This is a genomic window from Methylocella sp. CPCC 101449 (genome assembly GCF_031921685.1).
In the GTDB taxonomy this organism is placed as follows: domain Bacteria; phylum Pseudomonadota; class Alphaproteobacteria; order Rhizobiales; family Beijerinckiaceae; genus Terripilifer.
Genome location: NZ_JAPDHU010000004.1, coordinates 394,646 through 449,499 on the forward strand (window position 1 = coordinate 394,646; position 54,854 = coordinate 449,499).

General features: G+C 61.4%; 57 protein-coding genes and 1 tRNA gene (2 of these 58 running past the window's edge). 26 read left to right on the forward strand and 32 right to left on the reverse strand.

Annotated elements, in window-relative coordinates:
- Window position 1, reverse strand: partial view of a MarR family transcriptional regulator gene (locus OIM99_RS26505; RefSeq protein ID WP_311853528.1) — a 1-nt sliver only. Its footprint begins 461 nt before the window's first position; a 1-nt sliver of its 462-nt coding sequence is all that appears in the window; its start codon straddles the left edge of the window (only 1 of its three bases is visible, at window position 1); the stop codon falls past the left edge of the window.
- 69 nt (window positions 2-70) lie between these two features.
- Between OIM99_RS26505 and OIM99_RS26510 the strand changes: the two genes are divergently transcribed.
- Entirely contained in the window at window positions 71-562 is a 492-nt protein-coding gene (locus OIM99_RS26510) for an SgcJ/EcaC family oxidoreductase (RefSeq protein WP_311853529.1), read from the forward strand.
- Between the two features lie 8 nt (window positions 563-570).
- Here OIM99_RS26510 and OIM99_RS26515 read toward each other — a convergent pair whose 3' ends face one another.
- On the reverse strand, window positions 571-900 hold the full coding sequence (locus OIM99_RS26515; protein ID WP_311853530.1) for a hypothetical protein: 330 nt from the start codon (window positions 898-900) through the stop codon (window positions 571-573).
- Between the two features lie 266 nt (window positions 901-1,166).
- Between OIM99_RS26515 and cysS the strand changes: the two genes are divergently transcribed.
- The 3 genes from cysS to cimA are packed head-to-tail and all read left to right on the forward strand — an operon-like array spanning window position 1,167 to window position 4,620.
- Window positions 1,167-2,549, forward strand: coding sequence for a cysteine--tRNA ligase (gene cysS / locus OIM99_RS26520; RefSeq protein WP_311853531.1), 1,383 nt, complete (start codon window positions 1,167-1,169; stop codon window positions 2,547-2,549).
- Window positions 2,546-3,034 (forward strand): GNAT family N-acetyltransferase, encoded by a 489-nt coding sequence (locus tag OIM99_RS26525; RefSeq protein ID WP_409371568.1) that lies wholly within the window; start codon window positions 2,546-2,548, stop codon window positions 3,032-3,034. The genes cysS and OIM99_RS26525 overlap by 4 nt, the downstream gene beginning before the upstream one ends.
- Complete coding sequence (cimA, locus tag OIM99_RS26530) at window positions 3,031-4,620, forward strand: citramalate synthase (protein WP_311853533.1); 1,590 nt, start codon at window positions 3,031-3,033, stop codon at window positions 4,618-4,620. Before OIM99_RS26525 ends, cimA begins: the two co-directional genes overlap by 4 nt.
- Before the next feature lie 153 nt (window positions 4,621-4,773).
- Here the strand turns inward: cimA and arsB are convergent, their stop codons facing one another.
- Genes arsB through OIM99_RS26550 form a run of 4 tightly spaced genes read right to left on the reverse strand, consistent with a single transcriptional unit; the run spans window position 4,774 to window position 7,172 of the window.
- Window positions 4,774-5,805, reverse strand: a complete 1,032-nt coding sequence (gene arsB, locus OIM99_RS26535) for an ACR3 family arsenite efflux transporter (protein WP_311853745.1) — start codon at window positions 5,803-5,805, stop codon at window positions 4,774-4,776.
- Window positions 5,806-5,852: 47 nt separating this feature from the next.
- The gene (arsC, locus tag OIM99_RS26540) at window positions 5,853-6,299 is read right to left on the reverse strand and encodes an arsenate reductase (glutaredoxin) (RefSeq protein ID WP_311853534.1); all 447 of its coding nucleotides are present in this window, start codon (window positions 6,297-6,299) and stop codon (window positions 5,853-5,855) included.
- Window positions 6,296-6,823: an arsenate reductase ArsC gene (locus OIM99_RS26545; protein ID WP_311853535.1), complete on the reverse strand. Its 528-nt coding sequence runs from the start codon at window positions 6,821-6,823 to the stop codon at window positions 6,296-6,298. Before OIM99_RS26545 ends, arsC begins: the two co-directional genes overlap by 4 nt.
- Window positions 6,816-7,172, reverse strand: coding sequence for a metalloregulator ArsR/SmtB family transcription factor (locus OIM99_RS26550; RefSeq protein WP_311853536.1), 357 nt, complete (start codon window positions 7,170-7,172; stop codon window positions 6,816-6,818). The genes OIM99_RS26545 and OIM99_RS26550 overlap by 8 nt, the downstream gene beginning before the upstream one ends.
- Window positions 7,173-7,239: 67 nt before the next feature.
- On the opposite strand from OIM99_RS26550, the gene OIM99_RS26555 reads away from it, so the two are divergent.
- The gene (locus OIM99_RS26555; protein WP_409371582.1) at window positions 7,240-7,761 is read left to right on the forward strand and encodes a DUF6428 family protein; all 522 of its coding nucleotides are present in this window, start codon (window positions 7,240-7,242) and stop codon (window positions 7,759-7,761) included.
- A gap of 190 nt (window positions 7,762-7,951) precedes the next feature.
- On the opposite strand, the gene OIM99_RS26560 is transcribed toward OIM99_RS26555, so the two are convergent.
- Together OIM99_RS26560 and OIM99_RS26565 are read right to left on the reverse strand one after the other, a co-directional pair.
- Window positions 7,952-8,317, reverse strand: coding sequence for a hypothetical protein (locus OIM99_RS26560; protein WP_311853538.1), 366 nt, complete (start codon window positions 8,315-8,317; stop codon window positions 7,952-7,954).
- A 54-nt stretch (window positions 8,318-8,371) separates the two neighbouring features.
- The gene (locus OIM99_RS26565) at window positions 8,372-8,974 is read right to left on the reverse strand and encodes a TIGR00730 family Rossman fold protein (RefSeq protein ID WP_311853539.1); all 603 of its coding nucleotides are present in this window, start codon (window positions 8,972-8,974) and stop codon (window positions 8,372-8,374) included.
- Window positions 8,975-9,142: 168 nt separating this feature from the next.
- On the opposite strand from OIM99_RS26565, the gene OIM99_RS26570 reads away from it, so the two are divergent.
- Both OIM99_RS26570 and OIM99_RS26575 read left to right on the forward strand, forming a co-directional pair.
- Window positions 9,143-10,342, forward strand: coding sequence for a LysM peptidoglycan-binding domain-containing protein (locus OIM99_RS26570; protein WP_311853540.1), 1,200 nt, complete (start codon window positions 9,143-9,145; stop codon window positions 10,340-10,342).
- Between the two features lie 131 nt (window positions 10,343-10,473).
- Window positions 10,474-12,471 (forward strand): ABC transporter ATP-binding protein/permease, encoded by a 1,998-nt coding sequence (locus tag OIM99_RS26575; protein WP_311853541.1) that lies wholly within the window; start codon window positions 10,474-10,476, stop codon window positions 12,469-12,471.
- Window positions 12,472-12,477: 6 nt separating this feature from the next.
- Here the strand turns inward: OIM99_RS26575 and OIM99_RS26580 are convergent, their stop codons facing one another.
- Together OIM99_RS26580 and OIM99_RS26585 are read right to left on the reverse strand one after the other, a co-directional pair.
- Complete coding sequence (locus OIM99_RS26580) at window positions 12,478-13,467, reverse strand: ABC transporter substrate-binding protein (protein ID WP_311853542.1); 990 nt, start codon at window positions 13,465-13,467, stop codon at window positions 12,478-12,480.
- A 150-nt stretch (window positions 13,468-13,617) separates the two neighbouring features.
- Complete coding sequence (locus tag OIM99_RS26585; protein ID WP_311853543.1) at window positions 13,618-15,237, reverse strand: NAD(P)/FAD-dependent oxidoreductase; 1,620 nt, start codon at window positions 15,235-15,237, stop codon at window positions 13,618-13,620.
- Between the two features lie 269 nt (window positions 15,238-15,506).
- On the opposite strand from OIM99_RS26585, the gene OIM99_RS26590 reads away from it, so the two are divergent.
- The 5 genes from OIM99_RS26590 (at window position 15,507) to yacG (ending at window position 18,353) form a co-directional block, all read left to right on the forward strand.
- A complete protein-coding gene (locus OIM99_RS26590) occupies window positions 15,507-16,205 on the forward strand; it encodes a phosphatidylserine decarboxylase (RefSeq protein ID WP_311853544.1) in 699 nt (232 codons plus the stop codon).
- A gap of 10 nt (window positions 16,206-16,215) precedes the next feature.
- The gene (pssA, locus tag OIM99_RS26595; RefSeq protein ID WP_311853545.1) at window positions 16,216-17,037 is read left to right on the forward strand and encodes a CDP-diacylglycerol--serine O-phosphatidyltransferase; all 822 of its coding nucleotides are present in this window, start codon (window positions 16,216-16,218) and stop codon (window positions 17,035-17,037) included.
- A 145-nt stretch (window positions 17,038-17,182) separates the two neighbouring features.
- Entirely contained in the window at window positions 17,183-17,401 is a 219-nt protein-coding gene (infA, locus tag OIM99_RS26600; RefSeq protein ID WP_090702383.1) for a translation initiation factor IF-1, read from the forward strand.
- Between the two features lie 37 nt (window positions 17,402-17,438).
- Entirely contained in the window at window positions 17,439-18,080 is a 642-nt protein-coding gene (locus tag OIM99_RS26605; protein ID WP_311853546.1) for a Maf-like protein, read from the forward strand.
- Window positions 18,081-18,095: 15 nt separating this feature from the next.
- Entirely contained in the window at window positions 18,096-18,353 is a 258-nt protein-coding gene (gene yacG / locus OIM99_RS26610; RefSeq protein WP_409371569.1) for a DNA gyrase inhibitor YacG, read from the forward strand.
- Here the strand turns inward: yacG and OIM99_RS26615 are convergent.
- Window positions 18,284-19,528 carry an NAD(P)/FAD-dependent oxidoreductase gene (locus OIM99_RS26615; protein WP_311853547.1) on the reverse strand — a complete coding sequence of 415 codons (1,245 nt, stop codon included), beginning with the start codon at window positions 19,526-19,528 and terminating at the stop codon, window positions 18,284-18,286. The genes yacG and OIM99_RS26615 overlap by 70 nt on opposite strands.
- A 120-nt stretch (window positions 19,529-19,648) precedes the next feature.
- Here OIM99_RS26615 and OIM99_RS26620 point away from each other — a divergent pair, with 120 nt between their 5' ends.
- Window positions 19,649-21,235, forward strand: coding sequence for an ABC transporter substrate-binding protein (locus OIM99_RS26620; protein ID WP_311853548.1), 1,587 nt, complete (start codon window positions 19,649-19,651; stop codon window positions 21,233-21,235).
- Window positions 21,236-21,244: 9 nt separating this feature from the next.
- On the opposite strand, the gene OIM99_RS26625 is transcribed toward OIM99_RS26620, so the two are convergent.
- Window positions 21,245-21,823 (reverse strand): VOC family protein, encoded by a 579-nt coding sequence (locus tag OIM99_RS26625; RefSeq protein ID WP_311853549.1) that lies wholly within the window; start codon window positions 21,821-21,823, stop codon window positions 21,245-21,247.
- A gap of 27 nt (window positions 21,824-21,850) precedes the next feature.
- Window positions 21,851-23,488: an FAD-dependent monooxygenase gene (locus tag OIM99_RS26630; protein ID WP_311853550.1), complete on the reverse strand. Its 1,638-nt coding sequence runs from the start codon at window positions 23,486-23,488 to the stop codon at window positions 21,851-21,853.
- A 113-nt stretch (window positions 23,489-23,601) separates the two neighbouring features.
- Between OIM99_RS26630 and OIM99_RS26635 the strand changes: the two genes are divergently transcribed.
- Entirely contained in the window at window positions 23,602-24,525 is a 924-nt protein-coding gene (locus OIM99_RS26635; RefSeq protein WP_311853551.1) for a LysR substrate-binding domain-containing protein, read from the forward strand.
- A 6-nt stretch (window positions 24,526-24,531) separates the two neighbouring features.
- Here OIM99_RS26635 and OIM99_RS26640 read toward each other — a convergent pair whose 3' ends face one another.
- From OIM99_RS26640 to OIM99_RS26670, 7 genes are all read right to left on the reverse strand, one after another.
- Complete coding sequence (locus OIM99_RS26640; RefSeq protein WP_311853552.1) at window positions 24,532-25,239, reverse strand: ABC transporter ATP-binding protein; 708 nt, start codon at window positions 25,237-25,239, stop codon at window positions 24,532-24,534.
- Complete coding sequence (locus OIM99_RS26645) at window positions 25,236-25,991, reverse strand: ABC transporter ATP-binding protein (RefSeq protein ID WP_409371583.1); 756 nt, start codon at window positions 25,989-25,991, stop codon at window positions 25,236-25,238. The genes OIM99_RS26640 and OIM99_RS26645 overlap by 4 nt, the downstream gene beginning before the upstream one ends.
- Before the next feature lie 4 nt (window positions 25,992-25,995).
- The gene (locus OIM99_RS26650) at window positions 25,996-26,928 is read right to left on the reverse strand and encodes a branched-chain amino acid ABC transporter permease (protein ID WP_311853554.1); all 933 of its coding nucleotides are present in this window, start codon (window positions 26,926-26,928) and stop codon (window positions 25,996-25,998) included.
- A 14-nt stretch (window positions 26,929-26,942) separates the two neighbouring features.
- Window positions 26,943-27,866: a branched-chain amino acid ABC transporter permease gene (locus OIM99_RS26655; RefSeq protein ID WP_311853555.1), complete on the reverse strand. Its 924-nt coding sequence runs from the start codon at window positions 27,864-27,866 to the stop codon at window positions 26,943-26,945.
- A 27-nt stretch (window positions 27,867-27,893) separates the two neighbouring features.
- Complete coding sequence (locus OIM99_RS26660; protein ID WP_311853556.1) at window positions 27,894-29,057, reverse strand: ABC transporter substrate-binding protein; 1,164 nt, start codon at window positions 29,055-29,057, stop codon at window positions 27,894-27,896.
- Between the two features lie 69 nt (window positions 29,058-29,126).
- On the reverse strand, window positions 29,127-30,293 hold the full coding sequence (locus tag OIM99_RS26665) for a cobalamin-independent methionine synthase II family protein (protein WP_311853557.1): 1,167 nt from the start codon (window positions 30,291-30,293) through the stop codon (window positions 29,127-29,129).
- A 162-nt stretch (window positions 30,294-30,455) separates the two neighbouring features.
- Window positions 30,456-31,127, reverse strand: coding sequence for a TetR/AcrR family transcriptional regulator (locus OIM99_RS26670; protein ID WP_311853558.1), 672 nt, complete (start codon window positions 31,125-31,127; stop codon window positions 30,456-30,458).
- Between the two features lie 207 nt (window positions 31,128-31,334).
- Here OIM99_RS26670 and OIM99_RS26675 point away from each other — a divergent pair, with 207 nt between their 5' ends.
- Window positions 31,335-32,288: a tripartite tricarboxylate transporter substrate binding protein gene (locus OIM99_RS26675; RefSeq protein ID WP_311853559.1), complete on the forward strand. Its 954-nt coding sequence runs from the start codon at window positions 31,335-31,337 to the stop codon at window positions 32,286-32,288.
- A gap of 304 nt (window positions 32,289-32,592) precedes the next feature.
- A complete protein-coding gene (locus OIM99_RS26680) occupies window positions 32,593-33,009 on the forward strand; it encodes a DUF930 domain-containing protein (protein WP_311853560.1) in 417 nt (138 codons plus the stop codon).
- An 8-nt stretch (window positions 33,010-33,017) separates the two neighbouring features.
- Here OIM99_RS26680 and OIM99_RS26685 read toward each other — a convergent pair whose 3' ends face one another.
- The 3 genes from OIM99_RS26685 to OIM99_RS26695 form a co-directional block, all read right to left on the reverse strand.
- Window positions 33,018-33,743, reverse strand: coding sequence for an MgtC/SapB family protein (locus tag OIM99_RS26685; RefSeq protein ID WP_311853561.1), 726 nt, complete (start codon window positions 33,741-33,743; stop codon window positions 33,018-33,020).
- A 116-nt stretch (window positions 33,744-33,859) separates the two neighbouring features.
- Window positions 33,860-35,491, reverse strand: a complete 1,632-nt coding sequence (locus OIM99_RS26690; RefSeq protein ID WP_311853562.1) for a Na+/H+ antiporter — start codon at window positions 35,489-35,491, stop codon at window positions 33,860-33,862.
- A 103-nt stretch (window positions 35,492-35,594) separates the two neighbouring features.
- Complete coding sequence (locus OIM99_RS26695; RefSeq protein ID WP_311853563.1) at window positions 35,595-36,209, reverse strand: TetR/AcrR family transcriptional regulator; 615 nt, start codon at window positions 36,207-36,209, stop codon at window positions 35,595-35,597.
- Window positions 36,210-36,356: 147 nt separating this feature from the next.
- Here OIM99_RS26695 and OIM99_RS26700 point away from each other — a divergent pair, with 147 nt between their 5' ends.
- The 5 genes from OIM99_RS26700 (at window position 36,357) to OIM99_RS26720 (ending at window position 39,119) form a co-directional block, all read left to right on the forward strand.
- Window positions 36,357-37,049, forward strand: coding sequence for an MFS transporter (locus OIM99_RS26700; protein WP_311853564.1), 693 nt, complete (start codon window positions 36,357-36,359; stop codon window positions 37,047-37,049).
- Entirely contained in the window at window positions 37,019-37,879 is an 861-nt protein-coding gene (locus OIM99_RS26705) for an MFS transporter (RefSeq protein WP_311853565.1), read from the forward strand. Before OIM99_RS26700 ends, OIM99_RS26705 begins: the two co-directional genes overlap by 31 nt.
- Complete coding sequence (locus OIM99_RS26710) at window positions 37,876-38,244, forward strand: hypothetical protein (RefSeq protein ID WP_311853566.1); 369 nt, start codon at window positions 37,876-37,878, stop codon at window positions 38,242-38,244. Before OIM99_RS26705 ends, OIM99_RS26710 begins: the two co-directional genes overlap by 4 nt.
- Window positions 38,245-38,417: 173 nt before the next feature.
- Window positions 38,418-38,493: transfer RNA gene (locus OIM99_RS26715), tRNA-Phe, on the forward strand.
- A 197-nt stretch (window positions 38,494-38,690) separates the two neighbouring features.
- Window positions 38,691-39,119 (forward strand): hypothetical protein, encoded by a 429-nt coding sequence (locus OIM99_RS26720; protein ID WP_311853567.1) that lies wholly within the window; start codon window positions 38,691-38,693, stop codon window positions 39,117-39,119.
- Window positions 39,120-39,136: 17 nt separating this feature from the next.
- Here the strand turns inward: OIM99_RS26720 and OIM99_RS26725 are convergent, their stop codons facing one another.
- Window positions 39,137-39,268, reverse strand: coding sequence for a hypothetical protein (locus OIM99_RS26725; RefSeq protein WP_311853568.1), 132 nt, complete (start codon window positions 39,266-39,268; stop codon window positions 39,137-39,139).
- A 231-nt stretch (window positions 39,269-39,499) separates the two neighbouring features.
- On the reverse strand, window positions 39,500-39,862 hold the full coding sequence (locus OIM99_RS26730; protein WP_311853569.1) for a hypothetical protein: 363 nt from the start codon (window positions 39,860-39,862) through the stop codon (window positions 39,500-39,502).
- A gap of 205 nt (window positions 39,863-40,067) precedes the next feature.
- Here OIM99_RS26730 and OIM99_RS26735 point away from each other — a divergent pair, with 205 nt between their 5' ends.
- The gene (locus OIM99_RS26735; RefSeq protein ID WP_311853570.1) at window positions 40,068-41,312 is read left to right on the forward strand and encodes an efflux RND transporter periplasmic adaptor subunit; all 1,245 of its coding nucleotides are present in this window, start codon (window positions 40,068-40,070) and stop codon (window positions 41,310-41,312) included.
- A 39-nt stretch (window positions 41,313-41,351) separates the two neighbouring features.
- On the forward strand, window positions 41,352-44,510 hold the full coding sequence (locus OIM99_RS26740; RefSeq protein ID WP_409371584.1) for an efflux RND transporter permease subunit: 3,159 nt from the start codon (window positions 41,352-41,354) through the stop codon (window positions 44,508-44,510).
- A gap of 46 nt (window positions 44,511-44,556) precedes the next feature.
- Here the strand turns inward: OIM99_RS26740 and OIM99_RS26745 are convergent, their stop codons facing one another.
- A complete protein-coding gene (locus OIM99_RS26745; RefSeq protein WP_311853572.1) occupies window positions 44,557-45,330 on the reverse strand; it encodes a ferredoxin--NADP reductase in 774 nt (257 codons plus the stop codon).
- Between the two features lie 241 nt (window positions 45,331-45,571).
- Between OIM99_RS26745 and OIM99_RS26750 the strand changes: the two genes are divergently transcribed.
- Complete coding sequence (locus tag OIM99_RS26750) at window positions 45,572-45,988, forward strand: DOPA 4,5-dioxygenase family protein (RefSeq protein WP_311853573.1); 417 nt, start codon at window positions 45,572-45,574, stop codon at window positions 45,986-45,988.
- A 109-nt stretch (window positions 45,989-46,097) separates the two neighbouring features.
- Window positions 46,098-46,970 (forward strand): amidohydrolase family protein, encoded by an 873-nt coding sequence (locus OIM99_RS26755; RefSeq protein WP_311853574.1) that lies wholly within the window; start codon window positions 46,098-46,100, stop codon window positions 46,968-46,970.
- Between the two features lie 63 nt (window positions 46,971-47,033).
- Here the strand turns inward: OIM99_RS26755 and OIM99_RS26760 are convergent, their stop codons facing one another.
- The 6 genes from OIM99_RS26760 to OIM99_RS26785 form a co-directional block, all read right to left on the reverse strand.
- The gene (locus OIM99_RS26760; RefSeq protein ID WP_311853575.1) at window positions 47,034-48,434 is read right to left on the reverse strand and encodes a nucleobase:cation symporter-2 family protein; all 1,401 of its coding nucleotides are present in this window, start codon (window positions 48,432-48,434) and stop codon (window positions 47,034-47,036) included.
- Window positions 48,435-48,553: 119 nt separating this feature from the next.
- Window positions 48,554-50,185, reverse strand: coding sequence for an aromatic amino acid ammonia-lyase (locus OIM99_RS26765; protein ID WP_311853576.1), 1,632 nt, complete (start codon window positions 50,183-50,185; stop codon window positions 48,554-48,556).
- On the reverse strand, window positions 50,182-51,453 hold the full coding sequence (locus OIM99_RS26770) for an allantoate amidohydrolase (protein WP_311853577.1): 1,272 nt from the start codon (window positions 51,451-51,453) through the stop codon (window positions 50,182-50,184). Before OIM99_RS26770 ends, OIM99_RS26765 begins: the two co-directional genes overlap by 4 nt.
- On the reverse strand, window positions 51,450-52,865 hold the full coding sequence (puuE, locus tag OIM99_RS26775; RefSeq protein WP_409371570.1) for an allantoinase PuuE: 1,416 nt from the start codon (window positions 52,863-52,865) through the stop codon (window positions 51,450-51,452). Before puuE ends, OIM99_RS26770 begins: the two co-directional genes overlap by 4 nt.
- On the reverse strand, window positions 52,865-53,221 hold the full coding sequence (gene uraH, locus OIM99_RS26780) for a hydroxyisourate hydrolase (RefSeq protein WP_311853579.1): 357 nt from the start codon (window positions 53,219-53,221) through the stop codon (window positions 52,865-52,867). Before uraH ends, puuE begins: the two co-directional genes overlap by 1 nt.
- A 93-nt stretch (window positions 53,222-53,314) precedes the next feature.
- Window positions 53,315-54,265 carry a LysR family transcriptional regulator gene (locus OIM99_RS26785; protein WP_311853580.1) on the reverse strand — a complete coding sequence of 317 codons (951 nt, stop codon included), beginning with the start codon at window positions 54,263-54,265 and terminating at the stop codon, window positions 53,315-53,317.
- A 157-nt stretch (window positions 54,266-54,422) separates the two neighbouring features.
- Between OIM99_RS26785 and OIM99_RS26790 the strand changes: the two genes are divergently transcribed.
- A protein-coding gene (locus OIM99_RS26790) for a urate hydroxylase PuuD (protein ID WP_311853581.1) crosses the window boundary here: on the forward strand, window positions 54,423-54,854 show its beginning. It continues 801 nt past the right edge of the window; only the first 432 of its 1,233 coding nucleotides appear in the window; the start codon lies at window positions 54,423-54,425; its stop codon lies off the right edge, out of view.

Here is a 54,854-nt window from a genome sequence, read left to right on the forward strand (position 1 = left end):
TCGCCTCTGCTTTATCTTACAGGAAATATATCTTAGAATCTGAGAATTATACATCGTGAGTGAGGCTAACGTGACCGACACGGGAAAGCAAACCCAGACGGGCGGTGCCATCAGCCAAAGCGACGGCGTGGCAGCCGGGGATGCTACAGCCCTCGGCGATCTGATCGCGCAACTGACGAAGGCCTGGAATGCCGGCGACAGCGCGGCCTATGGCGCCGGCTTCACCGAAACCTGCGATTACGTCACTTTCAATGGCGATCGGTTGCGCGGGCGCGCGGCGGTGGCGCAGAGCCATCAGCTTCTGTTCGACACCCACCTCAAAGGCTCGCGGATCATCTTCGAGAGCGTCGATCTGAAGCCGGTCGATACCGCGACGATCCTCGTTCACGGCATCGGCAATAGCCGGCTGGCGGGACAAAAGACCTTTCCGCCGTCGCGCCGCTCCATCCAGACCCTGGTGGCGGTGCGCGAAGGGACGGACTGGCGGTTCGCGGCCTTCCACAACACGCGCATCTTCGCCATCACGCCATGGCGGGCGCTGCTGATGAAATTCGGACTTTAAGAAGAGACTCAGTCGCCGCAGGTGATGATCACCGAGCCACGCGGCGGCGCCGACATCTGGGCGACCGCGACCGAGCCGGTGACATCGTCGGCCGAACCATAGGCCGAGGCCTTGCCGAAGCCATGGCCTTCGCACCAGGCGTCGGCCACCACACGGCCGCAGGCCTGACGGCTGGCGACACACTCGCTGATGCCATAGCCATCCTCCGCCGCGATGACGAAGGAGCGGACGGGTTCTGCTCGGACCTGGCCGAAAGCGGCGGCCAACGCCAGGAAAGCGGCGGCCAACGGCATGATCACCGGCGGGACGGGGACTTCAAACGGGAACAGCTTACGCATGGGGGGCACCGGCGCGGTCGTCTTGGTGACCGAAAGATGGCGCCATCCTGTGAAAATTCGTTTAACCGCGGTTATAAATAGCCGGGCAATGCGCTTGACGCAGCGACGGCTCTCCATCATGGTGCCGGCCATGTCGCTCCGCAGCTTGTCGCTCCACAACTGCCTCTGCCGGATTATTATTAGCTAGCCCGCCCGCTGGCTGGAGCCGTCTTTTCGCGCATTGAAAACGACATCGCCCCCCGCCAGCAGGCCGGAGAGGGGAATCTATGTCCACTGTGCCGTCCTTGCGCCTTTACAATACGTTGACCCGGACGAAGGCGGACTTCCGCCCGATCGATCCGGCCCAGGTGCGCATGTATGTCTGCGGCCCCACGGTCTATGACTATGCCCATATCGGCAATGCCCGGCCGATCATCGTTTTCGACGTGCTCTACCGTCTGCTGCGCCACATCTACGGCGTCGGCCGCGTCAAATATGTCCGCAACATCACCGACGTCGACGACAAGATTAACGAGCGCGCCGCCGAGCGCGGCATTTCCATTCGCCAGTTGACCGAACAAACCAACGCCATCTTCCAGAGCGATGTGACGGCGCTCGGCGCCTTGCCGCCCGACGTACAGCCGCGCGCCACCGAACATATCGCCGAGATGATCACCATCATCGAGAAGCTGATCGCCGGCGGCCATGCCTATGTGGCCGACGGTCATGCGCTGTTCTCGGTGCCGTCCATGGCCGACTACGGCCGTCTGTCGCGCCGGCCGCTCGACGAAATGATCGCCGGTGCCCGCGTCGATGTCGCGCCCTATAAGAAGGGCGACATGGACTTCGTGCTGTGGAAGCCGTCGAAGGACGAAGAGCCCGGTTGGGAATCGCCCTGGGGCCGTGGCCGGCCGGGCTGGCATATCGAATGCTCGGCCATGTCGTGGAAACATCTCGGCGAAACGTTCGACATCCACGGCGGCGGCATCGATCTGGTGTTCCCGCACCATGAAAACGAGATCGCCCAGTCGCGCTGCGCCTTCGATCATCCGGTCATGGCCAATGTCTGGATGCACAACGGCTTCCTGCAGGTCGAAGGCGAGAAAATGTCGAAGAGCCTCGGCAATTTCGTCACCATCAACGAATTGCTGGAGACGGAAAATTTCGGCGGCCGCAAATGGCCGGGGCAGGTGTTGCGCCTGTCGATGTTGCGCACCCATTACCGCCAGCCGATCGACTGGACTGTGCGCAGCTTGAACGAAGCGGAAGCGACGCTCGACGATTGGGCCGCGCTGGCGAAGGGCGTGAAGCCGGGAACGCCGTCGGAAGCGTTCATCGAGGCACTGGCCGACGATCTCAACACGTCTCTGGCGCTGACCGAGCTGCATCGTCTGGCGCGTGCCGGCGAGGCAAACACGCTGGCGGCCAGCCTGCAAGTGCTCGGCATCGACCTTGAGGCCTATCAGCCGCGCACGCAGCATCTTGCGGCGGAACTCGACGAAGAGTTGATCGCCGCGCGCATCCGTGAACGCATCGAGGCACGCAAGAACAAGGAGTGGAAACGCTCAGACGAAATCCGCGACGAGCTTGTCGCCATGGGCTTGCAGCTCATGGACGGCAAGGATCCTGCGACCGGCGAAATGGTCACCACTTGGGAGATCAAACGATGAGCGCGCCCGCCCTTCGCCCGATCCTGCTGCCGCAGGATCTGCCGGCCTTGATCGATGTCTTCGTCGACAGCATCGAGGAGCTGACCCAGGACGATTACGACGAGGAACAGCGCACGGCCTGGATCGCCAGCGTCGAGAATGAACAGAAGTTTGGCGAAAACCTTGCCAATGGTCTCACCATTCTCGCCGAAGTGGATGGCGAGATCGCCGGCTTCGCCACCTTGCGGGGCGGCGTGCTCCATATGCTCTATGTCCATTCGGCCTTCGCCCGCCAGGGTGTCGCCAGCGCGCTGTGCGACGGGCTTGAGCGGCTGGCAGCGGCGCGCGGCGTCAAGGAATTGACCACAGACGCCAGCGACACGGCGCAACCTTTCTTCAAACAACGCGGCTACGAGCCGCGCCAGCGCAACAGCGTCGAGCGGGCCGGTGTCTGGCTCGCCAATACGACGATGGCCAAGCCGCTGGTGATGGAAACCACCCAATGACCCGCGAACGCCTTTATCTTTTCGACACCACTTTGCGCGATGGCGCGCAGACCACCGGTGTCGATTTCTCCATCGACGACAAGCGCCGCATCGCCGCGCTGCTCGACGATCTCGGCCTCGATTATGTCGAAGGCGGCTATCCCGGCGCCAATCCGCTCGACACCGAATTCTTCCGCAAGAAGGCGGTGAAGAAGGCGCGTTTCGCGGCCTTCGGCATGACCAAGCGGCCGGGCCGCTCCGCCTCCAACGATCCGGGCATTGCCGGCCTCATGGAGGCCGAGGCCGATGCGATCGTCTATGTCGCCAAGAGCTGGGATTTCCAGGTGCATGTCGCGCTCGGCATCACGCTTGAGGAAAATCTCGAAGGCATCAGCGATTCCATCGCCTATGCCGGGAAGAACGGCCGCGAAGCCATGCTCGATTGCGAGCACTTCTTCGATGGCTACAAGAACAATCCCACTTATGCGCTGCAATGCGCGCGCGCCGCTTATGAAGCCGGCGCCCGCTGGGTTGTGCTCTGCGACACCAATGGCGGCACCTTGCCCGATGAAGTCGAGCGGATCGTCGGCGAAGTGGCCCGCCACATCCCCGGCAGCCATTTGGGCATCCACACCCACAACGACACCGAGAATGCGGTGGCCAATTCCTTTGCCGCCATCCGCGCCGGGGCTCGGCAGATCCAGGGCACGCTGAATGGCCTGGGCGAGCGTTGCGGCAATGCCAATCTCGTTTCGATCATCCCGACGCTTCTCTTGAAGAGCGAGTTTGCCGATCGTTTTGAGATCGGCGTGACGCACGAGAAGTTGCGCGGCCTGACCAAGCTGAGCCACGCCTTCGACGAGCTGATCAACCGCGCGCCCAATCGCCATGCGCCCTATGTCGGCGCATCGGCTTTCGCGACCAAGGCGGGCATCCATGCCTCCGCCGTGCTGAAGGACCCCAAGACCTATGAACATGTCGAACCGGATGCGGTCGGCAATGTCCGTAAGGTTCTGGTCTCCGATCAGGCTGGCAAATCGAACGTGTTGGCGGAGCTCGAACGCCTCGGCATCACCGTCGCGAAGGACGATCCGCGCGTCATGCGCGTGTTGGAGGAGGTGAAGGAGAAAGAGGCGCAGGGCTATGCCTATGAAGGCGCCGATGCTTCTTTCGAATTGCTCGCCCGTCGCGTTTTGGGCCAGGCGCCCGATTATTTCGACGTCGAGCGTTTCAGCGTCAATGTCGAGCGCCGCCACAATGCGGTCGGCGAACTGGTCACCGTGTCGGAAGCCATCGTCAAGGTGCGTGTCGACGGCGACACCCTCATCTCCGCCGCCGAGGGCGCGGGACCGGTCAACGCGCTCGATCTCGCGCTGCGCAAGGATCTCGGCAAATACCAGCCCTATATCGAGGACCTCGAACTGCTTGACTATCGCGTGCGCGTCTTCCAGGGCGGCACCGATGCGGTGACTCGCGTGCTGATCGAATTCGGCGATAGCCAGGGCAACAGGTGGTCGACGGTCGGCGTGTCAGCCAACATCATCGACGCCTCGTTCCAGGCGCTGTTGGACTCGATCAACTACAAGCTGATGAAGGCTGAGGCTTGAGGGCTTGGCGCCAAAGCGCCGGCATCGAACCATGTGCCGCCGCCGTCCTTGCCGCCACCTCTGTGTCATCCCGGATCGCCTGCGCAGGTGTCCGGGATGACATCAAGGCTGTGGTCTCGTTTCAACTAGAGCCGTCTTTGCCTGGCCATCGCGTCACACGGCCGCGCCGCGTTCGTACCAGCCTCTTGATGCCTTCACGATCCGAACGACGGACAGCATCACCGGCACTTCGATCAGGACGCCGACGACGGTTGCGAGCGCTGCTCCCGATTGGAAGCCAAACAAGGCAATGGCCGTGGCCACCGCCAGTTCGAAGAAATTGCTCGCGCCAATGAGTGCAGACGGTCCGGCGACGCACCATTCGACGCCGAGGCGGCGATTGAGCCAATAGGCCAGTCCGGCGTTGAAATAAACCTGAATGAGAATTGGCACCGCCAGCATGGCGATGATCGCTGGCTGACGGGTGATCTGTTCGCCCTGCAAGCCAAACAGCAGAACGAGTGTCAGCAGCAGTGCGCCCAGAGACAACGGCGACAAGGTTTTCAGCGTCCGATCCAAGGCAGCTTGCCCGCCGCCATTGAGTAAACCCCGTCGCCAAAGCTGCGCCACGATTACCGGGAGGACGATGTAAAGCAGAACGGACAGGAGCAGCGTGCCCCACGGCACGACGATTGAGGAGAGGCCGAGCAGGAGGCCGACGATCGGTGCGAAAGCGACCACCATGATGGTGTCGTTCAGGGCCACTTGTCCGAGCGTGAAATGGGGTTCCCCGTCCACGAGATTCGACCACACAAACACCATGGCCGTGCAGGGTGCGGCGGCCAGCAGGATCAGTCCCGCCGTGTAGCTTTCGAGCTGATCGGCTGGGAGATAAGGCCGGAAAACATTGGCGATGAAGATCCACGCCAGCAGCGCCATCGAAAAGGGTTTGACCAGCCAGTTGATACCGACGGTCGTGGCAATGCCGCGCCAATGGGCGCCGACTTGACCAAGCGCGGCGAGGTCGATCTTCAGCAGCATGGGAATGACCATGAGCCAGACTAGAACCGCCACGGGCAGATTGACTTGTGCGATTTCCGTCGCGCCGATCACGTGGAAAACGTCGGGCATCATCCGGCCAAGAACGATGCCAACGACAATGCAGAGTGCCACCCACAACGTAAGAGAGCGCTCGAATAGGCCCATAGGAGAGGCTTTGGCAGATGAGGTTGTTGCGTCTGTCGCTGCTTGGGTCATGATTTTGCCTCATGCAGGACACGGCGGCCTTCTGCGTCGATGACCCACTCACCATCTTCTTTGGTGAAGGCAGCGAGTTGCGGGTTCGGCAGAAGATCAAGGACGGCTTCTGAGGGGCGGCAGAGCTTCACGCCCAGCGAAGAAACAACAATCGGGCGATTCATAAGAATGGGGTGCGCCTCGATGGCATCCAATAATGCATCATCTGTCAGTGTTGGGTCAGAGAGGCCAAGTTCTGCATAAGGCGTACCCTTCTCCCGTAGCGCGTCTCGAACGGATATGCCGGCGCGTTCCAACATTTGGATCAAAAGCGCCCGCGAAGGCGGCGTTTTCAGATACTCGATGACATGCGGTTCAATCCCGGCGTTGCGGATCATGGCCAGCGTATTGCGCGACGTGCCGCACTCGGGATTGTGATAAATCACGATATCGGTGGCGCTCATGCCACGTCCCAGCGCTTGTTCGTCGATCCCTCCAATTGGCCGATCTCGCGCAATTTCGTCCCGAGCGCCATGGCGTCGAGGCTCTTGATCGGCAGAACCATGAAAGCGGAAATCCGGTTTTTCATGAAGCGGAACGCGTCGTTGAACGCGCGCTGCTTCTCGATATCGGTGCCTTCGACGGCCGCAGGATCTTCGATGCCCCAATGGGCCGTCATAGGCTGGCCCGGCCAGAACGGACAGGTTTCTCCGGCCGCGCTGTCGCAGACGGTGAATACGAAATCCATGACTGGTGCATTGGGCTCGGCGAAAACATCCCAGCTTTTCGAGTAAAAACCGTCCGCCGGATAATCCCAATTTCGGAGAGTGGTCAGTGCAATCGGATTGACCTCGCCTTTCGGCTGGCTTCCGGCTGAAAAGGCATTGAAGCGACCCGCGCCATCCTTGCGCAGGATCGATTCCGCGAGGATCGAACGAGCAGAATTGCCGGTACAGAGAAACAGCACATTGTAGACGCGATCAAGCACGGGGAAGCTCCTTCACTTCGAGGCCGCAGCACGATTGGGTGGCTGCGGGTATGCAGATTTCAGGATGTCCGGCGCAGCAGTCGCGCATGAGGAAGGCGATCAGTCCCGACAGCGCGGAATAGTCAGCCGTGTATAAGATCGAGCGCGCTTCCCGCTTTGCGGTCGCCAGTCCGGCTTGGGTTAGTTCTTTCAGGTGAAACGATACGTTCGACGCTGAGACGCCTGCGGCTTCAGCAATGGCTCCGGCCGCCATGCCTTCCGGGCCAGCGGTAACCAGTAACCTCACAATGCGAAGGCGGGTTTCCTGAGAAAGAGCCGCGAAGGCCGCGAGGGCTTGACGTTCTTCCATAATTCAATAATCCTATATTCATATGATCATTGAAATAAGGATAGCAAAGATGATCGAGATTGACAAGATGGACGTTGCCTTACCGTCCCCCGCCGCCATCGATGACATCACGCTTGGCGATCTGCTCGCAGCCTGTGACGCGAGCCCGGACACACCCCTCGTCTTTTCCTACGATGGTCGCGCCATTCAGCGCGGCTATCATGTCACCGAAGTGAAAACGGGTCAGTTCGCTGCGCTGGATTGCGGCGGAAATCCCGAGGCGTGGTCGGAAATCTTCGTCCAGCTTTGGGATGTGATCGACGGCGACCGCACCCATATGACGGCGGGGAAGTTCGCCGCCATCATTCGTAAGGTGTCCAGGCATTTTGCGCTGGGCGCCAACGTGCGGCTCACCTTCGAGGTCAGCGATGGCGTTGCGCCGATGCAGCTTCACTGTGCTGCTGCACCGGTCTTCTCTGATGGCGTGCTGTCGGTGGCTCTGGCGCCGCGTGCTGCGAGTTGCAAGCCACGTGATCGCTGGTTGGAAGAACAGAAGCAAGCGTCCGCCAGCTGCTCTCCTTCCAATAGCAAGCAGCCCTGTTGCGGCTGATCACTCTCGTTTGGGGTGAGCATAATTCCGCCGCCCTCCCTTTGTATCTTTCAGCCTGATTTTGCCGCGATGAGCGCGGCAAGGAGAAGGGCTCTGGGACTGAGGGGAGGGGGTGTCACGCGATTCTGAGGAACAACCCCATGCAAGGGCGCTTTCCTCGCATTTCACGCCCTCGAATTCAGGCCATGCCTCACTCGACGAGGCGCAGCACCTTGTCTCGGCACAGGTTGCGGTCTTCCGCTTCCATCACGCTGTCGTCCTCGAACGTACCAGCGAGATCGAACGTGCAGCCCGAGCGCGGCGGCAGGGTGAAGGTGACGCGTTTGCCCGGCGCCAGGTTCTTCGCCACCACCCGTTCGGTTGCGGCAGCGCCTTCCTTGCCGACGAGTTTCAGTTCCACCAGCGCGGCGTCGCGCTTGTTCTCGACGGTGATGCGGCCTGGGCTCGAGGGACCACGCTTCGATTGCGCGAAGCCCGACGTCGCTGTCAGCGACAAAGTCACCGCGGCCGCAGCCACGACCATGGAACGCGTGAGGGTGTGACGGGTCAACGTCATGATGGCTGCTCCTCTCCTACATCGGCTCTCTGAATTTGAACGCACCATCGCCAACTAGAGGCGTGACGTCAAATCGGCGGATTCCATGCCGGCACGCTTGCCTTGTTCCTTCGCCGCACGAAGGATCGGCACCACGTCCTCGATTTTCTCGGCGACCTGATAGCGCACTTCAAGATCGCTGCGGATGAAGCCCTTGTAGCGCATGTGCGCGAACAGATCGAGCAACGGCCGCCAGAAGCCGCCGATATCGGCGAGCACGACAGGCTTGTTATGACGATCGAGCTGCACCCAGGTGAGCTGCTCGACGAGTTCCTCGAGCGTGCCGATGCCGCCGGGCAGAGCGACGAAGGCATCGGCCTTCTCGAACATCATGCGCTTGCGTGTATGCATGTCGGCGACGACGACGAGTTCCTGCGCTTCCTTGAAGCGCCGTTCGCGTACGTCGAGGAAGTCGGGAATGATGCCCGTGACGTGGCCGCCGGCTTCGAAGACCGAACGGGCGAGAATGCCCATCAGCCCATGGCTGCCGCCGCCATACACGAGACCCATGCCAGCATTCACCAGTTCGGTGGCGAGCTTGCGGGCTGCATCTGCGAAAATCGGATCGGTTCCAGGAGAGGAACCACAGTAAACACAAACATTGCGAATTTCAGTCATGGCACAGCTTTGACGTGCGCTTGTGGCAGGGTCAAGGCACGGTTCCGGCAAGCTTGGCCGCGCGAATCGCCATCATTGGCCTTTCAATGCCATAATGGTTAAATCACCTGAATAATCAGGCGATGTCGGCCAGGTGGCGCGAGGCAAATGGAACGCGGGATGTTGGGTGTGTCGAATAGGGTTGTCTACGTGGTTGCCGTGCTGGTGGCGCTGATCGCGGCTGTCTTCATCAGCTGGAACCTGTGGCGCAACTGGTCCATATCCGCGCCGACCACGCAAAGCCAAGCGCCGGCTGCGGCGCAGTCCCAGGCTAAGCTTGATCCTGTCAAACCCGATTCTGCCAAACCTGAAGCGGAAATCAGCAAGCCGGCGACGAGCAGCCAGAAACCGCAATTCGACGTGGTGCGCGTCGAGCCCTCGGGTGAAACGGTGGTTGCCGGCCGCGCGGCGCCCAACGCCAAGATCACTCTCTTCTCCGCGGGCAAACCGGTTGGCGAGGTTACGGCCAACAGCGAAGGCCAGTTCGTGATTCTGCCACCGGCGCTGCCGCCGGGCGATCATCTCCTGTCGCTCCAGGCCGATGCGGTGATCTCCGATCAGACCGTGGCCATTGCCGTGCCGAAACCGGGCGGGCGCGACGTGGTGGTCGCCTTGGCGGAGCCGGACAAGCCGACGCGCATTCTCTCGGATGCCACCAAGTCCGCCGATGCCAAACCTGCTGATGCAAAGCCTGCCGACGTTAAGCCCGCAGCCGCGCCGGCAAGTACCCCGCCAGCCAGCCCTCCCGTCGCGATTCGCGCGGTCGAGGCGCAGGAAGGCGGTGGCTTCTTCCTTTCCGGTCTGGCGACGGCCGGCGCTCGGATCCGGCTTTATCTGAATGGCGCTCTCATCGCATCGGCCCAGGCCGGGCCCGATGGCCGTTGGTCGGTGCGCGTTGAAAAGGGCATGTCGTCGGGCAAATATGCGGTTCGCGCCGATGTTCTGGGCCAGGATGGCGGTGTGGTGGCGCGCGCCGAAGTGCCGTTCGACTATCCCGCTGCCGGCACGATGGCCGCTACGTCGGGCAAGCGGGAAGGGGCATCTACGGCCTCCGAATCCGCCGCGCAACGGCAAGCCGAGGCGGTCACGCCGGCAACGACGGCCGCCGGGCCGGAGAAGCGCACCGATGCCGCGCCCCAGTCCACCGTCGTGCCGGAACTGCGCACCGCCCGGGTCGAGCGCGGCGACAGCCTGTGGCGGATCAGCCGGAGCATGCTCGGCCATGGCGTGCGCTACACCCAGATTTACGACGCCAATACTGACCAAATCCGCGATCCGGACCTGATTTACCCAGGCCAGGTTCTCGTCGTGCCCAATCCAACGCCCTGATTGAAAGCCAATTTTTGAAATGGGCGTTGGAACCCGTGCCTTTTGGCGTGGAAGCGCCTATATGAGAATCATAACAATCAAACCGTGACCTTGCCCGCCGCCCTTGGCCGCCGGCTGTACAGACTGAACCGATGACCCCTCCAGCCAATCCGCCGCCGCGCACCAATGCGCGCCGCGAGGCAACGCTTGCTGAAACCGTCCGGCATCTCTGGCCCTATGTCTGGCCGACGGACCGGCTCGACCTGAAAATGCGCGTCCTCGGCGCGATGGTTCTGCTGCTCGCGGCGAAAGTGGTCACGATTCTCGTGCCCTATTCGTTCAAATGGGCGACGGATGCTCTGGCTCATCCGGGCAGCGCCAACGTACCTCTGCCGGCCATTCTCGCCGGGCCGATCGTCATCTGCATCATCTACGGTCTGCTGCGCATTTTCATGCAGCTCTTCACCCAGGCGCGCGATGCGCTGTTTGCCGCCGTCGCCATGCATGCGGTGCGCCGTCTGGCCAACGAGGTCTTCGTCCATCTGCACGACCTGTCGCTGCGCTTCCATCTCGAACGCAAGACCGGCGGCCTGACGCGCATTCTCGAGCGCGGCCGCGAGGCGATCCAGCAGATCGTGCGCATGAGCATGCTGACGGGCGTGCCGACAGTCGTCGAATTCGCGCTCATCCTGGGCGTGTTCTACTTCGCCTTCGATTGGCGCTACATGCTGACGATCAGCATCATGATCGTCGTCTATCTCTGGTTCACGCAGGTCGCTACCGACTGGCGCATTTCGATCCGCCGCGACATGAACGAGAGCGATACCGACGCCAATGTGAAGGCGATCGACTCGCTGCTCAACTACGAGACCGTGAAATATTTCAGCGCCGAGAAGCGCGAGGCCGCGCGCTACGACAAGTCGATGGCGCGTTACGAGAAGAACAGCATTTCGAGCTATGTTTCACTTGCCGTGCTGAACTCGGGCCAGGGCATCATCTTCGCCGCCGCGCTGTCGATCGTGATGATCCTATGCGTCATCGGCATCCGCAACGGCACCAATACGATCGGCGATTTCGTTCTTCTGAACGGGCTGATGATCCAGCTCTACCAGCCGCTCAATTTCATGGGCATGGTCTATCGCGAGATCAAACAGGCGACCATCGACATCGAGCAGATGTTCGACGTGCTGGGGCAGAAGCCGGAGGTCAAGGACAGGCCGGATGCTCAGCCCCTCAAGATCGCTCAGGGCACGGTGACGTTCGAAAAAGTCCAATTCGCTTATGACCCGGCGCGACCGATCCTCAAGGGCATTTCGTTCGAGGTGCCGGCCGGCAAGACCGTTGCTGTCGTCGGGCCGTCAGGCGCCGGCAAGTCGACGCTGTCACGGCTGCTGTTCCGTTTCTATGAACCGCAGAGCGGCCGCATCTTGATCGACGGCCAGAACATCGCCGACATCAACCAGGAGTCTCTGCGTGAGAAGATCGGCATGGTGCCGCAGGATACGGTGCTGTTCAACGAAACCATCGCCTACAACATCCGCTATGGCCGCTGGGATGCGACGCAGGACGAGGTTGAGGCGGCCGCCAAACTGGCGCAGATCGACGAGTTCATTCGCACCGTTCCCGGCGGCTACAAGGCTCAGGTCGGCGAGCGCGGCTTGAAGCTTTCAGGCGGCGAGAAGCAACGCGTCGCCATTGCCCGCACCATCCTCAAGGCACCACCGATTCTGATGCTGGATGAGGCGACCTCGGCGCTCGATTCCTTCACCGAGCGGGAAATCCAAGGGGCGCTGGAACGGGTGGTCAAGGATCGCACCACCTTGGTGATCGCTCACCGCCTGTCGACCATCGTGAACGCCGACGAAATTCTCGTGCTGGATAGCGGCGAGATCGTCGAACGTGGCCGGCATGAGGATTTGCTGGCCCTGGGCGGCGTCTATAGCGCCATGTGGAACCGTCAGCGTGAGGTCGATGAGGCGCAAGAGACCCTGCGTCGCGCCGAAGCCGCCGAAGGCAAATCCAATCACGTGGCGATCAGCGGCGATCTCACCGAACTCATTCAGGAGACCGCTGCCGTGGTCAACAGCGACGAATTGAGCGATGACGAGAAGGCGGTGCGGCGCAGCGCGGCGAATGAGAGCGCTAAATAAGCGCGCTCATTCGCCCTTGGCCTGCAGCAGTTTCAAAGCCCGCACGGCGGTCTCTTCGTCGACCAGTTTCTCGACCGGGATTTTCGTCTTCAGATAGCCGCGGCGGATGTAGAAATCTTGCTGGTCGAGCAGGGAGGCGACGACCACCTTGCCGTTCGGATTGACGTCCGACCAGGACGTGTCGGCGAAAATGGCGCGGTTCTTGATCGGCGCATATTTCAGAAAATAGTCGATGACCTCGTCACGGTTGGGACCGTTCTCGACTGCCTGCTGGAAATAGCGCGCGCCCTTGATATAGGCGGCGGTGAAACGGTCGAGCAGGCCGCGGTTCTTGGCGGCCCAATCGGTGTTGTAGATGAGGCCCGCGACCTCCATCTCCGGTTTGACGATATGATCGAGGCGCACCAGCATGGTAGCGCCATCGCGCATGGCGCCGCCATCGAAGGGCGGGATCAGCACGGCGGCGTCGATGGCGCCATTGGCCATGGCGGTCAGCGTCTGCGGCATGGCGAGCGGCTTGGTATCGACATCGTCGAGCGTCAGCCCCACCGTCTCCAAGGCCTTGCCCAGTTCATATTCCGAGAAGCCACCGGCGGCCGTGGTGGCGATGCGCAGGCCTTTCAGATCGGCGACGGTCTTGACCTTCGCGTCCAGGCCCTTGCGCAGGATGATCTTGTGATGCGAGCGGATTTGCGCCCGGCTGAGGAAATAGCGTAGCGGCATGCCCTGGGCGAGCGCGTTGAAATAGGACACGCTGACGCCGCCGCCCATGATCGGAATATCGCCACGCACCACCATCGGCGTCATGTCCGAAGCGGTGCGGAACGAGGTCAGTTCCACCTCGATGTTCTGCTCTTTGAAATAGCCCTTCTCGATGGCGCAGATGATCGGCCCGTCGCTGGTGTTAGGCACGGTGCCGACGACGATCTTGTCCGCCGCCTGGGCATTCCAGGCGAGAGCAGAGGCAAAGAGAGCGGAGAGAACGAACCGACGCATATGTTTCCTTCCTGAAAGCTATTGCATGGCACGAAGGAGCATGCGCGAACGATCGCGAATGGTGCATTCCTCCAGCCCAGCGGCATCTGGCGGCCGCTTGTTGAAGCTGACTATAGAACGCGGCGCTGGAACGTCCAGTGGGTTTGAGGCTCACGCCTCCTGCATCGCCCCAAGCGCCTCGTGCGCGTCCCAAGGCTTCCACCACAATTTCGCGCCGATGTCGCGGGCGATGAGGCCGGCGCTGATGTAGCCGGCACCGCCGGAGATGGCACCGCCTGGATGCGCCGCCGATCCACTCATATAGAGATTGGGAATAGGTGTGCGATAGCCGAAATGATTGAACATCACCTGTTCGGCGTTGAAGGCGCCCATGAAGATATCGCCACCGCGCATATTGATCATCTCCTGCGCATATTCCTTGGCGGTGTAGACATATTTGCCGAGAATCTTCTTGCCACTGACATTGGGCGCATAGCGAGCGAAGGTCTCGATGATCTTCTCGGAGAACTCTTCCTTGAAATCGTCCCAGCTTTGCGTGCCGATGTCGGGATCGAGCGGCATCACGTGCCAGGCATAGGTGGTGTGTTTGCCCGACGGCGCTTGGGTCGGATCGAGCAGGCTCATCGGCCCGGAGCCGAACTGGATGACCTTGGGAGCTTTGTTGGCGCGCACGTCGGTGAAGGCGGAAAACAAATCCTCCATCGTTTCCGCGCCCAGGCTCCATTTAAGCGCCCGATTGACGTTAGGGTCGAACTGCGCGGCGGTGAAATTTGGCGACTCCTCTAGTGCCAGATGGACGCCGAAGAGCGTCCAGCCAGTATATTGGAAGTCATCGAGTTTTCGCGTGAAAGCCTGCGGCAGTTGCGTACGCCCGATGAGTTTCTCGAAGGTCTGATGCACGTCAAGCGTCGAAGAAACGAACTGGCGCGCCCGCACGGTGCGCCCATCGGTCAGCGCGATGCCGGTGGCGCGTCCGCCTTCCACGACGATCCTGTCGATGGCAACTTGCGGCTGGAAACGTCCGCCGGCGGCGATGAAGGTTTCCATCAGACCGCGTGCCAGATTGAAAGAACCGCCCTGACACAATTGATAGCCGCTTTGCAGATCGAAAGCCCGGATGATCGAGCCCATCGGGCTCGTCTTCGACATCGTGTCGACGAGCCAGGTGCCGAACAGCGAGACCTTGAACAGGAAAAGCAGTTTGACGTGGTCGTTTTCGAACAATTCGTTGACCACATCGAGCGGCTGGCGCTGCGTCATCACCAGGAAGTCGCGTCCTCCAGCGGTGCGGGCCAGCAGCCGCTCGCGCTCGGCCTGCGGCAGCGGTTCGCTGTAGCGCTCGGGCAGAAAGATATCGCGGGTGATCTGTTCGGCCTTGCGGTTCCACTCGCGAAAGGTGCGCGCATCCTTCTGCGAAAAGCGGGCGACATTGGCGAGGGTTTCTTCGAGATCGCGGCCGAAGACCAAGGCCGATCCATCGAGATGCGGCTGGCCGAATTCATAACGCGGCGTGATGTAGGTGACGCGCTCGGCGAGGCCGAGATCCTTGAACCAGGGCGTCTCGCTGATGTGGAAATGATTGATCGAATGCAGGTTGTGATAGAAGCCGGGCAGGGTCGCTTCCTTGGTGCACAGGCCGCCGCCATAATCGAGCCGTCGATCGACGAGGAGAATGTCGAGTCCGGCTTTCGCCAGATAGCTGCCGAGCACCAGTCCGTGGTGGCCGGCGCCGATGATGATGCCGTCATAGGTTCGCTCGAGCGCGGTCATGGATCGCCTCCTCCCTCAACCGGCTCCGGTGCCGGTCGCCCTGTTGCAGGCCGTCTTTGCGTGCCGCCCGTTAACGAGTGCGACCGTGTGCCGACTGTAGGTTTGCGCGCCCGATCGCGTCCAGCGGCGCGATGCCCAGGGTCTTGATTCAGGTCAAAACCGGGGATTTACCCCTGAATCCCTCCTTGGCCGTGACTTTAACCCGTTTCGGTGGCAAAAGACCGGCTCCACTCGCCCGCGCGGGGGCAAGATAGGACAAAGGCAGATTCATGAGCATTTTGGACAGTGTACGCCGGCAGGTCACCCCCATTCACCCGGAGGGCTATCTGTTCATCGCCGGCTTCGCGATCGCGTCCCTGATTCTCTATTGGCTCTGGTCGCCGCTGGGCTGGATCGGCTTGGTGCTGACGCTCTGGTGCATCTATTTCTTTCGCGATCCGGTGCGTGTCACGCCGATCGATGAGACGCTGGTGATTTCGCCCGCCGATGGCGTCGTTTGTTCAGTCGGCTCCTTCGTGCCGCCGCCGGAATTGGGTCTCGGCGAACGGCCGATGAAGCGCGTCTCGGTCTTCATGTCGGTGTTCGATTGCCACGTGAACCGTTCGCCGGTGTCCGGCCGCATCCAACGCATCGCCTATAAGCCCGGCTTGTTCGTCAATGCCGATCTCGACAAGGCGAGCGAGGACAACGAGCGCAACGGCTTCGTCATCGAAACGCCGGCCGGGATTTTCGGCGTGGTGCAGATTGCCGGCCTGATCGCGCGGCGCATCGTCAGCTTCAGCAAGGAGGGCGACAGCGTGCAGCCGGGCGAGCGCATCGGCCTCATCCGCTTCGGCTCGCGTGTCGACGTCTATATGCCCGACACCGCGACTCCAACGGTCGATATCGGTTCCAAGACGGTGGCCGGCGAAACCGTCATCGCGGATCTCGCGGCGCGCACGCCCCGCCGCGTCTTCCGTTCCGCTTGAGGTTGCCGTGATGGACGATCCGTTGGCCACACCGGAGCAAACGCAGACAGGACAGCGGCGGCGCTTCTCGCGCATTCCGCTGCGCTATGTGCTGCCCAATCTGGTGACCTTGCTTGGCCTCTGTCTCGGCCTGACGGCGATTCGCTTCGCCATCGAGGCGCGCTTCGATCTCGCCGTCTATGCCATTGCCGGCGCGGCGGTGCTTGACGGCCTCGACGGCCGCCTGGCGCGGGCGCTGAATTCCACCTCGCGCTTCGGCGCCGAGCTCGATTCTCTGGCCGACTTCATCGATTTCGGCGTCGCCCCGGCGATGATTCTCTATATGTGGGCGCTCAACGACATCAAATCCGCCGGCTGGTTCGCGGCCATGGTCTATGCGGTGGCCTGCGCCCTGCGCCTGGCCCGCTTCAACGTGGCGATCGATGATCCCAACAAGCCGAAATGGGCCGCCCGTTTCTTCATCGGTATGCCTTCGCCCGCCGGTGCCATCGTCGTGCTGCTGCCGGTCTATCTCACCCATTCCCTGTTCGGCCTGGCCAGCGGCAAGGCGATGGTGGTGATCCTCATCATTTACACTCTGCTGATCGCTTTCCTGATGGTCAGCCGCATTCCGCACCTGTCCGGCAAGGAAATGGGCCGGGTGCCGCGCGAATATTTCATCGTGGTGCTGTTTGGCGTCGTGGTCGCCATTCTGTTCCTCTACAGCTTCCCGATGGAGGTTTTGGCGGGGCTGAGCGTCCTCTATCTGGCCCATATCCCCTTCGCTTACCGGCGATATCGGGCCTTGCAGCGTGCCGATATCGAGGCCGCGGCGGTGGAGAACTCCCCCTGATCCTTGCGAAAACGGGATTTTGTCACAATTTCATGCATGACCATGCCGCCGCTGTTCACAAAACGGCAGCGTTGCAGTAATTTCCGCGCAATTTTCCGCAGCCGTCGGTTGCGGTCGGCCGTCTGGCCGAGATTGGACGAGGTTTATGGCGAAAGAAGAACTACTTGAATTTCCGGGGTTCGTGACCGAACTCCTGCCGAACGCGACGTTTCGCGTGAAGCTTGAGAACGACCACGAAATCATCGCCCATACGGCAGGCAAGATGCGCAAGAATCGCATCCGCGTGCTGACGGGTGACAAGGTGCTGGTTGAAATGACGCCCTATGATCTGACCAAGGGCCGTATCACCTACCGGTTCAAATAAGCCCGATGGGGGGCGCCGCCCGCAGGGAGGCCCGCGGATGACCGGGCACGAAACGGCCGGTTGGCGGCCGAAACTGGTGCTCGCCTCCAGCTCGCCACGCCGCTTGGCGCTGCTGCAGCAGATCGGCATCGAGCCTGACGCGCTCATTCCCGCCGATCTCGACGAGACCCCGAAACGCAGCGAATTGCCCCGCACTCTGGCGACCCGGCTCGCCAGCGAAAAGGCGCAGTCCGCATCGAAGATCGCCGGCGCCCGCGATGGCTATGCCGATTGCTTCGTGCTGGCCGCCGATACGGTGGTGGCCGTGGGGCGGCGCATTCTGCCGAAATGCGAACTGGCCGAGGAAGCGGGCGCCTGCCTGCGGCTGCTGTCAGGGCGCACCCACCGGGTCTGGACCAGCATTAGCCTGATCACGCCGAAGGGTGCGGAACGGCGGCGGCTGGTGGAAACCCGCGTTCGCTTCAAGCGGCTGTCGGCCCAGGAGATGGAGGCCTATCTCGCCTCCGGCGAATGGCGCGGCAAGGCCGGCGGCTATGCCATTCAGGGCCTAGCGGGGGTGTTCCCGGTCAAGATCGTCGGCTCCTATTCGGCGGTCGTCGGCCTGCCGCTCGCCGAAACCATGGCCCTGCTGGCGGGCGAGGGCTATCCTGCCCATATGTTCTGGCTGAACCGCATCTGATTTTCGGAGCTGCCCATGTCCGACAATAAATCGGGCAAGAAACCGGGATCTGACGATCTCGTTGCCAAATTCATGGCCGATGATGCCGCCACGACCGACCTCGGTCCCTGCGCCATTTGCGGCCGTCCGGCCACGCCGGAATATCGACCTTTCTGCACCCGTCGCTGCGCCGACGTCGATCTTGGCCGCTGGCTGCGTGGCTCCTATGCCATTCCAGCGGGCCGCGACGATGATGACGAAGAAGACGGCGAGGCCGTCGATCGCGACGCTTGAAGATCAAGCGCGCGCAGCGGTGCGCCAATGAGGCCTGTGACGATGGTCGCCAGCAGCGCTGGCGCCGGCCACAGCCGTGATAGAGGCCCCGCAACCCAGTCGCGCAGGAACGGCAGGATCGTGCTGTCCGATTGATAGACCGGCGTGAACAGCAGGCTCATCGCCTGATATATCTGCACATGCCGATGGCGCAGCGCGATCGCAGCCGCCGTCGCCTCATTCACGTTCCTATGCCGTCGCAGCGCCGTCGCCAGCGCGCAGGCATCGAGCAAGGCCATATTGGCGCCTTGGCCGAGCTGCGGGCTGGTCGAGTGCCAGGAGTCGCCGATGTGGATCAGGCGATCGGTCACGGGTTGCATCAAGGTGCGATGGGCATAGCGGGCAAAGGTGAGTTGATCGGGGGCCGTGATCGTCTCAAGCAGGCCTGATGTCTCCGGCCAAAGGTCGCGCACATCGTCCTTCCAGCGTTCCAGCCCGCCGTCGCGCCATGCTTGCAGACGGTCGGCGCGCAGCGACCAGAAGAAGGCGGCCTGTGGTGTGTTGGTGCCAGGCGGCGTGCCGATCGGCAGAACGCCAGCCATCTTGTTGGACCGCACATAGCGCTGTTCCAGCGCGTGGCCATCAAAGCCGTCGGGCCAGGGCAGGCTCGCCCAGAGCGCGCCATAGGCAAGTTCGCGTCCTGTCGGTGGCGCCAGGGGGCTGTAGGTGCCGAGCGTATCGATGATGAGGTCGAACGGCCCGTCGCTGCGGCCATCGCCGAAGGCGAGCCGCCGTCCACCATCCTGCACCGGCGCATCGATCACCGTGCGTCCGGTTTCGATGGTGATGCCGGCGGCACGTGCCGCATCGTAGAGAAGGGCGAACAGCGTGGCGCGATGAATGCCGATGCCGTGTTCATCGCCCTTGAGCGCCGCATAGCGGACATCGAGCACGGTCTTGCCCGAGGGGATCGCCTTGCCGAACAGCCGGTCGATGCGGCTGCCTGCGGCGATGGTGGCGCGATCGAGCCCCATCTGCCGCAGAACGGCCAATCCCGTCGGCTGGATGATCAATCCCGAGCCCAGCGGTCGCGGCGTCTCGAACCGCTCGAACATGACAATGCGATGGCCCTCGCGCGCCAAGAGCAGCGCACTGGCAAGTCCCGCGATGCCACATCCGGCAATGGCGATCAGCATGGAGATGTCCCGGTCATGCCGAAGCTATGGCAGCGCCAGCCAAGACAGACAAGCCCAGTCTGGCACGACTCCTGCTTCGTTCTTTTGCGCGCGTTGGGCGCCGCACGGAGAGGGGATTTCATGATCAGTCGTCGCACGGTGGTCGGCGCGGTTGTCTCGGCGCCTTTCGTCGCAAAGGCCGCGGCCCAGGCGCCGAGCCGCAGCGAAACGCTGTTGCTTGTCCAGGAATATGGCCCCAACAGCATGGACATGCAGGGCATCGGCTCGTCGCAGCCGGTCAATGGTGTGGCCTTGAATTGCTATGATCGTCTGATCCGCTTCAAACCCGTGCCTCTGCCCGATGGCGGGGGCGGCACGTTCAACATGACCGACTTCGAGCCCGAACTGGCGGAGAGCTGGCAGGAGGCGTCGGACGGCATGAGCGTCACTTTCAAACTGAAGGATGCGACTTTTCATTCCGGCCGTCCGGTCACTGCCAAGGACGTGAAATGGTCGCTCGATCGCGCGGTGGCGATCGGTGGCTTCGCCAAGACCCAGATGGCGGCGGGCTCACTCGAAAGTCCGGAGCAATTCGTCGCCGTTGACGACAAAACCTTCCGCGTCGATTTCGTGCGCCGCGACAAACTCACCTTACCCAATCTCGCGGTCACCATTCCCTTCGTCATTGATAGCGAATTGGCGATCAAGAATGGCGGTGACGATCCGTGGGCGAAGGAATGGCTGAAGAACAATGTCGCGGGCTCGGGCGCCTTCAAGGTGGGGAGCTGGAAGCCCGGCACCGAGACGATCTACGTGCGCAACGAGGCCTGGAAGGGCGGCAAGCTGCCAGCGCTGCGCCGCATCATCGCGCGCGATATTCCTTCCCCTTCGACACGGCGCGCGTTGATCGAACGCGGTGACGCCGACATTTCCTATGGCCTGCCGCTGAAGGATTTCAAGGATCTGGCCGATGCGGGCAAGGTCAAAGTGGTCGGTGTGCCTGTGCCGAACGCGCTCTGGTATCTCGCGTTGAACGCGGCCACCGGGCCTTTCGTCGACAGGCGCCTGCGCCAGGCCGTCGCCTGGGCCATGCCTTACGACAAAATCCTGCAAGCCTCGATGTTCGGGCGTGGCGTGGCCATGTGGGGCGGCCCCGAAAAACCTTCGACGTTGTGGCCGCAGCCTTATCCATACAATACCAATGTCGAGAAAGCGAAGGCGCTGGTGTCGGAAGCGGCGCCCGGTGGGGTAAAGACTTCTTTGATCTTCGACACGGGCTCGGCCACCATCGCCGAACCGATGGCCGTGCTCATCAAGGAGGCCTTGGCGCCGATCGGCATCGATGTGGAGCTGAGCAAGATCCCTGGCGCCAATTTCCGCGGCGAACTTAATAAGAAGATTCACCCGATGGCGATCAACCGCTTCGGCGGCTGGCTCGATTTTCCCGATTACTACTTCTTCTGGAACTTCCACGGCAACAATTCGATCTTCAACATCTCCAGCTATCAAAGCGCGGAGATGGACAAGCTGATCGATGCCGCACGCTTTACGCAGGATGCGGGCGCCTACAAAAGTAACATCGAAGCCTTCGTTGCGCTCGCGGCCAAGGACGCCCCGGTCATTCCGATTGCGCAGCCCTTGCACGATGTGGCGATGCAGAAGTCGATCGGCGGCTACCAATTCTGGCCGTGCCGCGAACCGGACTTCCGCTATCTCACTAAGGCGTGAGGAGAGCGATCAGACGGGCAGTCCGATGCTCGGGATTTCCGCCGGCAGATAGTCGCCGCCGCGAATGGCCTTCTGCAATTCCTTGAACGGCCGGCCGGAAGCGAAAGCGGCGGCCACTTTGTCGGGATCGAAGAACGTGCCGATTGGATTGGCCTTAAAATCCGGCGATGTCCGCATCCATTCGGCAGACTTCTCCCAATCGCCGAAATTATCGCTCTGTAATTCGACGAAATTGCCTTCCGGATCGCGATAATAGATCGAGATCGTCAGGCCGTGGTCGAGGCAGAAGGCCGGGCGGATGCCGGCATCGCGCAGGCGCTCGTAAGAAGCGATCAGATCGTCAAAGCTGTCATATTCGAAGGCGCTGTGATGCATGCCGTTGTGCGTGACTTTCTCGGGATCGTCCTCGAGCTTCGGCACCGAGAGAAAGGCGACGCGGTGGTTGGCCGCGTCATTGGTCATCCAGGCGGCATTGGCATCCTGGAACTGCACCTTCGCGCCGACGACCGTGCCGTACCAGTCGATCATTTCTTGCAGGCGGCTGGTTTTGAACGTCACGTGATGCAACGCGGGACGAATAACGGTCATGGTTCCCTCCTTCAAAGATGATTGTCGCTAATGCGCTTCCGCCATCGCATGGCCGGTCATTCTGGCGAAGAGGGCGACAGGGTCGCTGGGTGCGCGATCACCGCGCCACGCGACATGCTGGTCAGGCCGAATGAGCGCCAGCCGGGCTTCGTAACGGCGCGGTAGCCGGGCATCTCCCGGCCGCACGATGGTGAGCGGAACGTTCAATTTGTCCGCTGCTGTTTGGAAGCGCTCTGCGCCTTCAGCTTCATCGGACAAGACCAGCAGCGTATAGCCCTTGCCGAAAAGATCATAGAGCGAGCGTCCGTCCTTCAGCCATTGATGAGGTGCCAGGCACCCCGGATAAGCGGAGGGCGTGTAAAGCCCGACGGATTGCGGGGGCGGTTCGCCTTTCTCTTCGGCGACGATGGGCGAATGCGCATAATGCGAGCCGAGTACGACGCCGAGCGTCTTGAATTCACGCACCTTGGTGGCCAGGATCGTTTCGGCCACTTCACGGCGGACGGCTTCGCCGATTTCGCCGGGGTCTTCCAACCCCGGCTGGATGAGCTGATTGCCGGTGGCTGAATAGTTGATGGTCGCTTCCTCGATGACGCGCTCATGCACGGGCCGGCGCTCGATCGCGTAGGAATCGAGCAGGGCAGGGCCGCCCCAGCCCTGGATCGTCGCGGCAAGCTTCCAGCCGAGATCGACAGCATCGCCGATACCCATGTTCATGCCGAAACCGCCGAAGGGCGGGTGCAGATGGCAGGCGTCGCCGGCAAGAAAGACGCGGCCTCTTGCATAGCGGTCGGCAACGAGACTGCGCGCCACCCAGGGATCGATGCCGACGATCTCCGGATCGATATCGAGGGCTGTCGAGCGGCGGATCATGTCCTTGCAAGTCGCCGCATCAGGCACCCCGTCGCCATCGAATTTGGTGACGATATAGTACCAGAGGTCACCGCCATCGAGCGGCCCCATGAGGCTTGGAATTTCCTCGTTGAGCAGCCAGTAATGGATGGCGCGCCCGTGCGGATGCATGCGATCGAGGCCCGGCGCGCGCATCACCAGATTGATGTTGCGCAAGGCGCCACCTGGGCCATGCATCTTGGCGCCGATATGTTCGCGCACCGCGCTGCGGGCGCCGTCGGCGCCGATGAGATAACGGCAGGAGATCGTGTCCGAACGCTTCTGCGGCAGGTCGCGCAGCGTAACGTCGACGTGATCGTCGAAATCGCGCGCTGCTTCGAATTCGGTTTCAAAACGCACAGTTACACCAGGCAACGACACCGCATGATCGCGCAGCACCTGCTCCAGCACGTATTGCGGCACCCATTGCGCGCCTTCCGAATAGAGATTGTTCTTGTCGGGTGAGGCTTGCAGGGCATTCTCGAAGCGGCAGATTTCGGGGCCGTTGAGACGCGTGGCGAAGACGACATTGGCGGGATAATCAGCCGGCACCGGAGAGGCCGCGCGTAATTTGTCGGCAATGCCCCAGCGGCGCAGGTGTTCGCGCGTGCGTGCATTGGTGGTCTTGGCGCGCGGGTTGTAGCCGACCCGATCGTTGCGCTCGACGACCAGGCAGGAGATGCCGCGCGACCCCAATTCGATGGCGAGCGCCAGGCCGACGGGACCCGCTCCAATAATCAGAACTTCGGTGTTGGCGGGGGGCTGGCGGTCCATGTTTCCTTCCCAGTGTCGCGGATTGCAGCTTTGCCGGCATTATCGCCATCCCACCGATTGCAGGAAGATGCCAAAAGTGTTCTTCTGATAGCAAAATAGCATCAAAGGCCACGATGAAGCTCAATCAGTTCCGAAATGTGCTGGAGATCGCCGAACGGGGCAGCCTGCGGGCGGCGGCGCGCAGCCTACAATTCGCCCAGCCGGCTCTCACCCGCAGTCTTCAGGAGCTGGAGCATGAGATCGGCGGGCCGCTGTTCGAGCGCCAAGCGCGCGGCATGGCGCTGACGCCGCTCGGCGAAGCCTTCGTGCGCCGCGCCCGCACCGTGCTCGAGGACGTGCGCCGCATTCGCGAGGAGGCCGAGCAGATGCGGGGTGGCGGTGCCGGCCAGATCGTCGCTGGCCTGTCGATCGCCGCGCATATGCAACTTCTGCCGAACGCGCTCAGGATTTTCCGACAGCGCTATCCGGGCGTCGATCTGAACATCATCGAAGGCTTCTATCCGACGGTCGAGAAAGCGTTGCTCGAAGGCACGATGGATTTCTATATCGGTCCCGAGGCCGATCCGACCTTCGCGCCCGGCCTGCAACAGATCGTGCTTTCTCCCAATGAACGCATCGTCATCGGCCGTAAGAACCATCCTCTGGCGGGTGCCCGTTCGCTGAAGGAATTGAGCGATGCCGAATGGGCCAACAATACCATCACGCAACCGGCTGATGGCGAACTCAGCGCCTTATTCGCCGAGCATGGTTTGGGCACGCCGCGACTGGCGATGCGCACCCAATCGGCGCTCAGCCTTTTGGTTGCGCTCGCCTCTTCCGATCTTCTGGCGATGGTGCCCAGGCAATGGGAGCGGTTCGAGCTGATGGGCGAGACCTTGCAGATGATCCCCATTCGCGAGCGCCTGTCGGCCCCGCGCTTGGTTCTGATCCGCCGCGCCGCCATGCCGTTGACGCCGGCCGCCGAACATTTCGCGCAACTGCTGATGAACAACGCGGTCGAAAAGCCTGTGGCGAAGCGATCGGCAAGAAGGCAGTGAGGCGGCCTACACGCCGAGATAGCGGGTCTTGATCTCGCCGTCGGCGGCAAGCGCCGCTGAAGTGCCGCTCCACACCACGCGGCCTCGTTCCAGCACATAATGGCGGTCGGCGATACGCGTGAGGGCTTCGACATTCTTGTCGACGATCAGGATCGACATGCCCGTTGCCTTGATCTCCGCGATGACGTTCCAGATATGGGCGCGCACCAGCGGCGCCAGCCCCTCGGTCGCCTCGTCCAGGATCAGCAGGCGTGGATTGGTCAGGAGCGCGCGGCCGATGGCGAGCATTTGCTGTTCGCCGCCGGACAGGAGATTGCCCCAGCTCGACATCCGCTCACGTAACGGCGGAAACAGTTTCAGCACTCGCTCCACATCCCAGCCATTCGATGTGGTTCGTGTTGCCGTGGCGACGAGGTTTTCACGCACCGACAGGTTGGGAAAGATCTGTCGTCCTTCCGGCACGAGCCCTATGCCGCGCCGGGCGATGGCATAGGCTGGCAATCGCTCCACCGCCGCGCCGGCAAAGCGGATGTCGCCGGCGGTCGGCGTGACGATGCCTATGATCGAATGGATCGTAGTGGTCTTGCCCATGCCGTTGCGGCCGAGCAAGGTGACGACTTCACCCTCGTGAATATCAAGCGACAGGCCGAACAGCACGCGGCTTTCGCCATAGCCGGCGTCCAGGCCGTTCACAGAGAGGAGAGCGCTGCTCATGCCGCGCCCTCGTCACCGAGATAAGCGCGGCGCACATCCGCATTGGCTCGGATCGCGGCCGGCAAACCGCTGGCGATGATGCGGCCCGAAACCAAGACCGAAATGACATCGGCCAGGGCGAACACCGCGTCCATGTCGTGCTCGATCATCAAAATGGTCAGTTGGCCTTTGATGGATGCCAGAAGCTTGACCACACGCGCCGCCTCCTCCGGGCCGGTGCCGGCAAGCGGTTCGTCGAGCAGCAGCAATTTTGGCTCTGTCGCCAAAGCGATGCCGATTTCAAGCGCGCGCTTTTCGCCATGGGACAATTGGCCAGCGGGCACATCGGCCCGTGCGCTGAGGCCGATGGTATCGAGGACATGGCGCGCCGGCTCGCGCAGGCTGGGATCGCGGCTGGCGTCCGTCCAAAAGCGAAAGCTATGCGGCTCTCGAGCCTGCACGGCGAGAGCCAGATTGTCGAGTACCGTCAGCTCCAAAATGACATTGGTGATCTGGAAGGAGCGGGCGAAGCCAGCACGTGCCCGTTGATAAGCGGGCAGGCGATCGACGGGCTGACCATCGAACAGAATGGAGCCGCTGTCGGGCCGCAACTGCCCGGCGAGCTGCGCGATCAATGTCGTCTTGCCGGCGCCGTTGGGGCCGATGATGGCATGCAGAGAACCGCGTTGCACGTCGAGATCGATGCCGTCGCTGGCGACGATGCCGCCATAGCGTTTACGGATTTGGCGGGTTTCGAGCAGGACGTGGCTCATCGGCTCAGCCATGGGAGCGCCCGCCTTTCGTCATGCTGCCGAGCAGCCCGGTCTTGCCCATCAGCACCAGAGCGATGAGAACCATGCCGAGCAGCGCCCCCCAATAGGTCGTGAACGAGGCCAGGACTTTTTCGAGCAGCAGGAACAGAATGGCGCCGATGACGGGGCCGACGATGGTGCCCATGCCGCCGGCGATCACCATGACGAGCAGATCGCCGGAGCGCGTCCATTGCATGATCGAGGGCGAGACGAAGAGCGTCTGATTGGCAAGCAGGGCGCCGGCAAAGCCGCAGATGGCGCCGGAAATGACGAAGGCAGTCAGCTTGTAGCGGAAGGTCGGAAAGCCGATGGCGATCATGCGGCTCTCGTTGAATTTCATGCCGCGCAACAACATGCCGAAACGCGAACGCACCACGCGGAAACTCAGCCACAGGAAGAAGGCCAGGCAGGCGAGCACGAAATAATAAAAGACCTGCGTATTGCCGAAATTGAGGCCGAGATCGCTGTGAGCGTTCAAGGTCAGTCCGTCGTCGCCGCCGAAACTGTTGATGCTGATGGCCAGGAAATAGACCATCTGGCTGAAGGCCAGCGTGATCATCAGGAAGAAGACCCCACTGGTGCGCAGGGATACCGCGCCGATGAACAGCGCCGCGCCCGCCGAGGCCAGCGTCGCCACGCCCAATTGCACGAAGCCATTGTTGATGCCGTAGAAATCAAGAATGCCGACCGCATAGCCGCCGATGCCGAGATAAACCGCGTGTCCCAGGCTGATCAGGCCGCCGAAGCCCAGAATGAGATCGAGGCTCAGGGCGGCGATGCCGAAGATCATCATGCGCGTCGCCACGGTGAGATAATAGCTTTCGCCCATGGCGGCGAAGAGCAGCGGCAGCAACGCCAGAACGACGACCAGGGCCAGAGCAATGCGTTCTTTGGTCATGTCGCGGATGGGCCTCAGCGGCTCTTGGGGGGAAAGAGGCCCTGCGGCCGGAAGAACAAGATCACGGCCATCAGAATGTAGATCAGCATGGAGGCGATGGCCGGCGCGCTGTTGTCGGCGGCGGCGCGTTCGAGAAACAGGCCGAACAGCGGCTTCATGAACGAACGGCCGAGCGTATCGATGAGGCCGATGACGAGGGCGGCGCAAAAGGCGCCTTCAACGGAACCCAGTCCGCCGACGACGATGACGACGAAGGCGAGGATCAAGACATTGTCGCCCATGCCCGGGATAACCGTGAAGATCGGCCCGGCCATCAGGCCGGCAAGACCGGCCAGCCCGGCGCCCAGAGCGAAGACCAGGGCATAAAGAACGACCACGTTGACGCCCAGCGCGCTGGCCATGGTGCGGTTGGACGCGCTGGCGCGGATCAGCATGCCGAGCCGCGTGTGACGCAGGAGCCCGTAGAGCAGGGCGGCGACCGCCAGGCCGACGACGATGATCGCCAGGCGATAAGCAGGATAGGAGATCAGGCCAAAGATATTGACCTGGCCGGCGAGGAACGGCGGCACGCGGGCAAAGAGCGCGGCCGGCCCCCAGATCAGGCGTGCAAGATCGTTGAAGATCAGGGTGAGGCCGAAGGTCACCAGCACATGGTCGAGATGATCGCCCTTATAGATGCGCCGAAAGATCAGGAATTCGGCGATCAGTCCGATGAGCAGCGCGCCGCCCAGCCCGGCGATCACGCCGAGCAGGAAGGATTGGCTCGAGGCATAGACAAAGGCGCAAAGATAGGCGCCGGCCATATAGAATGAGCCGTGCGCCAGATTCACCAGGTTCATGATGCCGAACACGAGCGTCAGCCCGGCCGACATCAAGAACAGCATAATGCCGAGCTGCATGCCGTTGAGGCATTGTTCGAGCAGCAGGGTCGCGCTCATGGCGGGTCCTGATCCGGTATCGCGATCCTATTTCATCGAACAGGTTTGCGCATAGGCATCGCCATAATTCTCCAGCGCCTTGTCCTGGATCACGATGCGCGGCTTGCCGTCAGCACCTTTCTTCACCTCGCCCTGATAGAAGGTCTGAATCGGGAACTGATTGGTGTTGAATTTGAAAGCGCCGCGCGGCGATTCGAATTGTGCCTTGCGCAGGGCGGCAAGGAAAGCCGGCTTATCCTCGATCTTGCCATTGACGGCCTTCACGGCGGTGTCGAGCAGCATGATCGTATCATAGGCGTGCACCGCATAGGGCGCCGGCACGCGGCCATATTTCTTCTCGAAGCCACTGACGAATTTCTTGTTCGCCGCATTGTCGAGATCGGGCGCCCAAGAGGTGGCGACGATCAGGCCAAGCGCATCGTCGCCAATCGCCGGCAGGGTGGATTCATCCACCGTATAGGCGCTGTAGAGTGGGAATTTCTCTTTCAGGCCGGCCTGCGAATATTGCTTGACGAATTGCACGCCCAGGCCACCGGGATAGAAGGCGAAGACGGCGCTGGCATTGCTCGATTTGATCTGCGACAGCTCGGCGGAGAAATCGAGCTGCGTCAGCGGCGTGTAGACTTCCGCCGCAATGGAGCCCTTGTAGAAGCGCTTCAGTCCGGCGATGACGTCCTTGCCTGCCGCATAATTCGGCGCAATCAGATAGATGTTCTGCAGGCCTTTTTTCTGCAGATAGGCGCCCATGCCTTCGGCCCAGTTGTCGCCCTGCCACGATGTGGAGAAGAAATAGGGCGAGCAATCCTTGCCGGCGAGTTGCGACGGCCCGGGATTGGAGCTGATGGTGACGGTCTTGGCATCGACGAGCGGCTTATAGACCGCCAGCATCAGATTGGAAAAGCTGAAGCCGATCGCCGCGTCCACTTTATCGGACTGAACGAATTTTTCCGCCAGTTGCCGCGCCACATCGGCCTTCTGCTGGTCGTCCTCGACGATGACGCGGGCCGGCAGGCCGCCGATCTTGCCGCCGAGCTGTTCCACGGCAAGCTGCATGCCGTCGCGGATCTCGGTGCCAATGATCGCATTGGGCCCCGAGAGCGTCGACATGAAGCCCAAGGTGATTTTATCGGCGGCTTGAGCCGGGACAGCCAAAAGGCCGGCCGCGGCGAGCAGCAAAATACGCTTATCCATTTTCCCCTCCCGAAAACGTAGCGTTGAAAAACCTGAAGCGCGGTTCCGAGTTCGTCGGAACCGAAAGCCTCAAGACCAGAGTTTCTTCGTCGCGATATCCGCTCCCTCGCGCATGGCCTTGAACTTCTCCCAGATCACCGTGTCGTGGACCTCGGTTTTGTAGAGCGCCTGTGAGGAGAAGCCGCAGTCGGCGCCCGCCATCACATTCTCGCGCCCCACCAGTTTGGCGAAACGGATCAGGCGCTCGGCGATCAATTCTGGATGTTCGACGATATTGCTCGCATGGGTGATGACGCCGGGGCACAGCACCATGCCATCTGGCACTTTGATCGTCTCGAACAGGTGATATTCATGTTCGTGGCGCGGGTTCGCCGCTTCGAAGCTGACCGAGCCCGCCTTGACCTTCAACACATAACCGATGATTTCCGACAAAGCGGCTTCGTAAAGGCGCGGGCCTTCATTCACACCATAGCAGGTATGATAGCGGACACGCTCGGCCGGAATGCCTTTCAGTGCAGCATTTGCCGCTTCGATGTAGATTTCCGCGCGCCGCTTCATCTGCTTTTCGTCGAGATCGGGCTCGACGAAAATATCCGGCAGGAACGGATCGTCGACCTGCAGCAGAATGCCGGAGTCGATGATGAGTTTGTATTCCTTGTTCAGCTCGGCCGCGAGCGCGTGGAAATACTCTTCCTCGGTCTTGTAATATTCATTGATGCCGACGCCGGACGGCGCCGTGGCCGGCAGAAAGACGTGTTCATCGGGAATGCCAGCAGCCTTTGCGGCGGCCTTGATGTTCTTGATATCTCGCTGCACGGCGGCTTCGCCACGATATTTCACTGGTCCGGTGCAAACGACAGGAACGATAGGCACGATCGTGCCGCCCATCATCGCTTCCTTGAAATATTGCTCATAGTAAGCCGGAAAGGCCGCCACTTCCTTTTGGAAGATCAGCAGTTTCTGATTGGGGCGCGCCTCGAAACCCTCTAGCCGCTCACGGATGTAGGTGAAGAAGCCGGGCTTGGAGAATTCGCCATCGGTGACGATATCGATGCCGCAATCCACCTGTTTGCGTACGGAATCCGCCACCGATTTGGCGATCAATCCGTCGAGCGCCTTCTCATCGTAAGGCTTGCCGGCGAACTTCTGTCGCATGAGATCAAGCAGGTCATGGGGGCGCGGCAGGCTGCCGATGTGAGTGGTCTGAATACGATTGGTATTTTGTTGCAGCGCCATCTGCGTTCCTCCCAGAAGTTCAGATCGGCCGGAGCATGCCCTCACCGCCGGCGACATGATGCAACGATAGGCATAAACGCAGACGGAAATCAACTTACAAGGAGCGCTCCTTGTTTTTGATTTTGATGTGCCCGTTGGGCTGAAATGGGAACTTGCTTCAGCTCAACCTTTAAGCGTGCGACGCGTGGGCGCTTTCCTCACGGTTGGGCGCGGTAGCGTTCCAAGTTGCAGCGCAGTCGGTGCCAGATCGCGCAAAGCCGCGATCATGGCTTTTCGATCAACGGTATAGGGCAGCCATGTGCTGACCACGAAGAAGCCGCGCATGGCATAATGACTGATCTCGACGAACTGCCGGGCATTGTCCGCCGGATAGCCGGCGGCGCTCAATGTTTCCGTCCAGATGCGGTTGAGCGTGACACGCGCCTTCTTCACCACCGGATTGACGACGGCCGCCAGTTCGCGATCGGAGCGACAGGCGATCATGATCTCCATCAGCGCCAGGAAGATCGGGCTGAAGAAGAAATGCTCGGAATCCAAGAGGAACTTCTCGATCGGGTCGCTGGTGTGATTGACCGTGCGCGACAGCCGTTCCGCATGATCGACGGCCTCGGCCATGGCGTGTTTGACGGCCGCGGCCATGAGGTCGGCCTTGCGGGGAAAGTAATGTTCCTGCGCACCGCGTGAGACGCCAGCGACGGCGGCGACCCGGCTGGCGCTGAAATTGGCGTAGCCGTCTTCCGCGAGGATCTGCATGGCGGCGGCCAGAATGGCTGCCTGTGTCTCGCTGCGTCGTTCAGCCTGCGTGCGTCTTTGTCTTGGAGCGGGTTGTTTCATGCCAGAACCAGTGGAGCCGAATGACGTGTCATGGCTCCTGTCGTTGGATTTGTCCAGAACGCGCCAAGCTCGCCCTCGCTTCCGGGCGGGAAACGGACTAGGCTTTCACTGTAAAAAATAGGGAGGGACGTCCGCATGGCCGCGACAAGGCAGAGTAGACTCGTGGGCTTTTGCACGAGCATCGTGAGGCAATTGAGTGGGGGCGTTTTGCTGGCCTTTGTTGCGCTGGGCACGACGACATCGGTTCGAGCACAATCGGAAGCCGCCGATTATCCCAACAAGCCGATCCGGATGATCGTGCCGTTCGCGGCAGGCGGCGGCAATGACATCTTCGCGCGTCTGGTCGGCGCGAAAGCCTCTGAGATCATGAACCAGCAACTGATCATCGAGAACCGGCCGGCCGCCGGTGGCCGCATGGCTGCCGAATATGTCGCCACTCAGGCGGCCGATGGCTATACGCTCTTCGTTGGCGCCAGCGGCAACATGTCGATCGCCGCCGCCGTCTATCCCAATCTTCCTTATCATCCGACGAAAAATTTCGAACCTTTGACGACGATCGCCAGCTTTCCGATGGTGCTGATCGTCCCCACGACATCGCCGATCAAATCGATCGCCGACCTCGTTGCTTATGCCAAAGCAAATCCGAACAAGTCGACCTATGGAACGACGTCGCCGGCTTTCACGATCACCACGGAACTTCTCAAGCTCGAGACCGGCATGCCCGGCGTCGCGTTGCCGCTGAAGAGCAGTGCGGAAATGGTGCAATGCGTGAATCAAGAGTTCTGTCTGTTGGCGATCACTGATCCGCCGCCCGCGGTGCCGCAGGTCAAGGATGGCCGCGTACGTGCCCTGGCTGTTACCGGCCCGCAACGCTCGCCGGAACTGCCTGACATTCCAACGACGGCGGAGGCCGGCGTGCCGCGCGTCAACACCATGCTATGGTCGGGCGTATTGGCGCCAGCCGGCACATCTCCGGCGATCGTCAAGAAGCTGGTCATGGTGTTCCAGCAAGCGGTGCGGGACAAAGAAGTCAGCAGCAAGTTGCGCCTGTTGGGCGCCGAACCGGGCGCCATTTCGCCGGAAGAGTTTCGCAAGGTGATCGATAGCGATATTGCTGGCTTCAGTCAGATCGTGAAGGCGGCCAATCTGACGTTTCAATGAGGGCTACAGGTCTGTGAACGCGATGCCAGTTGAACAGGCCGGCTAGGACTGCGCGATATCGTCATTCCTTTGATCGCTGAGCTGAGCCAGCTTTTACGCAGCGAATGCTTTGTTCGTTCCGACGCAAGAGGGCACGTTCGAAAGATGTGTGCAGCGGTCGAAGATGGCCTAGCCGCTCTATCAATTTGTGGTGAAGGCATGGGAAAACGCGCAGGTGCGTCCGCTTGCCGGCCCGACAGCCCTAAAGAGCTGAATTTCGGTCGCATTTTTGCCTTGTTCGGGGTAACACAGTCTGGGGAGAAAGATGAAGGTGCGACATATCGTGTGGACTGCAAAACAGAGCCTATGGATGCTGACGGCCGCGGTGCTGGTGAGCAGCCCCGCCTATTCCTTTGACGAGCGGATCAAGAAGGAGCTTTTGCGCCTCGAGCCGACCGCGCGTCTGGAGCAAGCTTGCGATACGCAGCTAATGTCGCAGATCAACAAGGAGCATAATCAGTTCCGCGTTGATAAGGTGATTGCCTACACCTTCTCTGATCCCTCTTATAAAGGCGATTCCATCAACGCGCCCGGCGCATCGTTCCGCAGCCGGGGCGACTGGTATCATCTCTCCTATCAGTGCCGCACGACTCCGACCCGTGTTGAGGTCAAGACCCTCACCTACGAAATCGGCGAGAAGGTCGAGCGAGACGACTGGAGGAAATATTCTCTCTACAATTGAACGTGGCGTCATACGGACGTGACGCTGCGAACATCCGGCACGGCCGCGAGCAGGCGGACAACTTCACGCAAGTCCGCCGCCGGCATCCGGTGCAACCGGATCTGGATTTGATCGCTTGCGCCATCCTCGCTTGGCACGGAAACGAAGCTCACCATTCGCGTTGATCGATAACCCAGGGTATCGCGCACCACATCGTAGGAGAGGGCGCGGGGCGCGGCGAAGATATCCAGTTGATGCACTTCGTTGCGGTGTTGTAGCCACTCTTCCAGCGGTTTGACGCCGGCCAAGATGATCAGCACGATGAGCGTTGCAGCGGTCGCGCCGATATAAAGCCCACCGCCGACCGCAAGACCGATGGCCGCCACGGTCCATAGACTGGCCGCTGTGGTCAGCCCGCGAACGATCTCCCCTCGCAGCAATATGCAGCCGGCGCCAACGAAGCCGATGCCAGAGACGACTTGCGCTGCAATACGCGATGGATCGAGAACGATGTTCTGGCCGCCTAAGATGTCGGCGAAGCCGAAAGCCGAAACGATCATCACCAGGCACGAGCCGACCGAAACCAGCATATGGGTGCGCAGCCCCGCAGCCCAGGCAAGCCGCTCCCGCTCGATGCCGATGAGACTGCCAAGGATGGCGGCGATGAACAGCCGTAGGACGAATTCCCACTGCGTGAGCGCGCCGGGTCCCACGGGCGCTTGCGCGAGGGAGTCGAGGATCTGGCCAAGGTGCATCGGCGGACCTCCAATGAGGGATGAAACGAAGTCTGGCGAAGCGGAATGGAATAAATAGCCGAGCTTGGCCTCGTCGTCACCTTTCGTTCATCGCATAGGCGCGATGTCTGGGGCGTTCATCTCGCCTTGCGCTGCACGGTCAACGCCTGCTGCATGGTGATCTCGGTCATGATCGCGCGCATGGTATTATCGTTGATCTTCTTGTCGCGCATCAATTGCGTCAGAGCGGCGGTTTCGGCCTCAAGCGCTGCCTCACGCATTTCGGTGATGACAGGAATGAGGTGCTGCGAGGGTTGTTCATCGGCCTCACCGGCGATGACATATTGTCGATAGATGTTGATCAATTGATTGGCGACGGCTTGCCGAATGGCCGCTTTCTCGCTGTCGCCCTGGCTCTCGTCGACCATTTGTTCGATACGCGCGATGGCGGCTTCCGCTGCCGTGACGCGCGCCAGCCGCTCTTCGTTGGCAACGACATCCTCCCTGTCCAATGGAATGCCGCGAGCCACGAACGGCAGGGTGGCGCTGGCGATCAGGATGGAGCAGATGATGACACCGGCGGCGATGAAGATGACGAGATCGCGCGCCGGAAAAGGCGAGCCGTTGGGTAGGGCCAGCGGCAACGACAAAATACCGGCCAAGGTGATCGCGCCCCGCACACCCGCCAGCGACATGACGATCTTGATGCGCATGCTCGCTCGCCGCCGCGTTTTGCCGCGCAACCGCGCGACCAGGCTGCGCATCAGCGAACCCCAGTTGATCCAGGCGAAGCGGATGGCCAGCAGGATGAGGGTGAGGAGGAAGACCGCCACCATCGGCTCGGCGACCGAACCATAGAGCGAGAGTTCCGCCGGTGTTTTGCGGAGAATCTCGGGGAGCTGCAAACCGAGCAGCAAGAACACGCCGCCGTTGAAGACGAAGGAGATCACCTCGATCAGTGACATGTTCTGCAAGCGGGCAGGCACGCTGAGCGAGCCGAACAGGCCCGATGCGCTGATGTAAAGCCCAGCGATCACGGCGGCCAAAATACCCGAAGCATGGAAGTGTTCGGCCAACAGATAAGCGGCAAAGGGCAGCAGGATCAGGATCAGCACTTCGACTTCGGAGCGGACGTCGCCCAACTTGGCGACCAGCCGCAGCAGTTTCGCCGTCACCACCAGCATCACGCCGCCGCACAACACGCCGCCGATCACCACGGCGAGAAAGGAGAGCGCGGTATCGGCGGCCGAGAATTGGCCGGTCAGCGCGGCGGCGACCGCGAAGCGGAAGATGACCAGGCCCGTTGCATCGTTGAGCAGGGACTCGCCTTCCAGCACGTGCATGACGTAGCTCGGCACCAGGTTCTTGTTGATGATCGAACCGACGGCGACCGCATCGGTGGGCGCCAAAACGGAAGCGAGCGCGAAGGCGACGGGCAGGGGAACGGCGGGGACCAGCCAGTTGAGTGCGAAGCCGAAGACCAGGATGGTGAGAAATACCAAGCCGAAGGCGAGGCCGAGGATCGGTCCCTTGAGTTCGTCGAACTCCCGCTTGGGTGCCAGAACGCCGTCGATGAACAGCAGCGGCGGCACGAACACTAGCATGAAGATTTCGGGGTTCATCTGCACCTGCAAACCATCGGCCGGCCAGGCGAGCAGCACGCCAAGAACGATCTGAATGATCGGCAGCGGGATCGGCAGAAAACGGACGATCACGCCCGAGAGAGCGACCAGCACGAGAAGCAGAAGAATGAAGGTGGCGGTGGCCAAAGGAAGTCTTTCAGAAAAGGGAGCGCCGTCATAGGGCAGCCAATCCTGACATTGTTGTGAAATTCGGTGCCCTGATCCAGCCTCAGTTGCTGGCGTTCGCCGGTCAGGCCCGCAAGAGCCGTGTGAACAACGCGGATAAGAGGCGCACGATCGCTTCCGGATCGCGCCCGCCGCCGGCGATGGCGTCATCGACCGCGCCATGCATACCGTCGAAAAAGACCAGGGCGGTCATGCGGGTGTCGGGCAGGGTCCAGGCACCGGCTTTCTCGCCCGCTTCAAGCAGGGCGACGAGCTGCGCGATCACCGTGTCCTTTTCCTGCGATTGGCGACGGCTGTGGGTGAAGTCGTGGAAGACCACGTCATGCAGCTCGTAGTTGGCCAGATAAGTGGCGACCGCGCCACGGAGCCAGGCGGTGATCCGCGCCGGATGATCGTGCGGCGGACAGGCCGAGATCGCGGCCGCCACCCGATCGACGAAGCCGCGCGAGAAACGCTCCCGCAGCGCTAGGATCACGTCGGTCTTGGTGGGGAAGTAATGATAGAACGTGCCTTTAGCGACGCCGGCGCGGCCGACGATATCGTCCACGGTCGTTGCTTCGATGCCCTTGCTGAGGAACAGATCGGCGGCGGCGCTCAGCAGATCGTCGATCCGCACTTCCGCGGGCAGGACACGCCGCTTGCGGGGCTGTCGGGTCGCTGATTCTGCTTTGATCGCCATCGAGCGAACCTATTTTCCCATCCGACTGATAGTCAATAGTCGATATTTAGAATTATTTTCAAATAGATAATTTAATTGACCGACGGTCAGTCTATAACTATGGAGGGCGGATCGCCGGCAAATAGGCGGGCAAATGGGAAGGCCGTCATGTCCCCCTCGCGCAAGAAGCTGGTTCTCACCGCCGTCTATCTCGGCACGCTTATGGCCTCGCTGGCGATCAGCATCGTCACCGTGGCGCTGCCGGCCATTCAGGCGGCTCTCAAGGTCGATTTCTCGGGCCTGCAATGGGTGGTGGGCGCCTATGCTCTGTGCCTTTCGGCTTTCATGCTGTCGGCCGGCCCGCTCAGCGATCGCTACGGTCGCAAGCGGGTCTGGCTCGTCGGTGTGGCACTGTTCATTTTGGGTTCGGCGGTCTGCGCTGCCGCGCCCTCGCTTTCCGTTCTCATCGCCGGCTCGGCGCTTCAGGGCATGGCCGGCGCGGTGGTCATCCCTGGTTCGCTGTCAATCCTCACCCAGGCTTTTCCCGATCCGCACGAGCGCGCCCATGTTATCGGCGGCTGGTCGTCCTTCAGTGGTATCGCGCTCATCGTCGGTCCGATCCTTGGCGGTCTGTTGGTCGACCACGTCAGCTGGCGCAGCATCTTCCTCATCAACCTGCCTCTGGGCGCTTTGACGTTGCTGATCGGATTGAGCGGATTGCAGGAAAGCGCCGATCCGGATCAGGCCTCGTTCGATCCGATCGGTCAGGTGTTGAGCGCGCTCTGCCTCGGTGCTTTGGCCTATGCGCTGATTGGCGCGGGGCAAGTGGGATGGACGGCGCCGTCAACGCTGTTGGCTTAATCGTTGCTGTCGTGGCATTGCTGCTCTTTGTCGTCGTCGAGAGCCGTGTGGCGCGGCCGCTTCTGCCGCTTAATCTGTTTCGCGACCTCACCTACGCCAGCGTCAATTTTGCTTCCTTCGTGCTGGGTTTTTCCGGCTACAGCAGCCTGTTTCTGTTCTCGATCTTTCTGCAGCAGGCGCAGGGATGGTCGGCAACCCAGGCCGGCTGGCGCATGGTGCCGGTGTTTCTGGCCATGGCGGCAACCGCCTCGCGATTTGGCCCTCTGGCGCAGCGCTATGGCATGCGCCGCCTGATGATGGGCGGTTATGGGGTGCTGGGTGCGTCGATGCTGGCGCTGGCATCGTTCACGCCACAGACGTCCTATGTGGTTATCGCAGGCTTCTTCACAGTGCTTGGCATTGGCCTTGGGCTCGCCGTGCCGGCCACGGGCGCTGCGGCGATGGTCGCCGTGCCGCGTGCCGTCAGCGGCTCGGCTTCGGCGACGCTGAATGCCTTGCGCCAGAGCGGCATGACGATCGGTATCGCGCTGCTCGGCACGGTGATGGGCTCGCGCGCCATCTCGGCCATGAGCGGCGCCTTGTCGGAAGCCCGCGTGGCCGATGCGGCGACACTCGCGGGCCTGGCGGTGCAGCGCCATGAAATGCCCGCCGGCCTCACGCTCGGACCAGACCTTTTCAAGCCCATGCTGGCTGGTGCCTTCGCGCAAGGCTTCTCCAGCGCCGCCATCTGCGCCGGCCTGTTCGGTCTGCTGGTGCCGCTCGCCTTGCTGGTGCCGCTCGCCTTGCTGTTGAAAACCCGTCGATCCAACACTGCGAGGAGCACACCATGAAATTCTTCCGCGAAGCCGAACCGGATATTTTCGTCGCCACCGGCCAACTGATCACCGAGCAGGACGGGCAGGACTGGGTCGCCGAATACGACCGCCTGCTGGCCCGCGATCGGCCTCTGGTCATCATCGCCCACACCGAGGACCGGCCGCAGCCGTCGGCGGGCAAGCCGATGATTCTCTGGATGAAGGCGCGCAAGGCCGATCTCCGCCGCCTGGTAAAACAGACCATTTATGTGGTCGTCGATGCCGTTGAACGCGCCGAAATGGAGCGGGCGCTGCCCGGCCGCGCCAAGGCCTCGCCTTACCCCATGGCCGTGGCGGCCAGCGAGGTGGAGGCAATCGCGGCCGCTCGGCGGAGTTTGTAAGTGGTGGCTGGTCATCAGATGGTTGCAAAGGGCCGGATTCAACTCGTCAAACCCTTGGCCAAACATCTGTTTGCACAGGGATGAGGACAATCTGTCCCGTGGCGCTCTTGCGGACTTTACAAGCTCTCAGGCGCTTCCTATAAGCGCCCCACTTTCCGCTCTCAGCGCGAAACGCCCGGGTAGCTCAGTTGGTAGAGCATGCGACTGAAAATCGCAGTGTCGGTGGTTCGATTCCGCCCCCGGGCACCATAAAATCAAGCACTTAGCCTCTTTATTTCGCTAAAGCATCGCCGGTTTGCGAAACTGGTTTGCCAAAATCATGCATTTGATCTCTTTTCGCCGGGTCAAACGGCTGTTGTGAGGTGACGTTGTGAGAGCGGTCCCCTCCGGCGCTTCTCTCGGTATCTTATCGGCCTATCTCGCTCACTGGCGGAAGGGCTCTGGACATGACGCCGCAAGCTGAAACGGCCTACGTGATCAAAACCGAGGTCGAGGATCTCGACGCCGCGACATACGCCTTCACGGCGCGAAAGACGATGTATGGCGGCAAGCTGATTGCCGCCGGCGATAAGATATTTCTGATCGCGAGCGAGAATGCGGGCGGCAAGGGGCTCTTCGCGCGCGGTGTCGTGGAAGCGGCCACGCCGGTTGCACGAAATCCCCGTATCGAACGCCAGACGCCGCGCGTCAGTGTGCGGATCAAGCGACTGGCGAGAGCCAAAGCGTCGCTGGGCCGAGCCGACGTGAAGGCGTTCGCCACATGGGATGATGGCCAACCGCAGACCGAACTCAATTTCAAACTTTATCGTCAGGCTACCGACAAGATCGTTGGCATTACCGTGTCAACGGCGAGGTTTCTCGACAGCTTCTTTTGAAGGCCCGCGCCGCACGACTACAGGGCATCGAACGTGAGCGTCGTCGCGATCACGAATAAAATAGCCGAGAGCGCAACCAGACCGAAGACGATTGCAGGATGAACTGCGATCCCGTCGCGCATGATGGAGATCAGGATTCGATTTCTCATGTGCCCTTCCAAAGGACACGTAAAACAAAATCGATCCAATTGGGTTTGTCGATAATGCAACGATACCTTTTCATGTAGTGTGATCGCGTCACGTGCGGCAGTGACAAAAAAATCCGCCGGTGAAGTACCGGCGGATGAGGAGGTTGGGGGAGAACCGCGGCTGGCGGCCGATGGGGCGGTTCTCTTTTCATTTAATGCCGAGATAATTCATTTGTTCCCATCATCAGAGAATTAACGTGTTGGTCTGCCGCCCGATGTACCTGGATCACTGTTCTGCTGTTTGAGATCATTGCTTCTCTGTTCGCGCCTGTCTTGAGGTGTCGTTGCGCCGGGCACGCCCGGAGGTGCCATGCCGGCGGCGCCCGTTGAGCCCTGTCCTGTCGTGCTTTGTTTGGCATCGTCGGTCCGCTGTTCGCGGCGATCCTGCCGATCGACGCCGACACCCGGAGCACCTGATGGCGCTCGCGCGCCAGGTCTCGTGCCTGAATCCGTCGTATTGTCGGTTGGTCTGGTGTTGCTGGGCGCCGGTGCCTGCGCGAAGGCAGGCACGGCCAGCATCGCTGCCAGACCGACAGCGGTTGCAATCTTCGTCATTGGCCTCTCCTTTTGCCTTACAGGAGGTCAATCAATTCGCAGGACGATCGTTCCGCCCAAAAAGAACGCGTGGGTCGCGGCGAATTGATCGGCGATTTGTGCCGAAAATCTTGCGGTCAGCTTCGCGTCAGTTCGCGGTCAGGCTTTTGTCAGTCTGCGCGCCTATCGCAAAAGCAGATCGCAACATTATTTTCGAGGCATCGCCGTGGTTGATACTTCCAGCAGCCGGAAACCGGTCTGGCGCGCGCTGCCTTATGTCGCTGGCGTCGTCGCCGTCGGTGGGGTTTTGGCCTGGGCGCTGCCGTCGCAGACCGCGCCGAAGCCCGAGACCTCGGAGGGTGGCCGCAAAATATCCACGCCAGCCACCTCTTCCTTCAAAATGTCCGAAGCGCAAATCGCTTCCGTCACGCTCGAACCGGCAATCGAAATGCGCTTTCGTTCGACCTTGACCACCGATGGCAAGATCGCGGTCAACGAAGATGAAGCCACGCCGATCTATCCGGCCTATTCGGGCCGGGTCATTCGGATTCTCGCCAAGCCTGGCGATCAGGTCGAACGTGGACAGGTGCTGTTCACGGTCGAAGCCGCCGATATGGTTCAGGCGCAGTCCGATTTCATTGCCGCCGTCGCCACGCTCAACAAAGCGCTCTCGCAGGAAAACCTCACCAAGATCGCTGAAAAGCGTTCGCATGATCTCTATCTCGTTCACGCGCTGGCGCAGAAGGATTGGCAGCAGGCTCAGGCCGACCTGACCGCCGCGCAGAATGACGTGCGCTCTGGCAAAGTCGCGGTCGAGGCCGCGAGCAATCGTTTGCGTCTGCTCGGCCGCACGGACCAGGAGATCGAACGCTTCAAGAATGAAGGACGTATCAGCGCCGAGACGCCCATTTATGCGCCACTCAGCGGCACGGTGGTGCAGCGCAAGATCGGACCGGGCCAATTCATTTCGGGCGGCGGCAGCGATCCGGCGTTCGTAATTGGCGACCTCTCATCCGTCTGGGTCGTCGCCAATGTGCGCGAAAGCGATGCCAGCGCGATCCGCCTCGGTCAACCGATCAGCGTGTCCCTGTTGGCCTATTCCGGGCAGCGGTTTCAGGCGACCGTCGATTACATCTCTTCCTCGGTCGATCCATCCTCACGCCGTTTGCAAGTGCGCGGCACCATCGCTAACCCGGATCGCAAATTGCGGCCGGAAATGTTCGCCAGTGCGACGATCGATGTTGCCAGCGAAACCTCTTCCGTCGGCATTCCGCGCCATGCCTTGATCTATGAGGGCGACAACATCCGCCTCTGGATTTACCGCAATGGCGAGATCACGCCACGTAACGTGACGACGGGCTTGGTCAACGGCGATTTCGTCGAAATCAAAAGCGGCCTGCGCCCCGGCGAAACCGTGGTGACGCGTGGCGGCCTGTTCATCGATCGTGCCAGCGTCGCCAGCGCCGGTTGACGTCTTTAAATTCTGTTCGAGGGTAGGTCAGTGCATAAGCTGATTGAATTCGCGCTGCGTCAGCGCGTCCTGGTGATCCTGCTGCTTGGTACCGTATTACTGGGCGGATTCGTCGCCTTTCAGAACCTCAATATCGAGGCTTATCCCGATCCGGTGCCGCCGATGGTCGATATCGTCACGCAAAGCGATGGCATGTCGGCGGAAGAGGTCGAGCGCTATATCACCATTCCGATCGAAACGCAGGTTTCGGGTCTCCCGAATTCGCGCGTCATGCGGACCATTTCTCTCTATGGGCTGTCGGATGTGAAAGTTCAGTTCACCTTCGACTACAGCTATGAACAAGCGTTGCAACAGGTTCTCAATCGCCTTTCGCAATTGCCCAATCTGCCTAATGGCGCGCAGCCGACGATCTCGCCCGTTTCGCCGATTGGCGAAATCTACCGCTACAAACTTACGGGACCGCCGGGCTATAGCGTTCTCGACCTCAAGACCTTGCAGGATTGGGTGCTGCAGCGCCGGTTCCGCGCCATACCGGGCGTGATCGACGTGACGGGGTGGGGTGGCAAGACGAAAACCTACGAAGTTCAGGTCAAATTCGACAAGCTGGTGGCTTATGGGCTGACACTGCCGCAGGTTATCCAGGCCATCAACAATGCCAATATCAATGTCGGCGGCAATACGGTCGACATCGGCTCGCAATCGGCCGTCATTCGCGGTGTCGGTTCCATCCGCACCGTCGACGATGTCCGCAACACCATGCTGACCCAGACCGGCGGCAGCGCTGTTTTGGTCAAGGATATCGCCGACGTCATCATCAGCAATCAGCCACGTCTCGGCATTGCCGGGAAAGACGATGACAACGACATCGTGCAAGGCATCGTCCTGATGCGGCGCGGCGAAAAGAGCATGCCGACGATTCTCAACGTGCATGCCGCCGTCGAGCAGATCAACACGTCCGGTGTCCTGCCGCCTGGGGTGAAGATCGAACGGATTTACGATCGTAAAGAGCTGATCGACCTGACGACCCATACCGTTCTGCACAATATGATCGTCGGCATTCTTCTCGTCTTCCTCATCCAATGGCTGTTTCTCGGCGACCTTCGCAGCGCCATCATCGTCGCCACGACGATTCCTTTCTCCCTATGTATCGCCATCGGCATCATGGTGATGCGCGGCGAATCCGCTAATCTGCTTTCCGTCGGGGCCATAGACTTTGGCTTGATCGTCGATGCCACGGTCATCATGGTGGAGAATATCTTCCGCCATCTGGCGCATCGTTCGTCGCCGGGAAGCGTCGATCCGGCCGGGCCTTTTGGCCGCAACGGTAAGCTCAACATCATCTATGGTTCGGCCGTGAGCATGAGCCGGGCGATCCTGTTTTCCGGTGCAATCATCATCGCCGCTTTTCTGCCGTTGTTTACGTTGAGCGGTGTCGAGGCGCATATCTTCGGACCCATGGCCAAGACCTATGCCTATGCCCTGGCTGGCGGTCTGTTCGGGACATTCCTTATTTCGCCGGCGCTCTCGGCTCTTCTCTTGCCGGAGCGCGTGCGCGAAACCGAGACCTGGCTGGTGCGCACGCTCGACAGGATCTACCGGCCGTTGCTGCGCAAGGCGTTGGACAATCCACGCCGCACGGTGGCCACTGCCGTCGTGCTGTTCGGCTGCGCTCTCGCGGCCGGTCGCGGCCTCGGTCTTGAATTCTTGCCGAAGCTTGAAGAAGGCAATCTGTGGATCCGTGCCACTATGCCCGCGACCATCTCGCTCACCGAAGGCAATGGCTACGTGAATCAGATCCGCGCGGTCATCGAAGCCGTGCCGGAAGTGCAATCGGTTGTGTCGCAGCACGGGCGCCCCGACGATGGCACCGATGCGACCGGTTTCTTCAACGCTGAATTCTTCGCGCCGCTGGTGCCGGCCGGGAGCTGGCGGCCTGGCATGAACAAGGACAAACTGACCGCCGAAATTCTCGAACGGCTGCAAAACCGTTTTCCCGGCATCGAGTTCAACTTCTCGCAATATCTGCAAGACAACGTCGCCGAGGCAGTCTCTGGCGTGAAAGGCGAGAACTCGATCAAGCTGTTCGGCAACGACCTGGCGGTGCTGACGGACACGGCCAATAAGATCAAGGCGGTTCTGGCCACCGTGCCGGGCATCAAGGATCTTTCGGTCTTCACGTCGCTTGGCCAGCCGACGATCCAGATCGACGTCGATCGCGAGCGTGCTTCTCGCTATGGTCTGGCGCCGGGCGATATCAACACGGCGATCCACGCGGCGATCGGCGGCCAATCCGCTGGCGATCTCTATGAGAACGGCAGCGATCGTCATTTCCCGATCATCGTGCGGCTGTCGCCGGAATTCCGCCAGAGCGCGGAGGCCATTCGCAATCTGACGATCGGCGTTCAAGGCGCCAACGGATCGATCTCGCAAATTCCGCTCAGCGATGTCGCCACCGTTCAGCTCGTCACGGGGGCCTCCTACATCTATCGCGAACAGCAGGAGCGCTACCTGCCAATCAAGTTTAGCGTCCGCGATCGCGATCTGGGTGGCGCCATTGAGGAGGCACAGCGACGCATCGCCGAGGAGGTCAAGCTGCCGCCGGGCATGCGTCTCGAATGGGTCGGCGAATTCGGTAATCTGAAAGATGCGATCGCGCGTCTTCAAGTGGTCGTTCCGCTCACTTTGTTGCTGATCGCCTTGCTGCTCTATCTTAACTTCTCATCCCTCATCGATACGTTTCTGGCGATGTCCGTCATCCCAATGGCATTGGTCGGCGGTGTCGTCACACTGTTCTTGACCGGCACGGCCTTCAGCGTATCGGCGGCCATGGGATTCATCGCGCTGTTCGGCATATCGGTGATGGAGGGCGTCATTCTGCTGACGACCTTCAACGCATTGATCGATGAAGGTGTCGAGCGAGCAAAGGCGATCTATGAGGCGGCGACGATCCGCATGCGGCCGGTGATGATGACATGCGTCGCGGCCTGCGTCGGCCTGTTCCCGGCGGCGGTCTCCACCGGCATCGGCTCGCAGGTGCAAAAGCCCTTGGCCATGGTGGTCGTCGGCGGCATTCTATTGGCGCCGATCCTGATCCTGATTTATCTGCCGCTGCTCATCGGCTTCTGCTCGCGGCGCAAGCCCGTGACCAATGAAGCGGATGCGGCGAGCCTGCCGCAAGCGCAACCGGGCCATATGTGAGCTTGAAAAGGCGGGGAGGGGCATGGGCCAGCCTCCCCGCATTTGGTCAGCGTTCCACGAACGCCTTTTCGATGACGAAATGGCCGGGTTCGCTGTGATTGCCTTCGTCGAAGCCGCGTTCCTCGAAGAGGCGCCGCAGATCTTCCAGCATGCTCGGATTGCCGCACAGCATTACGCGGTCGGTTTCGCGGTCGAGATGCGGCAGGCCGATATCGTCGAACATCTTGCCGGATTCGATGAGATCGGTGACGCGGCCACGATTTTGGAAGGGCTCGCGGGTCACCGTCGGATAGTAGATCAGCTTGTCATTGACGAAGTCGGCTAGCACTTCGTCTTCGCGCACGCGCGCGACGAGCTTTTCGCCATAGGTCAGTTCCGACACGAGGCGGCAGCCGTGCACGAGTACGACCTTCTCGTAGAGATCATAGATCTCGGGGTCCTTGATCAGGCTTGCGAAGGGCGCGAGGCCCGTGCCCGTCGACAGCAGCAGCAGGCGCTTGCCCGGATGCAGATTGTCGGTGACCAGGGTGCCGGTCGCCTTGCGGCCGACGAGAATGATGTCGCCTTCCTTGATCTTCTGCAGGCGCGAGGTCAGCGGACCATCGGGCACCTTGATAGAAAAGAACTCGAGGTTCTCTTCATAATTGGCGCTCGCCATGCTGTAGGCGCGCAACAACGGCCGGCCCTCGACTTCGAGGCCCATCATCGTGAACTGGCCGTTCAAAAAGCGGAAACCGGGATCGCGGGTGGTGGTGAAGCTGAACAGCGTGTCGGTCCAGTGGCGGACCGAGAGGACTTGTTCCTTGTTGAAGGCTGACATACTGGCTCGTTGATTTCAGGTTTGGCCGGCGCGACCCTAACAGCTAAGCTGAAGAAGGGCCCCGCAGACGACAGGGACGGGGTTCGCTTGTCAAGTCGCTATTTATCATTATTCTAATGTAGAAATATTGATATCACCTATTTAATAGGTATAATTGAATAAGCCGTCTGTCAATCGCTTGCGATTGCGGCGGAGATATGCGCGGATCGCTCAGCTTCGAAAATTGCAGCGGAAATGAACGATGAAGACACCCCACGCGCTCGACACCATCATCGGCTACCACGCCCATATCTATTTCAAGGACGCGGCCGAGCGGGCCGTGGCCGAGACCCTGCGGGCGCAGATCGGCGAGCGCTTTCGCGTCCAGCTGGGCCGATGGCATGACCGGCTCGTCGGCCCGCATGCGCGGCCGATGTATCAGGTGGCGTTCGAGGTCGACCAATTCGCCGCTTTCGTGCCTTGGTTGATGATCAATCGGGCCGGCCTGACCATTCTCGTCCATCCCGACACCCGCCACCCGCGCCAGGACCATCTGGTCAATGCGCTGTGGTTCGGCGAAGTGCTGCCGATCCTCAATGTCGAGCAACTGCCGGTGTCGACTGTCGGCGAGCCGGATGAGACGATCACGCCCAATACGACGCCGACCCTGGCCGCTTGATCCGCCCCAGCTTTGCAGTGGAGCGAGGTTGCATATCAGGGTCCATGATAGTTAGTATGCGGCCGCGCGAGGGGCGCGGTTTGGCAAGGCGATTTGGCAAGGCGAGACGATGCTCGATTTAGATAATCTGGTGGCGATTGACGTTCACACCCATGCGGAGGGGCCGTGCGGTTGCCCATCATGGGAAGATTCCCGCGAACTGCAGGAGGGCATGAAGAAATATTTCAAAAAGGAATTCGAGCAGCCGACCATTCCGGAAATCGCCGAATACTATCGCAAGCGGAAGATCGCTGTCGTCATCTTCACCGTCGATCACGAACACAATCTCGGCCACCGCCGCTATCCCAACGAGGAAGTGGCGACCTTGGCCAACGAAAATTCCGACATCATGATTCCCTTCGCCTCGATCGATCCGCACAAGGGCAAGCTTGGCGCGCGGGAGGCGAAGCGGCTGGTGCGCGATTTCGGCGTGCAGGGATTCAAATTCCATCCCTCGACCCAGGGTTTTCATCCCAGCGACCGCATGTGCTATCCGCTCTACGAAGCGATCGCCGAGACCGGCAAGCCGGCTCTGTTTCACACCGGCCAGACGGGCGTCGGTTCGGGCATGCGCGGCGGCTTCGGCATCAAGCTCGAATATTCCAACCCGATGTATCTCGATGCGGTGGCGGCTGACTTCCCGGATATGCCGATCATCATGGCGCATCCGTCCTTCCCCTGGCAGGAAGAAGCCTGCGCTGTCGCCTTGCACAAGCCCAACGTCTACATCGACCTTTCCGGCTGGTCGCCGAAATATTTTCCGCCGATCCTCGTGCAATACGCCAATTCGCTGCTGAAGCACAAAGTGCTGTTCGGTTCGGACTTCCCGGCGATCACGCCGGATCGTTGGCTGAAGGATTTCGAAGCGATCGACATCAAGCCGGAAGTGCGTCCGCTGATCCTCAAGGAAAACGCCATCAAGCTGCTCAAGCTGCGCGGCTGATCTCGAGGCAAAAGAACAGGGGCCGTCGGATGTGTCCGGCGGCCCCTTTTTTGCGTGGGTATGTCAGGCGTGCTCGATCTTAGCAGCCGAGGTCGACGCTTCGGCCTGTGCCTCGTCCATGCTCTTGATGCCGTTGAAGAAGGCATTCAAGGCGACGGCGGAGATCGCGCACAGCAAGATGCCGGATTCGAGCAGCGGATGCAGATCGTGTGGCAGGTTCTTGAAGAAGTTCGGCGCAGCCAGCGGGATCATGCCAAAGCCGACCGAAATCGCCACGATGAACATGTTGTTGGCATTGCCCTTGAAGTCGACGCCGGTGAGGATGCGCGCGCCGGTCGCTGCCACCATGCCGAACATGACGAGGCCGGCTCCACCGAGTACCACGGTCGGCACCGCTTCGACCAGCGCCGCCATTTTCGGCAACAGGCCCAGCAGCAACAGGATGACACCGCCGGTGATCGTCACCCAGCGCGAGCGCACGCCCGTAACCCCGACGAGGCCGATGTTCTGCGAAAATGACGTATACGGGAAGGTGTTGAAGATGCCGCCGATGAGCGTGCCGACGCCGTCGGCGCGCAGGCCGCGTGTCAGATCGTTCTGTTTGACCTTGACGCCGGTCATTTCCCCTAGCGCCAGGAACATGCCGAGCGACTCGATCATCACCACGATCATGACGATGCACATGGTGAGCACGGGCACGAGATGGAATTTCGGCATGCCGAAATGAAACGGCGTGACGATGTCGAACCACGGCGCGGCGACCACCTTCTCGAAATGCATCACGCCCATCAGGGAAGCAATGATGCAGCCGATGACGATGCCGAGCAGAACCGAGATGTTGCGCAGAAAGCCGTCCGTCCATTTGATGATGGCCAGGATCACCAGCAGCACGAAGAAGGCGAGCCCCAGCCCCTGCACCTGTCCATAAGCCGGATTGGGAAACTGACCGGCTACCCCATCGACGACGCGCGTGAGAGTGGGGATGCCGCCGCCGGCCCAATTGATGCCGACGCGCATCAGCGAAATGCCGATGATCATGATGATCGTGCCGGTGACGACGGGCGGAAACAGCGGCAGCAGCCGAGAGATGAACGGCGCGACCAGCGTGCCGAATATGCCGGCGGCGATCACCGAGCCGAAAATACCGAGAATGCCGATCTCGGGCATGTTGGCCATGGTCAGCATCGGCCCGACGGAGGCGAAGGTGACGCCCATCATCACTGGCAGGCGGATGCCCGTGCCCCAGATGCCATAGCTTTGCACCAAAGTGGCGATGCCGCAGGCGAAGAGATCGGCGCTGATCAGAAAGGCGACATCCTCGGGCGGCAGTTTCAGAGCGCGGCCGATGATCAAGGGGACGGCCACCGCACCCGCATACATCACCAGAACATGCTGCAGGCCGAGTGCCGTCAAAATGCCGAGCGGCAGCTTTTGATCGACTTTGCTTATATTTGAATCGCTCATGACATCCCCCTTCAGTTGGCGCGCTTCGATGCGCGCCAAAAGTCCTCCTCAACCGGTGCGCCATCCAAGCCCTCCAGCGAGGCGCGCCGGTTTCATGTCAAAGCGGTGGCGACCGCGATCTATTCCAACCCGCCGACTGCCGTCTCCACGGCGGTGACGATGGCATTCGATTGAACCAGATCGCGGGCCTGCACCATTTCGATGCCGTACCAGCGGTCGCCGTCGAGCGCCGGGGCGATCACCGCGCGCACGGCGCCGAGGGCGGCTTTCGTGCCGCTGCCGATGGGATGTTGGGCCGCGACTTTGTCGATCAGCGACAGCGCTTGGGTGGCCAGCAGAAGTTCGCCGGCGACGATCTGTTCGACATTCTCGGCGATGGTGCGCGCCTTGCGGCCGCACCAGGTGGAGTTCGACACATGGTCCTCGGCATTCGACTTGCCGGGAATGGAATCGACCGAGCCCGGCGTGGACAGGGTGCGGTTCTCCATCACCAAAGCCGACATCGAGCACTGCACCGTCGCATAGCCGGTGTTGAGGCCACGCGTGCCGGCGAGCAGGTTGCGCGGCAGGCCATAGCTCATGGTCGGGTCGATCAGGCGCGCGAGCCGGCGTTCGCAGATCGAGCCGAGATCGGTCAGCACCATGGCGACGATGTCCATGGCCTGCGCCACATATTGCCCATGGAAATGGCCACCGGAGATGATTTCATAACCACCTTTGCCGTTGTCGAAGACCAGCGGGTTGTCGGTGGCGGAATTGATTTCGGTGGCGATGATGCGATCGGCATAGGCGAGCGCCTCGCGCACCGGGCCATGCACCTGCGGGCCGCAGCGCAGCGAATAGACGTCCTGCACCCGCGGGGCCGGCGGTTTCGAGGGATCGCGGCCTTCATCCGGATAGACCGTGTGGCGTGCCGCTTCCGAACAGCGCTGCGAGTCGCCGACGAGTTTCAGCACATTGCGCGCCGTCGCCGCCTGGCCTGGATGCGGGCGGGCCGCATGAACGCGCGCCTGGAAAGCCGCGAGTTCGCCGCGCAAGCATTCGAGCGACAGAGACAGCGAAATATCGGCATGTTTGAGAATGCGCTTGCCATCCTCGATCACCAGCGCTGCCAGCGCCAGCGAGACGGTGGACCCGTTGATCAGACAGGAGGCATCCTTAGCCGAGAGATCGAATGTCTTCGACAGACCGGCGGAGGCGAGCGCATCCTGCGCGCTCATCAATTTGCCCTGCCAGAACATCTGCGCTTCAGCAAAACCGCAGATCGCACCCGACATATGGGCGAGCGGCGCCAGATCGCCAGAGGCGCCGACGGACCCCTTTTGCGGAATATAGGGCACAAGGCCAGCGTTCAGACAGTCGAGCAGGCGTTCCACCAGTTCGACGCGTGGACCGGAATAGTTGGAGGCGAAGGCATTGGCGCGCAGCAACATGGTGGCGCGCACAACGTCTTCATCGAAGGGTTCACCGATGCCCGTCGCATGCGCATAGACCGACTTGCGCTGATATTCGACCATGTCCTTCATCAGCACGCGCTGATCCTTGAACAGGCCGACGCCGGTGTTGAAGGAATACATGAGCGGCGCTTCGTCGTTCATGAAGTTCTGATCGAGCCAGTCGCGCGTGGCCGCGAGCTTGGCGCGCGCTTCTGGCGACAGGCCGACTTTGGCAAAGGCACCGGACGCATCACGCCGGCTGACCGCCACCACATCCGCAGCGGTGAGCGAGTGCCCGTCGATGACGACATTCATGATCCGGCTCCAAATTCAGCAGAAAGCGTTTTGAGGAATTCGTAGAGGGCGACGGTGGCCGCCTCCATGTCGCCCGGCGAGGTGAACTCCGCCGGGTTGTGGCTGACGCCGCCACGGCAGCGCGCGAAAATCATGGCGATGGGGATGCGGCCGTTGAACGACATGGCATCGTGGCCGGCGCCGCTGGCAAGCCTGTAAGCCGCATGGCCCAGATGCTGGAAGCTGCGGCCGAGCATATCCATCAGCGCGGCATCGCACGGCGCTGCCGGCATGTCGTAGCTTGGCGTGAACACCGCTTCGACGCCGCGCCGCTGGGCGATCCGGCTGATCTCCTCGGCGATACGCGCCACCGCGGCTTTGCGTTCCGTGTCGGACGGGCTGCGCACGTCGAGCGACATGGTCACGGTACCAGGCACGATGTTGACCGCTCCATAAGGCGTCTCGATCTGTCCGACCGTCGCCACCAGGCCGCGTTGGCTGCGGCCGATGGTTTCAATGGCAAGGATCATCTCCGCCGCCGCCGTCAAGGCATCGTGGCGCAGGCTCATCGGCAAGGTGCCGGAATGGCCGCTCTTGCCGGTGATCGAGATCGTGCCGCGTGTGGCGCCGTTGATGGCGGTGACGATACCGATCGGCAGGCCCTCGGATTCGAGCACCGGCCCTTGTTCGATATGCACTTCCACATAGCCGAGGGTCTTGGCCGGATCGCGTGCCTGTTTCGTCGCATAGCCCGGATCGGCGCCGAAGCGGATCAGGGCTTCGCGGCGGCTGATGCCGTCAGCATCTTGATGGTCGAGCGCAGCGGGATCGAACGTGCCGGCGATCGAGCGCGATCCCGTCAGGGTCGAGGGATAGCGCACACCTTCTTCATCGCCAAAAGCCAGCACTTCGATGGCGAAGGGCAGGGCGGCGCCCTCGCTCTTCAATCTGTCGACGGCGGCGATGGCCGCGATGACGCCGAAATTGCCGTCATACTTGCCGGCGTTGCGCACCGTGTCGATATGGGAGCCGAGCAGCAGCGTCTTGGCGGCCTTGCCCGCCTGCCGATGAGCCTCGATGCGGCCGACGACCGTGCCGAGGGCATCGATATGTACCTTCATGCCGGCTTGGATCATCCAGGCCGTCACCATGTCGGCGGCGTTGCGATGCGCCTGCGTCAAGGTCAGTCGCGTCAGCATGTCGGAATCGGCGCTGAATTGCGCCAGCGCCTCGATGCGCGCCACCAAGGCCTGGCCCGTGGTCTGGACGAGCGGCGCGATCGTGCTCATTGCGGCAACCGATCGGCGAGCCGCAGGGCGGCGATACGTTCGATCTGGCTGAGCGCCGTTTCCGTTTCGGCTTCCACCGAATTGCCGATGCGCTGTTCGAAGCCGGCAAGGATCTGTTCCTTGCTCGCGCCCTTCACCGCCATGATGAAGGGAAAGCCGAATTTGCTGCGATAGGCGTCGTTGATCTCGGTGAAGCGTTTCAGCTCATCCGGTGTCAGCCTGTCGAGGCCGGCGGAACTCTGCTCCCTGGTCGAATCCGCCGTGAGCTGTTTCGCCACGGCGAGACGGCCGGCAAGATCGGGATGGGCGCGGATGAGTTTCAGCTTTTCGCCATTGTCCATGGCGCGCATGGCTTTCACCAGTGCGGCATGCATGCCGCCGGCCGTGTCTTCGCTGCTGGTCAGGCCGGCACGGTGGGCGCGCTCGGCGATCTGAGGCGTATGTTCGAAAATGTCGCCATAGAGTTCGAGGAACAGCGGCAGCGCCATCCGGCTCGGCTTGTAGCCACCCTCTGGCGGATGGGCCTTGATCCAATGCCGCGCGATATCGAGACGCCGCGTCACCCAGACCCGCTCATGCGATTGCACATAATCGAGAAAGCGCGCCAAAGCAGCCGCGCGGCCCGGCCGTCCGACAAGCCGACAATGCAGGCCGATCGACATCATCTTCGGACTGTCGGCACCCTCGGCATAGAGCGTGTCGAAGCTATCCTTCAGATAGCTGAAAAACTGGTCGCCGCTGTTGAAACCCTGCGGCGTGGCGAAGCGCATATCGTTGGCATCGAGCGTATAGGGCACAACCAGTTCGTGGTGGCCATGCGCCTCGATCCAATAGGGCAGTTCGTCGGCATAGGAATCGGCGAAATAAAGGAAGCTGCCCTCGGCCGTGGCGAGCGGGATCGTTTGTTCCGACGTGCGGCCCTGGTAGAAGCCGAGCGGCGGCGTGCCAGTCACTTGCGTATGAAGCGCGACCGCCTCGCGGATATGGCGGCGCTCGATCTCCGCATCGACATCGCGATAGTCGATCCATTTGAGGCCATGGCTGGCGATTTCCCAGCCGGCGTCCTTCATACCGGCAACGGCTTCGAGATTGCGCGCCAAGGCGGTGGCGATGGCGAAGACGGTGACTGGCATGTTCCGTTCGGTGAACATGCGATGCAGCCGCCAGAAGCCGGACCGCGATCCATATTCGTAGATCGATTCCATGTTCATGTGCCGCTGGCCCGGCCAGGGCGCGGCGCCGACGATTTCAGAGAGAAACGCTTCCGAAGCCGCATCGCCATGCAGGATGCAGTTCTCGCCGCCCTCCTCGTAATTGATGACGAATTGCACGGCGATGCGCGCCTGGCCCGGCCAGCGCGCGTTGGGCACGTTGCGGCCGTAGCCGATCATGTCGCGGGGATAATCACTCATCACGACCCCCGATAGGTGGAATAGGACCAGGGCGAGGCGAGCAGCGGCACGTGATAGTGCTTGGCCGGATCGGAAATGCCGAAGCGAAGCGGGATCACGTCGAGAAACAGCGGCTCGGGAAGCGCGATACCGCGGCCGCGGAAATAGGCGCCCATGTGGAAGCGCAGCTCGAAGGTGCCAGGCCGGATCGCCTCGGGGCTGAGGAGCAGTCCGTCGGTGCGCCCATCCGCATTGGTGGTGAAGCTGCCCTGGCTGACGGCTGTGCCGTCAGGGCCGATGGCGAAGAGTTCGATTTTCACCCCTTGGGCCGGGATGCCCGAATGGGTGTCGAGAATATGCGTTGAAAGACCGGCCATACGTCAGCTCCACAACTCTATGCTAGCGCAGAGAAATCGTCAGATTTGAAAAAAGAATTTGAAAGTGATCGCACACGGCGTGGGCAATGGCGATCAGGCGGTGCGAGGCAAGATCGGGGCCGGGCGAACCGCCTTGGGCAGGGCCCGCTCGGCCAGATGCGCCCGGATCATCGGGATGACCATATCGGCGAAGGCCCGCACCTTGCTCGGCATGGCGCGCGGATAGGGATAGAGCAGGCTCAAGGTCACCGGCATCGGCGGCGTATCGTCCAGCACCGTCTCAAGGGCGCCCGAGCGCAAATGTTCCGACACCTCGAAAGCCGGTTTCAACGCAATGCCCAGGCCGCCCAGCGCCCATTGGGTGAGGACGTCGCCGTCATCCGCATCGGTCGAACCTGAGACTGGCACCTGCCGCGCGGTGCCGTTCTCCAGCAGCGACCAGCGCACCTGCTGGCTGCCGGGAAAACGCAGCAGCAGGCATTCGTGGTTGAAGAGATCCTCGATCTGCTGCGGTTTGCCGCGCCGGGCGAGATAGGCAGGCGAAGCGACCAGCACCCGATCGACATCGGCGATCTTGCGCATGGTGAGGGAGGAATCCTCCATCACTGCCATGCGCACGGCGATATCGACCGATTCCATCAAAAGATCGATCAGATAGTCGGACAGGCGCAGCCGTACGTCGATCAGCGGGTAGGCCGAGCGGAAATTGACGATGGCCGGGGTGATGACCTCGCGGCCGAGGCCGAGCGGGGCGGTGATTTTCAAGGACCCACGGGGCGCCGCGCCCATTTCGGCGACGCTGCTTTCCGCCCGTTGCACCGCCTCACGGATTTCGATGCAGCGCTCGTAGAAGACGCGGCCCTGTTCGGTCAGCCGCATCTGCCGGGTGGTGCGGTGGAAGAGGCGGCAGCCGAGATGGCGCTCCAGGGTCTTGATGCGGTGGCTGACCACCGCCGCCGACAGGCCGAGGCTACGGCCGGCGGCGGAAAATGAGCCCGCCTCCACCGACCGAATGAACACCGAGATGTTTTCGAGTGTCGCCAAGGAACTTGAGGTCTCTAAAGGTCAGTCTTGCAAATCTGATTTGAAAATCATTGCAATTTTCTCATTCTATCGCAAGGCAGGTTTCTTGCTAGACTTGCAAGTGGGATTTGCCTCGCTGGTTTTGGCGCAGGCTGGCTGTTTGGGAGACCTGGGGCGTATGGACGGGATCATCATGGAATGGGGCGGCATGCTGCTCCGTTGGGTGCACATCATCACCGGCATCGCCTGGATCGGCTCCTCCTTCTATTTCATGCATATCGACGCGGCGCTGCGGGCCACGCCGGAAATCCCAAAGGAAAAGGGCGGCGAGGCCTGGGAAGTCCACGGCGGCGGTTTCTACCATGTGCGCAAATATCTCGTGGCGCCCGAGAAGCTGCCGGACGAACTGATCTGGCATAAATGGGAATCCTATTCGACCTGGGTCTCCGGCTTCTTTCTGCTGGTCTGGGTCTATTACGTTTCAGCCGACGTCTATCTGATCGATCCGGCCGTGCGGCAGATCTCGCCCTGGCTCGCCGCCACCTATGGTATCGGCGGTCTGGTGCTGGGCTGGATCGTCTACGATCAGCTCTGCCGCTCAGCGATCGCC

What these genes read in the sequence shown, in the direction of transcription:
- OIM99_RS26515 (WP_311853530.1), bottom strand. Translation starts at nt 900, where the DNA reads ATGCGTAAGCTGTTCCCGTTTGAAGTCCCCGTCCCGCCGGTGATCATG.
- cysS (WP_311853531.1), top strand. Translation starts at nt 1,167, where the DNA reads ATGTCCACTGTGCCGTCCTTGCGCCTTTACAATACGTTGACCCGGACG.
- OIM99_RS26525 (WP_409371568.1), top strand. Translation starts at nt 2,546, where the DNA reads ATGAGCGCGCCCGCCCTTCGCCCGATCCTGCTGCCGCAGGATCTGCCG.
- cimA (WP_311853533.1), top strand. Translation starts at nt 3,031, where the DNA reads ATGACCCGCGAACGCCTTTATCTTTTCGACACCACTTTGCGCGATGGC.
- arsB (WP_311853745.1), bottom strand. Translation starts at nt 5,805, where the DNA reads ATGGGCCTATTCGAGCGCTCTCTTACGTTGTGGGTGGCACTCTGCATT.
- arsC (WP_311853534.1), bottom strand. Translation starts at nt 6,299, where the DNA reads ATGAGCGCCACCGATATCGTGATTTATCACAATCCCGAGTGCGGCACG.
- OIM99_RS26550 (WP_311853536.1), bottom strand. Translation starts at nt 7,172, where the DNA reads ATGGAAGAACGTCAAGCCCTCGCGGCCTTCGCGGCTCTTTCTCAGGAA.
- OIM99_RS26555 (WP_409371582.1), top strand. Translation starts at nt 7,240, where the DNA reads ATGGACGTTGCCTTACCGTCCCCCGCCGCCATCGATGACATCACGCTT.
- OIM99_RS26560 (WP_311853538.1), bottom strand. Translation starts at nt 8,317, where the DNA reads ATGACGTTGACCCGTCACACCCTCACGCGTTCCATGGTCGTGGCTGCG.
- OIM99_RS26565 (WP_311853539.1), bottom strand. Translation starts at nt 8,974, where the DNA reads ATGACTGAAATTCGCAATGTTTGTGTTTACTGTGGTTCCTCTCCTGGA.
- OIM99_RS26575 (WP_311853541.1), top strand. Translation starts at nt 10,474, where the DNA reads ATGACCCCTCCAGCCAATCCGCCGCCGCGCACCAATGCGCGCCGCGAG.
- OIM99_RS26580 (WP_311853542.1), bottom strand. Translation starts at nt 13,467, where the DNA reads ATGCGTCGGTTCGTTCTCTCCGCTCTCTTTGCCTCTGCTCTCGCCTGG.
- OIM99_RS26585 (WP_311853543.1), bottom strand. Translation starts at nt 15,237, where the DNA reads ATGACCGCGCTCGAGCGAACCTATGACGGCATCATCATCGGCGCCGGC.
- OIM99_RS26590 (WP_311853544.1), top strand. Translation starts at nt 15,507, where the DNA reads ATGAGCATTTTGGACAGTGTACGCCGGCAGGTCACCCCCATTCACCCG.
- pssA (WP_311853545.1), top strand. Translation starts at nt 16,216, where the DNA reads ATGGACGATCCGTTGGCCACACCGGAGCAAACGCAGACAGGACAGCGG.
- infA (WP_090702383.1), top strand. Translation starts at nt 17,183, where the DNA reads ATGGCGAAAGAAGAACTACTTGAATTTCCGGGGTTCGTGACCGAACTC.
- OIM99_RS26605 (WP_311853546.1), top strand. Translation starts at nt 17,439, where the DNA reads ATGACCGGGCACGAAACGGCCGGTTGGCGGCCGAAACTGGTGCTCGCC.
- yacG (WP_409371569.1), top strand. Translation starts at nt 18,096, where the DNA reads ATGTCCGACAATAAATCGGGCAAGAAACCGGGATCTGACGATCTCGTT.
- OIM99_RS26615 (WP_311853547.1), bottom strand. Translation starts at nt 19,528, where the DNA reads ATGCTGATCGCCATTGCCGGATGTGGCATCGCGGGACTTGCCAGTGCG.
- OIM99_RS26620 (WP_311853548.1), top strand. Translation starts at nt 19,649, where the DNA reads ATGATCAGTCGTCGCACGGTGGTCGGCGCGGTTGTCTCGGCGCCTTTC.
- OIM99_RS26625 (WP_311853549.1), bottom strand. Translation starts at nt 21,823, where the DNA reads ATGACCGTTATTCGTCCCGCGTTGCATCACGTGACGTTCAAAACCAGC.
- OIM99_RS26630 (WP_311853550.1), bottom strand. Translation starts at nt 23,488, where the DNA reads ATGGACCGCCAGCCCCCCGCCAACACCGAAGTTCTGATTATTGGAGCG.
- OIM99_RS26635 (WP_311853551.1), top strand. Translation starts at nt 23,602, where the DNA reads ATGAAGCTCAATCAGTTCCGAAATGTGCTGGAGATCGCCGAACGGGGC.
- OIM99_RS26640 (WP_311853552.1), bottom strand. Translation starts at nt 25,239, where the DNA reads ATGAGCAGCGCTCTCCTCTCTGTGAACGGCCTGGACGCCGGCTATGGC.
- OIM99_RS26645 (WP_409371583.1), bottom strand. Translation starts at nt 25,991, where the DNA reads ATGAGCCACGTCCTGCTCGAAACCCGCCAAATCCGTAAACGCTATGGC.
- OIM99_RS26650 (WP_311853554.1), bottom strand. Translation starts at nt 26,928, where the DNA reads ATGACCAAAGAACGCATTGCTCTGGCCCTGGTCGTCGTTCTGGCGTTG.
- OIM99_RS26655 (WP_311853555.1), bottom strand. Translation starts at nt 27,866, where the DNA reads ATGAGCGCGACCCTGCTGCTCGAACAATGCCTCAACGGCATGCAGCTC.
- OIM99_RS26660 (WP_311853556.1), bottom strand. Translation starts at nt 29,057, where the DNA reads ATGGATAAGCGTATTTTGCTGCTCGCCGCGGCCGGCCTTTTGGCTGTC.
- OIM99_RS26665 (WP_311853557.1), bottom strand. Translation starts at nt 30,293, where the DNA reads ATGGCGCTGCAACAAAATACCAATCGTATTCAGACCACTCACATCGGC.
- OIM99_RS26670 (WP_311853558.1), bottom strand. Translation starts at nt 31,127, where the DNA reads ATGAAACAACCCGCTCCAAGACAAAGACGCACGCAGGCTGAACGACGC.
- OIM99_RS26680 (WP_311853560.1), top strand. Translation starts at nt 32,593, where the DNA reads ATGAAGGTGCGACATATCGTGTGGACTGCAAAACAGAGCCTATGGATG.
- OIM99_RS26685 (WP_311853561.1), bottom strand. Translation starts at nt 33,743, where the DNA reads ATGCACCTTGGCCAGATCCTCGACTCCCTCGCGCAAGCGCCCGTGGGA.
- OIM99_RS26695 (WP_311853563.1), bottom strand. Translation starts at nt 36,209, where the DNA reads ATGGCGATCAAAGCAGAATCAGCGACCCGACAGCCCCGCAAGCGGCGT.
- OIM99_RS26700 (WP_311853564.1), top strand. Translation starts at nt 36,357, where the DNA reads ATGTCCCCCTCGCGCAAGAAGCTGGTTCTCACCGCCGTCTATCTCGGC.
- OIM99_RS26705 (WP_311853565.1), top strand. Translation starts at nt 37,019, where the DNA reads ATGGACGGCGCCGTCAACGCTGTTGGCTTAATCGTTGCTGTCGTGGCA.
- OIM99_RS26710 (WP_311853566.1), top strand. Translation starts at nt 37,876, where the DNA reads ATGAAATTCTTCCGCGAAGCCGAACCGGATATTTTCGTCGCCACCGGC.
- OIM99_RS26720 (WP_311853567.1), top strand. Translation starts at nt 38,691, where the DNA reads ATGACGCCGCAAGCTGAAACGGCCTACGTGATCAAAACCGAGGTCGAG.
- OIM99_RS26725 (WP_311853568.1), bottom strand. Translation starts at nt 39,268, where the DNA reads ATGAGAAATCGAATCCTGATCTCCATCATGCGCGACGGGATCGCAGTT.
- OIM99_RS26730 (WP_311853569.1), bottom strand. Translation starts at nt 39,862, where the DNA reads ATGACGAAGATTGCAACCGCTGTCGGTCTGGCAGCGATGCTGGCCGTG.
- OIM99_RS26745 (WP_311853572.1), bottom strand. Translation starts at nt 45,330, where the DNA reads ATGTCAGCCTTCAACAAGGAACAAGTCCTCTCGGTCCGCCACTGGACC.
- OIM99_RS26750 (WP_311853573.1), top strand. Translation starts at nt 45,572, where the DNA reads ATGAAGACACCCCACGCGCTCGACACCATCATCGGCTACCACGCCCAT.
- OIM99_RS26755 (WP_311853574.1), top strand. Translation starts at nt 46,098, where the DNA reads ATGCTCGATTTAGATAATCTGGTGGCGATTGACGTTCACACCCATGCG.
- OIM99_RS26760 (WP_311853575.1), bottom strand. Translation starts at nt 48,434, where the DNA reads ATGAGCGATTCAAATATAAGCAAAGTCGATCAAAAGCTGCCGCTCGGC.
- OIM99_RS26765 (WP_311853576.1), bottom strand. Translation starts at nt 50,185, where the DNA reads ATGAATGTCGTCATCGACGGGCACTCGCTCACCGCTGCGGATGTGGTG.
- OIM99_RS26770 (WP_311853577.1), bottom strand. Translation starts at nt 51,453, where the DNA reads ATGAGCACGATCGCGCCGCTCGTCCAGACCACGGGCCAGGCCTTGGTG.
- puuE (WP_409371570.1), bottom strand. Translation starts at nt 52,865, where the DNA reads ATGAGTGATTATCCCCGCGACATGATCGGCTACGGCCGCAACGTGCCC.
- uraH (WP_311853579.1), bottom strand. Translation starts at nt 53,221, where the DNA reads ATGGCCGGTCTTTCAACGCATATTCTCGACACCCATTCGGGCATCCCG.